Source organism: Paenibacillus sp. sgz302191 (assembly GCF_057749925.1).
In genome coordinates this window covers 1-57,671 of sequence record NZ_JBYLHY010000039.1, presented here as the reverse complement: position 1 = coordinate 57,671, position 57,671 = coordinate 1, and the positions used below count along the sequence as shown (strand labels likewise).

Sequence of the window (57,671 nt, the reverse complement as noted above, 5' to 3'; positions counted from 1 at the left end):
ATCCTCGGCCGACACGCTTTTGTTCAAATTCCTTTTGATCAGCGGCACGGATACAGCCAGTCCCTGATAGTAATCGGCAATAACGGGCGTAAAAAGAGGCTCGTAGAGCAGGCCGGAGTACATTTGCATCTCGGGGATGTGCTTATGCAAGCGATCGAGCGCATAGTGCCTCGGGATATGCAGTTTTTTTTCGTCTGCGGCCGCAGCGTTTTCGTACAATTCTATCTTTTTTCTTCCGCCTCCGCTGTACCCTGTAACCGAGAAACTGGTGACGGGGTAGTCCCTCGGCACAATGCCGGCATCGATGAGCGGTCTGAGACTCAGTATAAAGCCTGTTGCATGGCAGCCGGGGACGGAAACTTTGGAAGCGCCGCGAATGAGATCCCTCTGGCCGGGGACTAGCTCCGGCAATCCAAAGACCCAGCCCGGATCCGTTCTAAAGGTGGTGCTGGCATTGATGATTTTGGTTTTCCCGCCGGCAATCAGCGAAACGGATTCCCTGGCGGCATCGTCGGGCAAACAAAGGAATGCAATATCTGCGGCGTTCAGCAATCGGCTGCGGGCATCCGGATCTTTTCGTTTGGAAGGTTCGATTTGAAGCACTTCGATCTTGGCGATCCGCGATAAATATTCGTTAATTTTTAATCCTGTAGTGCCGTCTTGACCATCGACAAAAACTTTAAAGCCCAATTTCATCACTCCAATAAATGCAAAATGGTTTTAATAATTATAAAATTTTATGAATAATTATACAATGCAAAAATTTACTCCGCGCAAAAAAAAGCTATCCCCTGTCGAAACCGACTTCAGGATAGCTTTTGTATTTGCAGCACTACTGTTTGGCAAGCTGCTTGTATTTGTTCAAGTATTTCACGACGGTCAGCACATAAGTGGCGTGGGACCAGGTGAGCGGAGCGACGGATACGGGCTCGCCTGAAAAAGGATCAAGCTGCTCGGGCAGCACGCCGCTTTCCATGGAATGCCGAACGACCCACTCCAGCGTCCTGCGTGGTGTCTCCAGGTCGGCCAGCGATTTGGCGCACTCGATTTCCCACTCGGCGATCCAAAGCGTACAGATGATCCAGGGGTTCCCCGGAATGTTATCGATGTCGGTGGAGCGCTGGAAGTAATAATCGTGATGATAGCGGGCGATGCCTCCGACGTCGGTTTTGATCGCCAGTCCTGCTTTGTTCGCTTTCATAGTCGATACGACCTGCTCGTCGTCGGCCGGCAGCACGCCGAATTCGAAAATGCCGTAGACGGAGCTTTCCAGCGTCATATCCTTAACCCATTCCCCGTCCTCAAGGTACAAACCGCGCACAAAACGGCCTTCTTCTTCATCCCACAAATGCTTGAGCATGCCGGCTTTAATTTTCTCGGCCGTGTGCTTGTAGCGGTTGCTCCGCTCCTCATCGCCGAACAAATTGCTGAAATTCGAAGCGGCGATCAGCCCGCCGTACACTGCAGAAGCCGTGAAAGTATAAATGCCGTACCGTTCTTCCCAAAGATCGTAGCTCGGCTTAGGCAGGTTCAGCTCCTGATCGATATAAGTCGACATAAACCGGGCCGCTCTGCGAATTAACGTGCGATAAAGCGATTGGGCGAATTCCAGGCTGCCGTGCTTCTGAAAGTCCTGCCACAGGGCAAAAAGGACAAGTGCGGTTTCATCTTCCTGGATCGGCAGCTGCACGCGTCCCGAATGAATGTAAGGATGCCAGCTGGAGCCGACCGTGCCGTCCGGATTGTATTTATGATGCAGATAGCCTTCCGGCGAAAGCACATTAGCGCAAAAGTTGAAGAAAGGAATGATCATGCCCTGATAGCCTGCCATGGACATCGCATAGGCGATCAATGCGCCGTCGCGGGGCCACATGTAGCTGTAATGGTCACGATTGCTCTGCATAATGTCCGAGTCGTTGGCGGCGATGATGGCGCCGTTCACATCGGTCTGCGTTCTGACGATCAGCAGGCTCTGCTTATACAAGCGCACTACGTCCTCCGGCAAGTCGCCGTAATCCCGCTCGGACTTGTTCGCCCAGCGCTGCCAGTACACGGTAACCCGGTCGAGCAGCTTGCCGGGGTGGCTGTCTTTGACGTAGGCGTCGAGCTTTTTCACTTCCTCGAGCGTTTTGCCGGCCGTCATCCAGTAGTACATCGTCTGGCTGGCCTCCGGCGGCACGAACAGCCGGAAACTGATCGTGCTATCGACCGAGCCCTGAGCGATCGCATTGCCCATCAGATGGCCGTCTTCGGCGTCGCGCCAGGTGCCTTCGGCATTGTAGAACCTTTTGACACCCGTAGAATACTGAAAGATGCCCTCGGTTCCGGTGCTTCCGTTAAACATGAAATACTTGTCTTTTTTATAATGGAAAACGGTATTGGATGCCGGGTAATAGGCAGCGGTGTCGCCCACTTCCGTTTCGTTAATGAGCAAATCCTGGTTAAAAAATACCCGTACCTCGCGCACCGTATTTCGGTGATTGGTAATTTGAATCCGCTTCAAATAAATGTCCTCGCGCTGATGGACACCGTCGTTTATGAGCAGGGTGATTCCCAGATCCGGATGCGTAGCCGTAACCTTTGTAACGAGAGAATCCTCCACATAAGCGAGATGAAACTGCCATTCCGGGGCGTTCAGCCAAGCAAAGGCGCCATCGACCCAGATGCCTACCCGGCACTGGTATCCGCCGATATGGTTGAGCTGGCCGACGAAAGGATAGTACAGATCCCGCATGTAAGAATGCTGATCGAGGTTAATAAGAAATTTTCCGTTTCCGATGACCAGATGTCTAGGCATAAAATCACTTCCCCACTCGTAAGTTTGATCGCGGTAAAACCATGCTCCAAGGGAACTGAAAGAGGGTCTACGCGTCTGATGGATCAGCCTACGCTTCATAAGGACACATAGGGCTTTGCCAATAGGTTACCTAATTCTTCCCAAGGAATCAATGATTCTTTGAAAATATTCTGAAAATTGCATGTGACCGCGCTTTCAAAATGGGCACAGTTTCACATATTATTTTATTATTTCCTCGCCGCTATGAAATATACGTGATTTTCGGGGCTGCCCGGAAATGCGGGGAGGCTAGAGCGGGGCCGGCACAATCAAAGCAGCGCAATCCTGGTGCCCCGAAACGCGGAGGCCGGAGCCGAACAGCCCCAATCAGCCCGGTCGCGTGAAGAAAAGCAGCAGAAGCCAGGCTGCCGCGAAACGCGGAGGCTAAAGGCGGACCGCCCCAATCAGCCCGATCGCGTGAAAAAGCTGCAAAAGCCAAGGCTACTCCGAAACTTGCATGCCAGAGCCGAATCCCCACAATCTGCTGGGTTGCGTAAAGAAGAGAAGTAAAAGCCAGACTACTCCGAAACCTGCACGCCAGAGCCGAATCCCCACAATCTGCTGGGTTGTGTAAAGAAGAGCAGCAAAAGCCAGGCTGCCCTGAAACGTGCACGCCAAAGCCGGACCCCACATTCAGCCGAATCACGCGAAAAAAGCTGCAAAAGTGCAGTTTTTTGCTCGTTGATGGGCTGGAGACGAAATATTCCTGCAATTGTGCAGGCTTTTCGCCGCGAACGTGGGCTCAGATTCATTTTCATCGAAAATTCCTGCACAATCGCAGGCTTTTCGCCAAAACGAAACATTTTCATAGGAAAAACCTGCACTTTTGCAGGCTTTAGTCTGGTCCGCTAAGCTGCCTGATGTCTCCCCGCTGTACAACCTGCACCCTGGGAGACGAGCGTTGGGAAAAAGCGTATGCACCCCAAATTAGAGCGCTCCGGTTCCCTAACCCTCACAAAGTGACCTCATTTGCTCAGCAATTTGAAATTCCGCTTCATTTTGATAAAACGATATGGGCTGCCTGCCGATACACGTCTACGGTCGCCTCGCTGATGCCGGTCCAATCGTAGGAAGCTTCAATTTTACGAGCAGCCGCTTCCGCAAGCTGCTTCGCGGACTCGGGACGCTCCAGCAAATCCGCGATTTGCGCGGCGAGCGCCCGGGCATCGCCCGGGGGAACTTTGCAGCCGTCGACGCCGTGCTCGACGATTTCGGCCAGACCGCCGACATCGGAGACGACTAGCGGCGTTCCGCTGGACATCGCTTCCAGAGCGACGATGCCGAACGGCTCGTAGAGGCTGGGAAAGACGCACAATTCGGCGGCTTCCAGCAATCGTTCTTTATCCTGCCCGTCAACAAAGCCGGTGAAACGGACCCGGTCTCCGTAACGGGCGGAACGGAAACGCAGCTCTTCCAGAGCCGGACCGGTCCCGGCGATGACGAGGAGTGCGTTAGCGAAGCGTTTGAGCAGCGGCCGCATGGCGTCGATCAGAATGTGCGCGCCTTTTTCGTGCACGAGCCTGCCCAGGAAGCAGATGATCCGGTCTCGGCCTGTGGTATCGCCAATGGTTCCCGGCAGCAGCGGATGGATAAGGGAAGCGGGGGCATCCGTTCCACGATGCGCGCGTACGCCGTTGGGAATAAGGACCGCTCTGCTTTCCGGCAGTCCGAAAAGGCGCTGCATTTCATGCTGCATAAACCGGCTGCAGACGATGACGCGGTCCGCTTCCTTGGTCAGCTTACCTTCCAGGCGATGAATCCGCTGCTGTACTTCGGTCTCCAGCCTGCCTTGGCTGCGCCCGTATTCCGTGGCGTGAACGGTGGCGATGAGCGGGATGCCGAGAGTTTGCCTGCTTTCTTTGGCGGCATAAAAGACGAGCCAGTCGTGAGCGTGAACAAGATCGAAATCCGCACCGTCCCGGAAAAGACGCTGAATCGCTTCTATAAAAGCCATGTTCATTTGAAAGACCCAATCGAGAAAATGAACCGGCACCATCGACTGCAAAATTTGCACCCGATGAATATGCACTTGCCCGGACACCTCGTAGACCGGACTGTCGGCCGCATGGCACGTAATGACATGGACGGTGTGTCCGAGCGTGGCGAGCTGTTCCGATAAGTCGCAGACCGCCCGGGCCAAGCCGCCGATCACGCGCGGCGGATATTCCCAGGCGAGCATGAGGATGCGCAGCTTGCCACTGCCGGGAGCGGCGGGAAGAAACGCTCCCGCTCGTACCTCCTCAAGCTCGCTCGAAGCTGCGTATATGCGGTAATCGAGCTCGGGCAAAAACGGCGAGCTGTGCTCCAGCCGATCGAGCAGGTCGCCGGCAGGCTGAGCGGGCGGAGACAGAGCGGGCAAGCCGTTGTCGGTGCAGTGATTGCCGGTGGGCTCCGGTCTGCAGGTCAAAGCATCGGCGGGCTGGGCTGGCGCAGACGAAGCGGACAAACCGGTACCGGTACTGCGTTCATCAGCGGGCTCAAGTATGTCGAGCAGGGCGTGAAAATGCTCCAGATGGCTGCGGATGCGGCGCTCTGCATATTCCGTCACCGTGCCGGCGTCGAGAATGAACGTCCAGTCGCTGCTTTGAGCGAGCAGCAGCTCCCTCGCCGCCTGATTGAGCGCCCGCCTCCGCCAGGCGTCGGGCGGCGAAAGCTCGCGCTGCACCCGGGCGGCGGCGCGGATCATCCGGTCCTCGGCTGCATGGAGCCGAGGATGCACCCACTGGCTGCGCGGCTGCAGCCAGACTTCGGCGAAGCCGCCGCGGCCCCAGCTCGATACGGGAAGCTCCGCTTCCGTATCGGGCGGCCAGGCGGCCGCGTAAGCACTTAACGTAGTCGTCTCCACGACTACGCCCGGGCTAAAGCTGCGCGCGTCATGCAGCCCGCGCAGCACGGCCTCCAGCCACTGGGTACCTTCGTACCACCAGTGGCCGAACAGCTCGGCATCGTATGGGCATACGATGACCGGGGGCGCCCCCTCGCCTGCGGCGGCGAGGCGGCGGATCTGCTCCGCCCGGGCCGCGATGAAATGACCGGCGTGCTGCCGGGCTTTCCGGGCGGCACGTTCCGGGCGGTAGGGCTGTTTGGCGTCTCCGCTGCGCCCGGTGACGCGGTGATACTTCAAGCCCGTATGAATCCGCTTGCCGTCCGGCAGCATATAGGGCTTGATGTACTCCCACTCGGTGCCGCCGTCCGCGCCGAGGTCGTAGCCGATATCGCGGTAATACTCGCGATATTCGCCATCGCCCGGGTACCCGGCCTCCGCGCTCCACACTTGTGTGGAGGCTTCGGGGTCCCTGGCGAAGGCGCAGGCGCCGCCGCGCGTGCGCAGGGGCCGGCCTGCGGCGGCCAGCGCGTGTGCGTGCGCCGGAGCGACGAACCAGCGCAGGCCCAGCGCCTGCAGGTGGGGCTCCACCGCGGGCGTGTAGCCGCACTCCGGCAGCCAAATGCCTGCCGGAGCAGAGCCGAAATGCCGCCGGAATTCGAGAACGGCGGCTTCCAGCTGCGCGCGCAGCGCGGCTGCGTTCTTGACCAGCGGCAAGAACGCATGCGTCGCGGCGCACGTGATCAGTTCGACGCAGCCGGCGTCGCGCAGGCTGCGAAGCTTGGCGATCAGATCGCCGCCCAGGCGATCGTACAGTTCCAGGAGCCGGCGGTAGCGGCTCCGGTACATGGCGGCTGCGGGCGCGAAGTCGGCTTCGCCGCGCAGGCGCGACGCTTCCTGGCCGGCCAGCTCGCTCAGCCCGGTCAGGTACCGCTTCATTTTGCGCTGCATGAGCGGGTCTTCCATCATCGCGAGCAGAGTAGGGGAGACGGAGAGCGTCAGACGGAAGCCGACGCCGTCCCGCAGGAGGGAATCCATCATATCGATCAAGGGAAGGTAGCTGTCCGCGACAGCTTCGTAGTACCAGCGCTCTTCCAGGGTGACGTCGTCATCCTCCCGGCGGACATACGGCATATGAGCATGCAGGAGAAAAGCGATATAACCGTGAGCAGGGGGAGTCATTCGCTGTCGCCTCCGGAGTCCGCATCCGTTTCCTTAACCGGATAGACGGAATACGCTGAGAATTGGTCATAGCTGAACGGCTTGATCAGAGTGAAGGCGAGCGGAGCTGCGGAGAGGGCATTCCCTTCCGGCAGGGAAGGGGCGGAAGCCGTTTCTTTAGCGCCGGCGGGCGTCATGACCGTATTGGAGCGCAGAAGGGGGAGAAACTGGCCGTGACCGTTCACAATGCCCAAATCGGCCGCATAATGCCTGCCTGGGCGGAACCCTTGCAAAAAGCAGGATTCCTCCTGCGGCAGCGGAAGCTCCCACGCCTCATTGGCGACGCTCCCGTCAAAAGATAAACCGGTAACGTCATAAATGCGCAGGCTGGGCAGCAGAGCGAGCCAGTCTTTTCCGAAATGCTCTTGGATCATCGCGGCTTTCCGTGAGGAGAGCTGCCAGTATGCAAACAGGACAAAAGGCGATTGCACGAGCAAATGCAGCGTATCCCGGTCCGTATAATCGGCGTGTACAGTTGGAGTTGAAGTGGAAATCCGACTCACCTTTTCTTTAGCGTGGTTGTTTTGAAGCAACTGCTTTTGAACTGGATTGATTGAGCAACATTGTAGCATACGCTGCGCGCAAACGAAAAATCTCCACTTTTGCGAAGTGGAGATCGTGTATGTCATTCACTCTACCGGCGGTTGACCTTGAGCGTACCGCATTCCGGTAAGCTTCACTAAAGAGTCGTAGCCATTCGTCGAGGTCGCGATCATCTGATAGTCGTCCTGCTTCACATTGGGAAAAGATGCCTTGTAACCGGTATGATATTGAACGATCATACTGGATGATTGATCGTCGTACAGCACATAGGCGATCTGTTTGGAAACGATGGGAATTATGTTCACGCCGCTCTCTCCTTCATCGTGAGAATCGAAAAAAATCAACGATATATGTATATGCTCATTGAAGAAGGTTTAGAATTTGTTCCCGGTAGTTGCGGACGAGCGCTTGCGCCAGCATCGGATTATCCGACTGGGCGACGACTTGGAAAGCGGGATCGTCGGCGTCGGGAAGCAGCAGAACCCAACCATCGTCGTGAAAAAATTTAATGCCGTCCAGCAGCTCGACGCGCGCATCTTTCGTGCGCTCCATCATGTTCCGCATCACCCGTCCTTTAACATCCCACGGACATGCAATCCGCTCGCGGTGCAGATGAAAGTCCGGCAGCAAAGAGAGGAGCTCGCTGAGCGGCAATCCCGTTCTATGCAGATGCAGCAGCACGAGTCCGGCCGCAAAAAGCGAATCGAACAGCGGATGCATATTCGTTTCCCGAGTCGCTTCCATTACCGCTCTGGCCCATTCCTTCGTGCGCACAATGCTCGCTCCGAGCCCTTCGGCCATGCTTTCCAGCAGATGCGGCGCGCTGACCGGGGCTCCTATCGTCGATCCCGGGCGGCTGTGAAGGTAGCACAAGTAGAGAAGCACTGTCTGCACGTCTTCGTTCACAAGGTCGCCACGCTCTGTGACGAGCCGCATGCCGCGCCCGTCATCGCTTAGCCGCAGCCCGAGGCTGGCCTGTGAGAGAGGCACAAAGGCGTGGAGCGGCTCCAGCAGGCTGGCCGCCGTCACATGGATCGCTTCCGTACCCAGCTCCTCGAAAAAGGGGATCGCCCATTGCTGAAACCAGGGGCTGGCTTCGATCACGATTCTCAAAGGCGGGACAGCGGTGCGCTCGTCAGCGATTTCTTTGGCCAAAGCGCGGACATACGCCTCGGTCCATTGGTGGTCCTCTTTGCAACTCCCAACCTGCCCGATAGGAGCACGGGCGTAATCTTCCTGCCAAAAGCTGTTTTCGACTTTACGTTCGGCGTTTCTGGCTATCGGCAGCCCCGAGCCGTCCAGACATTCGAGAGAGCAGTCGGCGGCTTCGCTGCCTGACCAGGCGATATGAATCCCTCCCGCCGCTCCAAGACTGCGAATGGCAAAAGCGGCTGCAGGCGGCATGCAGTCGCCCAAATCGATCACATGAGTGCCGACCGACTGCAGGCTCGCGATGACGATGCGCTTAAGCAGCCGGCAAAATTCATGCGGGGCGCCGCTCACAGTCAAAACTTTGCCTGCGGCTAACGTCGCGCCGTATGCGGTGGCGAATCTTGCGACGATTTCCGGCGTAAGATCGAGATTCGGGAGTCCGCTGACCCCGGATGTTTTGTATAAGGATTTGGAGGCTTGGTCGCCCCATATAAAAGATGTATGAAGCCGGGTATTATCGCGAATTTGTTTGCCCGGCCATATTTTCACATTCGGCTGAACCGTACTTCCGGAGCCGATTACGACATGACTGCCGACGACGGACCCGTCGCCCAAACTGGACGCCTCCTTGCAAACGATCCGGCTTGTCAAAGTCGACCCCGCTAGCTCGTTCCGCTCGGCGATGTGGTTGTGGTCCCACAGCACGCTGCGGGTCAGCACGCTGCCTTTGGACACACGGTTGTTTTTGCCGATGATGCAGTATTCGCCGATTTCCACATCATCCTCGAGCCGGCTGCCCTCCCCGATGTACGCCGGGCCAAGAATCTTCGCTTTGGCGCTCACTTCCACATTGTCGCCGACGTAAACGCCCGGCTGAATTTGCTTGCCCGGCAGGTTCGCCTTCACTTTGCCCCCAAGCATATCGAACTGCGTTTGCCGGTACTGCTGCAAATTGCCGATATCCGACCAATACCCGCTGCCGACATAGCCGTACAGGGCAAGATTATCGCGAAGCAGCGCCGGAAACAGCTGCTGGCTGAAATCAAATTCCGTACCGGAGGGAACGCGTTCCAGCGCCTCGGGCTCCAAAATATAAATGCCGGTATTCACCGTATCGCTGAACACTTCGCTCCAACTCGGCTTTTCCAAAAAACGCGCGATACGGCCCTGCTCATCCGTCATGACCACGCCGTATTCAAGCGGGTGTGCGACCCGAGCAAGCACCAGAGTAGCGAGCGATTGCTTTTGTTTGTGAAACGACAGCGCCTGCTTCAAATCAAAATCGGTCAACGCATCTCCGCTGATGACAACAAAGGTATCGTCCAGAAAATCGTGGGCATTTTTGACGCTGCCCGCTGTACCAAGCGGCACGGTTTCGTCAAAATAGCGTATATTCACGCCGAAGTCCTGGCCGTCTCCGAAATAACTTCGGATCACTTCGGGCAAATACTGCATCGTAACGGCAATTTCATGAATGCCATGGCTCTTCAGCAGCTCGACGATATATTCCATGCAAGGCTTGCCTACAAGAGGCACCATCGGTTTCGGGAGATGACAAGTCAAGGGACGAAGCCTCGTCCCTTTGCCTCCGGCCATAATTACAGCCTTCATTGTGTAACCTCCTAAGGATAAGCTAACAGTTTTCCGAAGGAAAACTTTTTTCGTGGTACCCTGAACGGCCACCAACCGTGATGACCTTTTGACCCCAGCACCGTCCCATGCATCTTCTGCATCCTATCATTGCGAACGCCGCCAACAAACACCGCACCAGTTGCATCCCGACTCACTTTCTCCACGTGAAAAGAATAGTTTCTTCGCAGCAAAATTTCGCACCTCAACAATTGGGAACGTCGGGAACGGGGAATTCCTGCACATTGTATTTGTGTAGAAAGGCGCATCCGTTTTCAACCTGTTCCGACAAGTAAATTATGTCTTTTCTGAGGCACAGTAATTTGTTTGCCCAAGCCGTTCGTGCCAGCGGGCAAGTGGGCAAACGGTGTCAAAAAACTGCGAAGTGCAGGTCTTTTCAGGTAAAAGCCTGTAATAGTTCAGGAAGTCCCGGTCCTGAAGGTCTTGCTAAAAAAAGCACCGTGCACAGCTCCCAGCCCGTGGTGTTGCGCTGCATGACGGCGGCCGGTCGACTGCACAATTGCAGGAAACCGCGAAGTCGGGGAGCTAATGAGCAAAGATGTACCTTTTACGAAAATAAACAGCAGTTGACCCGTTTATTTTAATTCTGTAGGGTGAGGTCTACTGCGTCATGAGAGTATTCGCAGGTTTCCTGCCCGCGCGATCGAAGGTAGCAGTCGATTCGACCGCCCCGATGAGTAAGAATAGTCGTTCCAGGTCAGAGCTAATTTGTTTGTCGCAGCCGTTCGTGAAGCGGGTAAGCAGCCTCGAAAACCTGCGAAAGTGCAGGCTTTTACCCGGTGAACAGCTTATTTGGAGAAAAAGCCTGCAATAGTGCAGGAATTCCTGGTCCAGAAGGTCATGGGCGAGAAAATAAGCCGAAAAACCTGCACATTTGCAGGAATTCCGCGAAACCGGGGCATTAATGAGCAAAAAGATGTACTTTTGCAGGTTTTCTGCCCGCACGATCGAAGGTAAGCGATCGATTCGACCAGCCCTGACGAGTAAGATGAGTCGTTCCAGGTCAGAGCTAATTTGTTTGTCGCAGCCGTTCGTGAAGCGAGTATGCAGCCTCGAAAACCTGCGAAAGTGCAGGCTTTTTACAGGTAAACGGCTCGTTTGGAGAAAAAGCCTGCAATAGTGCAGGAATTTCAGGTCCCGAAGGCCCTGAACGAGAAAATTTGCCGAAAAACCTGCACATTTGCAGGAATTCCGCGAAACCGGGGCATTAATGAGCAAAAAGATGTACTTTTGCAGGTTTTTTGCCACACGGTCGAAGGTAAGTGATCGATTCGACCAGCCCCGAGGAGTAAGAGTAGCCGTTCCAGAGCTAATTTGTTTGTCGCAGCAGTTCGCGAAGCGGGTAAGCAGCCTCGAAAACCTGCGAAAGTGCAGGCTTTTTCCCGGTAAACGGCTCGTTTGGAGAAAAAGCCTGCAATAGTGCAGGAATTTCAGGTCCCGAAGGCCCTGAGCGAGAAAATTTGCCGAAAAACCTGCACATTTGCAGGAATTCTGCAAAACCGGGGCATTAATGAGTAAAAAGATGTACTTTTGCAGGTTTTCTGCCACACGGTCGAAGGTAAGTGATCGATTCGACCAGCCCCGACGAGTAAGATGAGTCGTTCCAGATCAGAGCTAATTTGTTTGTCGCAACCATTCGCGAAGCGGGTATGCAGCCTCGAAAACCTGCGAAAGTGCAGGCTTTTTACAGGTAAACGGCTCGTTTGGAGAAAAAGCCTGCAATAGTGCAGGAATTTCAGGTCCCGAAGGCCCTGAGCGAGAAAATTAGCCCCAAAACCTACACATTTGCAGGAATTCCGCGAAAGCGGAGCATTAATGAGCAAAAAGATGTACTTTTGCAGGTTTTCTGCCCGCATGATCGATGGTAGCAATCGGCTTGACTTGCCCCGACGAGCAAGATGAGTCGTTCCAGGGTCAGAGCTAATTTGTTTGTCGCAGTAGTTCGCGAAGCGGGTAAGCAGCCTCGAAAACCTGCGAAAGTGCAGGCTTTTTACAGGTAAACGGCTCGTTTGGAGAAAAAGCCTGCAATAGTGCAGGAATTTCAGGTCCCGAGGGCCCTGAGCGAGAAAATTTGCCGAAAAACCTGCACATTTGCAGGAATTCTGCAAAACCGGGGCATTAATGAGCAAAAAGATGTACTTTTGCAGGTTTTCTGCCCGCACGATCGTACCAGCCATGCCCCTAACCTGCACATCTGCTATCGTACCTTTGGTGGCTCTTAGCGCCCGACGACCCGGGCTTTGACCGCGCCTTCGGCGGCCTATGACGCCCCGGGCTTTGACCGTGCCAGCGGCGGACCATGTCGCGCCGGGCTTTGACCGCGCCTTCGGCGGCCTATGACGCCCTGGGCTTTGACCGTGCCTGCGGGGGTCTATGGCACTCCGCGGTTTGACCTGCCATCGGCGGGCCATGACACCCCGCGCCCCCGCGCCATCGTTCCTTACTATGCCCATGTAAGGAAAATCTTATCGCGGCAATCCCGGCGGCGGCGGCCGGCCGTGGGCCGCGGGCTTACGCGTTGAGCCGCTGAGCTTGCGCGCGGTCGCCGGCTGCCGCTGCTTCGCTCGGCTCGGGCTGGTAATGATCCAGCTTGCGGTATTCGCTTTGCAGGCTTGCAGCAATTTGATTCCACTGATAGCGTGCCTGCACGAGCCTATAAGCGGAATCGGCCATGCCTGCCGCCTGCTCGGGGTGCAGCAGCGTTTCGCTGACGTGCCAGGCCAGCGATTCGACATGGCCTGGCAGTGCTTTGAATCCGTCGACTCCGTGACGGATAATTTCCGCGAGGCCCCCCGTATCGGATAAGACGAGCGGTCGCCGATAGGCCATCGCCTCCAGGGCTACGATGCCGAACGGTTCGTACAAGCTGGGGATGACACAGACGTCGGCGGCTTGATAAAGCCGGGAGCGTGCGGCGTCATCGACGAAGCCGGCAAACCATACCCGGTCGCCCAAATGAGCCGCCCGGCTGCGAAGCTCCTGCTCCATCGGCCCGGAGCCGGCGACGATCAGCTTGGCGTCCGGGATTTGCCCCAAAATAGCGGGCATGGCGTCGATCAAAATCTGGACGCCTTTTTCATAAACGAGCCTGCCGATATAAAAGATGACTTTATCACCGTCGCTCAAAAATTCCGGGCGGTGATCCAGATGGTGCTCCTGGCGGCCCTCCAGGTGGTGATCCAGACGGTGATTCTGGCGGCCCTCCAGTCGATGATCCAGGTTGCCCTCCGTCCGTTCGTCCGTACGGCCATCCGGGCCACCTTCAGTCCGGCCGCCCAAGCCGCTCACGGCAGTATGGCCGAGCCGGATGCCGTTCGGATAGATGCCTACTTTGTCGTGGGGCAAGCTGAATATTTGCTGTACCTGATCTTTCATATACTGGCTGCACACGAACACCCGGCTTGCTTCGTAGGTCAGCTTCCATTCGCTCCGGTGGATTTTGTGCTGGAGCTCGGTATGCAGCCGCCCCTGATTTCTCCCCCATTCGGTGGCATGGATCGTGGCGACGAGCGGGATGCCGTAGCTGTGCTTGATTTCTCTGGCCGTATGCATGACCATCCAATCGTGCGCGTGCAGGAGGTCGATTCTGCCTCCGTGCTCCTTCCAGCGGACAAGATGGTCGATCATCGCCAGGTTCATCTCGAACGTCCAGTCGTAAAAGTGAGTATCTCCCGAACAGTCGATGGGCAGCCTGTGGACGTATACGCCGTTCATTTTTTCAAAATAGGGCGCTCCGTAGTGGGAAGTCGTAACGACGTGCACGATCTCGCCTTCTGCGGCGAGCGCTTCGGACAGCTCATGCACGGCCCGCGACAAGCCGCCGACATGTTTGGGCGGGTATTCCCAGGCGAGCATGAAGATGTTCGGCCGGTGCCCGGTTTCGGCCAGCAATGCTTCCCAGTCCGTCAGACTGGGAATGATCGGGATGGGCGACAGGCGGTCGATGGCCGCGTAGTCCCGGTAATCGATGTCCGGGAAGCAGTTGTCGTGTTCCTCCAGCCCGGCCAGCGCCGCCTCATCAATGGCCCCGCGTTCAATCTGCTCGCACAGGTGATGGAAGCAGCCGAGATGAACCTTGGTCCGGCGAACCGCGTAATCGACGACGGTCTGGGCATCCATAATGAATGCCCAGTCGCTGCTCTGGGCGAGCATAAGCTCCCGGGCGGCCTGGTTAAGCGCCCGCTCCAGGAGATCCGCCATCGAATGCTCGCGGCTTTTCAGGTGCTTATGCCTGGTGGCGAGGCGTATCATTCGCTCTTCGGCTTGATGCAGATGCCGGTAGATCCAGTCGTTGTTCCCCTGCAGCCACACTTCAGCCGAGTGATTCCGTCCCCAACTGGATTCGTTCAGCTTGCCGACATCGGCGACAGGATACTCCCGGAGGTATTCGCCGGGCGTAATCATGGCGATTTCGTGCTGGTCGTGAAACGTTTTGCGGCACAGCATCTCGATCCAATCAGGCCCTTCATACCACCAATGGCCGAACAGTTCGGCATCGTAGGGAGAGACGATAAGCGGTTTGCGGTCCAGCCAGCGATGCCAATGCTCGGCCTGTTTTTGGCGGTTGAACAGGAAGTTGCCGGCGTGTTCGGCAGCTTTGTCCAGCGCCCGCTGCGGCCGGTAAGGCTCGCGATGGCTGCCTTTTCCGGTAATGCGGTAGTATTTGATGCCGGTGTTCACCCTCTCGTGCGTAGGCAGCACATACGGGCGTATATAATCCCACTCGCCGGCGTCGTTCCAGCCGAGATCCCAGCCGATATCGCGGTAATATTCCCGGTAGTCGTAGTCGCCGGGATAGCCTTCCGTCGCGCTCCATACCTGGCTGGCCGATTCGGGATCGCGGGGAAAGGCGCTGACGCCGTAAGGGCTCATCAGCGGGGCGTACAGCTCCCGGTTCGGCTGGGGCGACGCGAAGGCGACCGCAGTCGAATCGGAGAAAAAGTAATCGATCCCGTACTGCTTCAGAATCCGGTCGATCCCCGTGGTGAAGCCGCATTCCGGCAGCCAGATGCCCCGCGGCTTGCGGCCGAAATGCCGCTCGTAATCGCGCACCGCGGTCGCAATCTGCGCCTTGATCGCTTCTTCGGTTTTCATCAGCGGGAGGAAGCCGTGCGTAGCCGCCGAAGTGACGATTTCAATATGGCCGCTGTCCTGAAATTGCTTGAATTTGCGCACGAGATTTCCGCCGCAGCTTTCAAACAGCTTCTGCAGTTCGCGAAATCGCCGCGCGTAAAGCTTGGCGAGCGGGAGCAGCGTTTTATGGTTTTGCAGCCGAATCTGCTCCTTATCCGCAAGTCCGATCAGTTTGCTCAAGTATGCGCGGTAGCGCTCCTGCATAAGGGAATCGCCGAGCAGGGCCAGCAGCGTGGGCGTCATGGAAAACGTAAGACGAAAGCCGACCTGATCCGCCGCCAGCCGGTCCATCATCTCCGCAAGCGGCAAATATGTTTCGGTCATCGCCTCGTAAAACCAGCGTTCCTCCATGTAATCGTCCCGGTCGCGATGGCGGATGAACGGCAAGTGGGCATGCAGCACGAGCGCGAGATAACCCTTCAGCTCCGGCTTCTGTTTTATACGGTTCATCATAAAGCAGTTCACCTCGAGTAGGGGGTATAGGGCGTGAAATTTTCAAAAAAGCGCGGAGGAATGCGCCCGCCGGCTGCTCCTGATTCAGCTTCCGGAACGACGCCGAGGATCGCTTCCCCCCATGGGGCTTCCTGATCTTTTGGCGTTGCCGCACAGTTCGAGCGCAGCAGCGGGATAAACTCGCGGTTCCACGTATAAGTGCCGAAATCGAGCAAATAAGTGCGGTCCGCATTCAAGCCATGGATGTACCAGCTCGCTGCTTCCGGTGTCGTCCAAATATCGAAAAAACGGTGCGCGTTGCTTCCGGTAAAATAAATGCCGGTTACATCGTAGACGCGGACGATTTTGGGCATGGTTCCGTAATCGCACTCAAAATGCTGCGAAACAAGCCATCTCCGCCTGTCGCTGACCTCCCAATACGCGTAAAGCGAGCGGGCGTTCACCGGCATGACGTGCAGCAAATCTTTGTGATACCGCTCCGGAACTTCGAAGTCCGCCAGAGGCAATCCCTTCAATCCAATCCCTCCTTGCGCCGCCGGCATAAGCTGCAGCAGCATCCGTTGTTTGCCGTGTAAGGATGACTGTTTCAGGATTCGCAGGAGGCAAGCAAATTATGCGCGCACTGACAAAAACTGCTGTGGCCGGAAAAAAGGAATTTTGCTTGTTCGAAGCGAATATATTGGGGTATTCCGGGTAATCAGTAAGGAGGGAAATCCATGAGTTTTTGCTGTGGAGCCAGCATGATCGGTACAAAAGGAACGTTAAAGCACATTCGCACCCAAATTCACAATGTGCCTATACTCTTTTGCCCGGTATGTCACCGCATTGAAATTCATTATCTTGTAGAGAGCGAATATGAGATATTGGCGGAATACGCTCATGGCGACGGAGCGGCCGAGGTGGATTTCGCAGAGTATGTGGATGGCAAGGATCACATTCTGCACGATAATTGTGTCAATCACGAGGGCGAAGAGCCTTTGGATATCGTACGCAGCCAAATCGATATGGGGCTTGACCTGCTCAGTGTCGCGAAGACGATCGGCGATACGGAGTGGGAAGAACAGCTGAAAAAAAGATTGAAAATGCTCAGTGCCCGCCGAGACAAGCTGAAAAGCAAAAAAGCTTCGAAGCGCACTTAAACGATAAACAGCCGCTTTCGTTCCGATGAGGAACAAAGAGCGGCTGTTTCTTTTTGGGAGGCTGCCGTTTCCGGTCTAGCGAAGCTCCTGAAGCAGTTTGGCGAACTCCTTTTGCAAATTGCGGCTCAATGGAATTTTGGCCTGTGTATGCTGCAAATGGATCAAAAACCGCCTGGAAGCGGGGAAGACGCTTTCTTTTACGTAGGAAATGACATAGCGCATATTGACGAGAAATCCTTTATACGGACTGAACATATAGGTGCTGGACTGGGCCAGGATGTCGGTCAAGTTGGTGCCGGATTCAATCGTTTCCCCGTTCGTCAGGTAGATCATGGCATGCCGCTTGTCTTCTTTTTCGACGAACAAAATGGATTGTTCCGCGACTGGAATTTGCGACTTTTGATTTTTCACCGTGATCCACGTTGTTCCTTCGCTTCCTCCGGCTCCGGCTTCGAGCGCCGCTGCCGCTGCCCGTTCCGCTGCAATTTCCGCCACTGCCCGTGCGATCGCGGATTGGAATTTGGGGAACAGGACCGGTTTCGATAAAAAATACAAGGAACCGAGATCGTGAAAGCTGGTCAAAATATGGTCGATATTCGTCGTCCCGCTGACCATGATCACTTTTTGCTTATGGCCCGCCTGTCTCAAGGACTGCACCGTAGAAATGCCGTTCAAATACCCGCGCAAGCCGATGTCCACAAGCAGGATGTCCGGTTTGATCTCGTTAAATGTATCAAGCAAAGCTTCGCCGTCGGAAGCCGTAAAAACGACCTGCAATCCGCACTGCGCGCAGTAGTCCTCAAGCATTTTTCCAGCCCAATGGTTATCTTCCACGATAGCAACTGTAAAATGGCCATTCATATGAATTACTCCTATGCCAAAAACTGTTAAACTTTTTATTTCTGTGCCTCTCGAAATGTCAATTTGCACGCAGAAACGGCCAACTTAGTCCGGGAAGCGTCCGAAAGCCCGGATTTGATGTATGATAGTTTCATAGAACGACAAACTTCGAAGCGATTACCGAGTTGAAAAGAGGGGAAACTCTTGAACGCATGGATGCAGGGGGTCATTTCATTGTTGGAATTCGTCCCCATGATTATACTGTCTTTCGTATTGTTCAGGCAAAAAATACAGCCGCATCTGAAAGGAATGGCCTGTACTTCACTGGCCGCAGGAATTCTTGGCGCCTATATGGGCCCGCTTACATACATCGCCGGCATATTTGTGCTTTTTTGCGGATATTTGAAGTTCAGGCCTGCAGCCGCCTTGCTTGTGTCGCTGTCCGGGTACACCCTTGCCGTCATCGTCACCACAGGCGTTATTATTACGAGCGATTTGACCGGTGTGGTAGCTTTCTCGGCTGTGACTGAGGATCTTCTGGTATCCAGGCTAATGTCGATGCTGACGTTTCTGGCGAATCTCGCGGCTGCCGCGGTCATTGTCAAATTCAGATGGGGATTTACTTTTTTGGCGCATTACTCGAAATTAACGTTCTGCCGGGAAAATATCGGCTGCTACGGCTTCATGCTCGTCGTTATCGTCGGCATTGTGTTCCGCGATACGCTGCCGGTCAGCATGCTGGATGCGGTCATGCCTTTTCAAATGCTGAGTATGGCGACGGTTCTGTTCATTTATATGACGTTACGAAAAGAACTTTGGTTTTAAAGAAGTGGGGCTGGGCCCGCCTCCCGGTTTGGTGCCTGTATTAGCCGCAACGGATTCCGTAAGCAGCAGGTGAAATTTGCGCTGCGGCAGCGCGGCGATCGTTACGAATCTTCCATTTACCGAGTCTTCGAAATAAAGTTTGCCTTCTTGCGGGGCATACTTTTTTATTTTGTGCAAATTGACAAATAGATGCGTATCCATCTTAATAAAGTTATGCTCTTGTAAAACCTCCAGCAAATCCGTGAACTCGATGAGAGAATCCACATTTTGCCTGGTGATGCGGTCGGAAGCGAAATAGCGGATATCTTTATTGCCGAATTCGACGTACCAAATGTCGCTCAAATCGTGTTTCATTTGTGAAGAACTGACCGGGTGCTCTTCCAGGTAGCCGGCCCGAATCAGCATGTCCGTGTAGGGATAGTCGTAAGCTTGTGACAGCTTTCTTAACGTATCGGGGGACGGTTTGATCACCTCGTTCGTGCTTCGGTTGCGTCCCAGCTCCAGATCCCGGATGTAAGCGTGGGACAAGCCGCTTTTATTCGCCGCTTTGCGAAGTGACATTTTCCCGCGAAGCTGTTCAAGAAATTTTCCGAAACTGTTTGTGAGCTCCAAATAAATCGCCTCCAATATGCCATTATTTTATAGGAAACTGCGAAAAATAGAAACTCCATGTCAGGTTTATTTTGCCATTAGGTGCTGATTTGCTCTGGTATGGTATAATAGGTTTTGTTTTCTGACGGAATTACATAAAGAGTACCCCCGAATATGAAACGTTTATGACGAAATACCTATACTGTGAGGTGGAACGGTGCTACTGGTACTATTCAAGAAGTTTCTCGGAAAAAAACACTCCGGCTCGCCGGGTGAACTCCATTCCTCTCCGCTGGAAGAAACAGTTCATCGCATACAAAGTGGGGATTTGCGGCTGCGAAATCAATTCATCGCCGATTATCAGCCTTATGTGGCAAAAGTAACAAGCAGATTCTGCAAGCGGTATATCGATCCGGCCAGAGATGACGAATTTTCAATTGCTCTTGGAGCGTTCAACGAAGCCATCAGCCAGTATTCGGCGGCAATGGGGAGATCGTTTCTGGGCTTTGCGGAGACCGTCATCAGGCGGAGGCTAATCGACTACTTACGGAAGGAGCAGCGGTTTCAGGGACAAATCCCTTACAGTTCCTTTGAGCAGGAGGATGGCGAAGACAACTTCGTCAATCCGATTGAGATTCATCAAGCGATTGAAGCTTATGAGAAGCAAAAGGGATTAGAAGAGCGCCGGAGTGAAATCATGGAATTCAACCGGTGTCTGAAGGATTTTGACATTGATTTTTCCGAACTGACGGAAGCCTCTCCGAAGCATGACGATTCCAGGCAGATGCTTTTTGGCATCGGCTATACGCTTTCACAGGATGCAGAGCTTATGCGCACTCTGCTGACTAAACGGCAGCTGCCGATCAAGGAGCTGCTTGCCAAGGTTCAAGTTTCCAGAAAAACTTTGGAACGGAATCGCAAATATTTGATTGCGATCGCACTGATTTTTAACGGGCCTTACCCGTATTTGCGGGATTATTTGCAAATTCGTGTCGATGATTGAGGTTACAGAAAGGAAGAACTGCGCATGAACAAAGGAATCGTAATGGAATTGGGCGATAGCACAATCATTGTCATGAGTCCGGACGGTCGGTTCGAGAAGATCCCGCGAGGCACCCGAAACTGCGAGGTCGGGGAAGAAATTGTATACGCTCCGGCCCCGAAAAGCATGAAAATCCCGCGGATGGCCATCTTGTCGGGGTTGACTGCGGCGATTGTACTGTGCTTTGTACTGGTATCGACCCTGTCGGGCAAGGTGCCGAGCGGCCAGGTCGTCGCTTACGTTTCGATCGATATTAATCCTAGCGTAGAGATGGGCATTGACAACAAGGAGATCGTTCAAGATTTAAAGGGGTTGAATTCGGACGGAGAAGCGCTCATCCAATCTATGGTTTACAAAGGAAAGTCGCTGACTAACGTCACTTCGGAAATTTTGGACAAGGCGGAACAGGGGCCGCTTGCTAGCGGAGAAGGGGACATCATCATCAGCAGCACGCTGGTCGAGGATAAGGCGGGTATCGACGATGAGGCGATCGCGACCCAGTTGAAGGAGCAGGTAAACAAACACATTCGGGACGCTCATCCCAATCAGGTCAAAAATTATGAAGTAACTGCGTTTGCCGCACCGCAGGAAGTCAGGCAGGAAGCCAAGGCAAACGGGGTCTCGGCGGGCAAGTACGCGATCTACCTGAACGCGCTCGATAATGGCGCGAAAGTGTCGCTCGACGACATCAAGTCGGTTTCGATTCATCAGCTTGCCAAGGAGAACGGCGGAATCGACAAGATCGTTAAACCCGATAAGCCGATTAACAAGACCAGCCTGAAAAAGCTGATTGAAGAAGAAAAATCAGGCAAGCTGAGCGAAAAGGTTCAACAAATGGCCAATGAGCGGGAGAACGACGATAAGAGCTCCAAAAACGGCAAAAATGACAAGACAGACAAAAACGGGGACAAAAACGGCAGCGGCAAAAACAACAATAATAACGGCGCCAGCAGCAATAAAAACAACGACAGCGGCCAGAAAAACAACTCAAATGTCAAAAACAGCGCCAAGCCGACCAAAACGCCTACACCCAAAAACGGCAGAGACGACAACAACTCGGATAAAAACAGCAATGACGACGGCCGAAATAATAACGATGATAAAAAGTCGACGAGGAGTCAAGACGATCAGGGCAACCAGGATCGGGATCCGCGAAAAGACCCATCGTCAGGGCCGTCTTTAAGTCCGAACGGGAAACCGTCGGCAAAGCCGTCGGCCAGAGCTTCTTCCACGCCCAAGACGGGCGATTCCCGTTCCAAAGACAATCAGGACGATGGAGACGGCAATAAAGACGACGGGAAAGACAACAAAAAGGACAATAATAAAAACGACAATAAAGACAATAAAAGCAATAAAAACGACAGATCCGGCAAAAGCGACAACAACTCCGACGACAACAATTAATAGAGCAGCCCGAAAATCGAGCAAAAGGACTTCAAATTCCGCTGTCAAGCGGAGGATGAGGTCCTTTATTGCCAATTTCATAGAAACTGCGTTCATGCTAACGGAGAGATTTGCTTAATCTAATAATTCGTAATAGACGGCATTTACATAAGAACGTACGTGCGATATGATGGTTTTGCATATATATCCCAATATAGTTTGGTGTTGGATTATTCGGTTACATTTGGTGAATCTCATCTGGGGAGGGACGGCATGGACAAGAATTCTGTTTATAGAACAAACATTATAGGCGGTGGTGAGGTTGGCGCCATTTCGGTCGACATGGATAAGAGTGTTGTTCATGAAACAAACAGCTTATTTTGGGATACAAAAGGAAATGATGTTTTAGGAGCAACCTCACTTCCTTTTTATGGAGCATTTGTCTCAGAAGAGAAATGCCAGCTTTTTGGCGATGTCTCAGGGAAAAAGATTATTTTGACTATGTTTATTCGATTTATGCAATAGGCTGGACAACCGACCTAGAGGGTACTTTTCGCCGGATTGCTTCTTACCTAAAAAAAGACGGCGTATTTATTTTCAGCTGGTCTCACCCTATACACAAATGTGTTGCTGCAGAAAATAATATGCTTGTTTTTAAAAAATGTTATTTCGATGAATCTTGGTATTCGGTATCTCTTGACGGAAGTACGCTAACATTATCGGACCGTAAACTATCAACCTATGTGAATGCGTTGGCAAAAGCGGGATTTGTCATTGAGCAAATGATTGAGCAATCTGATGATGAAATTGTGCAATCGCGTAACAGCGATTTTGCAAAAAAAGCAAAGATGCTTCCTGTAACTTTTGTAATCAAGGCAAGAAAACTATAGTATCCGCCTGATGGTTTAGCAATTCAGAAATCCGCGTAGGATCAACAAATCCAGTCTATAACTTTATTTTCTTCGGACACAAGTTGTATTACAATAGAAATACAGGCTGTTGAAAATAAACGCGCCGGAACCGATAGACGCCAATCCGCCTGACGGTGCGAAGAAAACCTGCAAAAGTACATGAATTTGCGCCCTTGATACGCTGGTCACGAGCAATTCCTGCAATTGCGCAGGTTTTTCGTTGCGCACACGGGCTCAGGTTCATTTTCACCGAAAATTCCTGCACTTTCGCAGGCTTTTCGCCAACATGAAGCATTTTCGCAGGAAAAACCTGTACTTTTGCAGGCTTTCTCCGGTTCTGGGAGTCTGCCCGATGAACCACGTATGCCAAATGAAGGGTATTTATGCAGCGTTAGCGGCAGTATAGCAGTCATTATTCACCCGGTATGCACAAAAGTAACTCCGTCGGACAGACTCCCGGCTTGCCAAATCGTCTCGCACCCGCCCAGCGACGTAACCCCCGCGCTTGGGGAGGCGCGAGCGGGAGAGCACAGCTGAGTCAAAATTAGGCCAAAGTGCCGTCACTTTCTCAGGCAGCCGGCAATAGCACTATTTTTATATGTGGTAACAGGAAGGGAGTTTTCCAGTTTGAGATACAGTACGTTCGGCCAATCAGGCTACAAAGTATCTTCGCTCGGCTTCGGGGCGATGAATCTTCCTGGGGTGCCGCTGGATCAGGCAAGGGAAGCGTTGAATTACGCGCTTGATCAAGGTATCAACTATATAGATACCGCGGCCGCTTACCGCAACAGCGAAGAGATTATCGGCGAGTGTATCTCGCATCGCAGAAATGAATACTTTTTGGCCACTAAAACGGGCAAGCGTGATTATGCCGCAGCCAAAGAGGAAATTGACCGCAGCCTCACCCGGATGAAAACGGAATATGTAGACCTTTTGCAAGTTCATTATGTCAACTACGTTCACGAATTCAAGCAAATTATGGGCGAAGGCGGCGCCTATAAAGCCGCGCTGGAAGCGCAGCGGGAAGGCAAGGTGCGCTTTATCGGCATAACCGGGCATCGTCCCGATCTGCTGGCGAAATGGATTTCCAAAGGGCAGTTCTCGCAAATTTTGTTCCATCTGAATTTGGCCCAGCCGTTTGCGCTGGATGAGCTGATTCCGAAAGCAACGGAGCTTGATTTGATGAAAGTCGCAATGAAACCGCTATCCGGGGGCTTTATTCAACCGGTAGACCGCGCGATTCGCTACCCGTACAGCCAGAACGTGCATGTGACGATTTCGGGCATGGTGAGCGTCAAAGAGGTGCAGGAAAATTTGGCTGCGCAGGAGCGCGAGGTAGGCGACGAGGAGCGCAGGGAGCTGGAGCAGCTTGCGATTGAACTGGGCGGGCACGACTGCAGACGCTGCAACTATTGCTCTTGCCCGGTGGAAATCGCGATTCCCGACGTGATGATTTCGAGCAAAATCCGCGACAAGTTCGGCTTGCTGCCGAAAGGAAGCGGGTTTTTCGACCGGCAGAAAGACAAGATACTCGCTTGCGCCGATTATGATCCTTGCAAAGAAAAGCCGTTGTGCGAGGAAAAATGCCCGTACCATCTGCCGATGCAAAGCGTCATTCAAAAAGCGGCCCGCTACTACGCGTAGCGGAAAGCCCGGCAATCACGCTGCAGCAGCGCCTGGACCCGTGTCCGTGAGCTTGGCTGCAGCGTATTTTTTTGCTTTTGCAAGGCGGAAAATGGTAGCATGGTTAACAACAAGCGATAAGGAGTAATGCAGCGTATGTTTGAAAAAACGATAAACATAACCGTGAACGCGTTTTCTTCGTTCATGCACGCGGATGCGGAGGCGGACGCCATCGTCGTCTGCCTGACGGAGGCGGAGCTGCGGCAGGACGCGATCCTCGGCCAGCCGCAGCTGGACAGCGCCCTTCGCCGCCTGCGCGAGAAGGGCGTCTTCACCGGCGCCTCGGGCGAGCTTGAGGCGCTGCCCACGCACGGGCTGCTGCCGTACGCGTACGTGCTGGCTGCAGGGCTCGGCCCTGCAGCCACGCGCGATACGCTGCGCGCAGCCACGGTCTTCGCAGCGCGCGAGGCGCTCGCGCTGCGGCTCGACCGCTTGGCGCTGAAGCTGCCAAGCGGCGTCGACGCGCGGTCAGCGGCAGGCGCGCTGACCGAAGGGCTGCTGCTCGGCGCGTACCGCATCCGAGCGTACCGGTACGGCCGGCCCGAGCGGGCGGAGATCCGCCGGGCCGTGCTGCTGACAGAAGCGGCTGCCGAGGCAGCGCTTCTGGAGGAGGCGATCCTCCGCGCCGAGGCGGTGGCGGAGGGCACGAACTATGCCCGGGATTTGACGAACCTCCCGGGCAACAAACTCATTCCGGCTTCCCTCGCAGAGGAAGCCGTCAAGCTCGCCCGGCACTACGGCTTCGCCGTAGAAGTGCTGGACGAGCACGACATCGCCGCCCGCGGGATGGGCGGCCTGAGCGCGGTCGGCGGCGGCAGCGTCCACCCGCCGCGCATGATCACCCTCCGCTATGAGGGTGATCCGGGGAACGCCGACGCGCTGGGCCTCGTCGGCAAGGGCGTCACCTTCGACACCGGCGGCGTGTCGATGAAAAAGCCCGAAGGCATGGAGGAAATGATCAGCGACATGGGCGGCGCGGCCACGCTGCTTGGCGCCATGCACATCGTCGGCAAGCTGAAGCCGAAGATCAATCTGATCGTCGTCATTCCGGCGGCGGAGAACGCGACTTCCGGTTCGGCCTACCGCCCGGGCGATATCATCACTTTGCTGAGCGGTCATTCCGTGGAAGTGCTGAATACGGACGCGGAGGGGCGCATTATTTTGGCGGAGGGCGTCGCGTACGCCAAGCAGCTCGGCGCGAACCGGCTCATCGACGTCGCCACGCTGACGGGCGCGATATTGGTCTGCCTGGCCGACGTGGCGACAGGGGCCGTGACGAACGATGATGAGTTCCTGAAACCGCTGCTGAAGGCTGCGGCGGAAGCCGGGGAAAAAGTATGGCAGCTGCCGAACTATCCGGAATACAGAGCGATGCTCAAAAGCGACGTCGCCGACATCAAAAATTCGACGACCGCAGACCGTTGGGCGGGTGCGATTATAGGCGGGCTGTTTATCGGCTATTTTGCCGAAGAAACGCCATGGATTCATCTGGATACGGGCGGCACTGCCTGGCTGTGGTCGGAAAAAGGCATCGAGCCCAAAGGTGGCACAGGCGTGATGGTGCGCACGCTCGCCGCTTACTTGTGCGGCATCTAGCGGCAAAAAAAGTCACCTCGCTTCGAGCCGGCTCCCATTCCCCGATAAGGGAATGAGGGCGGCGTCTGGCGTGGTGACTTTCGTTTTGCCGGCGGAGCTCAGGCTCCCAGCGATTGTCCGCGCGTCTTGGCGCTCTTGCCCGGCACGCCGAGCAGCTCTTGCAAGTCGGCCATGCGAATGACGAAGCGGTTGATTTCGCTCGTCGTGTAGGAAAGCTGGTAAGTGCGCTCGACGAGCTGTTTGAGCGAAATGCCGATCCAGTTTTTTTTCCGTGGATGCGGCTTGAGGTCATGTTTTAATACGGACATGGAGGCGGCATACGGGTCCGGCTGAGAAGAGCCGGCGACCTTAACGTCGTCCAGATTAAAGTAGAGCTTACTGCGATTCCACTGCACATATCCCGGTTCAAACAAAATAAAGAGCAGATCGGCGTCCGCCGTTTCGCTGCCGGGCTGCTTGATTAAGCGCACGGCATGGCCTTTGTCCGGCCTGATATATTGATTCGACTTGCTGTCCGGCAAAAAAGGGACGATCAGCAGCGGACAAACGCTGGCGATGTACAAATAATCAGTTGACTGAAAAACTAGAGAGAGTACAATAAAAATCAAAAAGAGCAGAACACTGGTGAAAAGTCCAAAGTTGTTCGGTTTCATAGATTTTCGATAATCCCGCCTGACGTGATAGATTCGTCTAACGCTAACAGAACTATTTTACCACAAGAGACTTGCAGATTGCAGCTTTAAAGATAGGCCGATAGGCACAAACCCCACAAGACGGCTACAAGAGGTGACAGCAGCTATGAATATTTGGAACAAATTGCGTAATCCCAGGAAAAAAATGTCGCCTAAACGAAAATACTTGACGATAGCAATCTTGGAAGGTTTTCCGGCTGTCGTTATTTTTCAGCTATTGGGAGGCCCTTTTCTGACCGGGTATTTGCTTTATCTGGGTGCTTCCTCCCAGGAAATCGGGTTCGTGCTGGCGATAACGACGGTCGTGAATGTCGTTCAGATTTTAATGGCGGTCGTGATGCAAAAAATTCATAACCGCAAAGCGATGCTGCTCGTCTTCGGCTCGCTGCACCGCCTTCTGTGGCCTGCCGTCGGTCTGATTCCCTTTCTTTTTCCCAAGGATTTGTGGGTAGTCATGTATATCGTGCTGTACACTTCGGCTCACGTCTGCAATGCTGCGGGAACCGTCGTCTGGACGTCCCTGATCAGCGACGCGGTGCCGTCTGCGGTGCGCGGAAGGTATTTCGGCATCCGCAATACGGTGCTCGGGGCGATGAGCAGCTTGGCCTTGTTCGTCGGAGGCCAGGTGCTTGACCGGTTTCCGGGCGGCGAAGGCTTCCAGTATTTGTTCATCATCAGCGGGGTATGCGCGCTTTTGAATATTTTGGCGTATTGCTTTTACCCGAATCCGCCCTTCGAGCCGTCTGTGGAGGCCAATCCGCTCGGGATGATCGGCAAGCCGCTCAAGGACCGCGGTTTTGTGCGGGCGATTGCCTTCCTGTCGGTCTGGCTGTTCGTGCAGGGCGTGACTGTGCCGTTTTTTTCATATGTAATGCTCAAGCTGATGAACATCAGTTATGAAGAAGTTTCGCTCATTACGGTCGTCCATACGCTTGTTATGATGGGAAGCTACTATGTCTGGGGCAACTTGAACGTCCGCTACAGCGCACAGCGCCTGCTTTTGTGGTCGCTGCCGATTATCGCCGCGGCTTGCCTGCTTTGGGGCGGGCTGGCCGTACTGCCGCCGCTTGTCGTGCTGTATGCGGTTCATATTGTGCTCGGCATCGGCCTGGGCGGTTTCAACCAGATGGTATTCGCGTTTACGATCGGTGATACGCCCAAAAGGGAAAGGCCGATGTACGTGGCCGCATATTCCGCTTTAACCGGATTTGCCGCATTTCTGGGCCCGATTTTCGGGGGCAAAGTGTACGAATGGATCGCCGAAATGCCGATGTGGGTTCAGGTATACGGCGTGTCCGTGCTGGCCGGCGCTTTGCTGCTTGTTTTCGGCTTGACGGTAGGCCGTTTTGTGCTTGGGAACGAATCATGGAAGAGGAGAGAGTATACACAATGAGACGTAAAAGAATCGGTCTGATCGGTCTTGGAGACATTGCGCAAAAAGTGTACCTGCCTTTGCTGTCGGCAAGCGAGCAGGTGGAAATCGCCGGCATTATGAGCGCTACGCCGGCTACTGTGGAGCGAATGAAGGCGAAGTACCGCATTCCTTTCGGAACGGACAAGCTTGACGAACTGCTTGGACTCGGTCTTGACGCCGTATTTGTCCACAGCCCGACTCCGACGCATTTTGATATCGCGATGCGCTGCATCGATGCGGGAGCGGCCGTATACGTCGACAAGCCGCTGTCCTACAATTGGGAGCAGTCTGTGGAAATGGCTTCCTATGCGGAGCGCAAAGGCGTCCTGCTGGCGGTGGGCTTTAACCGCCGGTTTGCCCCGCTCTATGCGGAGGCCCGGCAATGGCTGGCGGAAACGGGCGGGTTCGATTGGTGCTCGGCCGCCAAACACCGCATCAAGCAGCAGACGAACAGCGCCAAGGAAACGCTGTACGACGATCTCATTCATATGCTGGACCTGCTGCTGTGGCTGGGAGACGGCCCGTATGAATTGAATACGTACAATCAGCAGGTGGATGGAGAAGGCAGGCTGCTTCACGCTTCGGGAAGCTTGTCCTTCGGCACGGCGACAGGGACGTACAGCATGGTCCGGCTGGCCGGCGCCGACTTGGAAAAAGTCGAGCTGCACGGCAGCGGACGGTCTGCGGAAGTGACGAATCTGGAATCCGCCATCCTATACGAAAAGGGGGCCCCGCCGCGCATCCGTACGTTCGGCAGCTGGGATTCGGTGCTGGAGCGCCGCGGCTTTGCCGGAATCGTCGGGCATTTCTTGGCCGCCCTGGACGATCCACAAGCCTGCTCCATCCGCGCCGATCTTGTGCTCGGTTCGCATGAGCTGGTGGAACGGATATCGCTATAAAACGGCGCCGGCTTGTTTACCCTCTGGGCGCCCACAGCATGACCGAAACGCCGACAAGGCATATCCCGGCCCCGATCCAGTCGTAGAGGTCGGGCATTTTTTTATCGACCCACCAGCCCCACAGAACCGCCAGCACGACAAAAATGCCGCCATAAGCCGCATATACGCGCCCGAAGGACGGGAAGCTCTGCAAAGTCGGAATAATACCGTAAAGGATCAAAATGACTCCTCCAAGGATGCCGTACCCGTAAGGCTTGGACTCCCGGAGCCACAGCCAGATGAGGTAACCCCCGCCGATTTCGGCGAGACCTGCGACAATAAATAACAAGAGGGCGGACACCATTTTGCAAGCAGCTCCTTTTTGCTTTTCATTGTAGCTTGATTCGGAATAACAGGCAATCCTGTCGGAAAAGGAGCGTACACCCGATGTCCAAGGCCGATCATATGCTGTCGATTTTGTGGATGTTAAAATCAGGCAAACGGGTCACCGCCAAGCAGTTGGCGGACAAGCTCGAGATCAACGTTCGCACCGTTTACCGCTATATTGACGCATTGTGCGCCAGCGGGGTTCCGATCATATCGGATTCCGGCCATCATGGCGGCTACAGCTTGTCGGGGCCGTTCGCCGATTCCCCGCTCGTTTTTGACCTGGAAGAGCAAAAAGCGCTGATCCATGCCGCGCAGTTCGCCCAGGAAGCCGGGTACCCGTTTGGCGAGCAGTTGGAGAGAGCCACTGCGAAATTAAAGCTGTACACGAACCAGGAGCAGCAGCACGCAATCCGCCGCCACGAGCTGGGCTTCGATGTGATCAGCCCGCAAGCGGATGCGTCCGAGGTTTCCATGCTGAGAGACCTGGAAGGCGCCGCAGCCGACAGCCGCAGCCTTGTTTTGGACTATCAAAAAGGATACGGGAGCACGACCCAAAAGCGCGAACTGAACCCCTACGGCCTCGTCAACTGGAAGAACAAATGGTACGTCGTCGGCCAGTGCCGGCTCCGCGGTGAAATCCGCAGCTTTTGCGTCGACCGCATCCGCAGCTTGAGCCTGACCGGCGAACGCTTTGAGCGCCCGGCGGACTTTTCGGCCAGACAGTTCTTTCTGTCCAACCTGCTGCCGCCATCGGATCGGCCGGAAGAGCTCATGCAGGTAGTGATTCAGGGCAAGGAGCAGGCCATCGACGATTTGTGCGGACATTGGTATCTGGGAGCCGCCATCGTCAAGCGTACCCGGACAGAGGCATATTTTATGATTGAAACCAGGGCGATGGACGGGCATCTTCCGTATCTTCTGCTTAGTTATGGAGGGACGATCCGGGTTATGGAGCCCGACAGTCTCAAAAAAGCGCTGGTCGAAGTCACCGGCAGCCTTCTTGATTTTTACCGGGCCCGTTATCTTGACTGACTGCAGTTGTCAGTGAAGACTGGCTATGATGTAAATATGAAAATCTACCGAACGGATTCCGTCTGGCTGGCCGGAATGAAAGGCTGCAGCTACGAGCAGGTCGTAGCGCTGCTTGAAGGAGTCAGCGAAAGAACGAGCGGCAAAACGCTGGAAGAACTCGACGCCACATACGATGTACTGGCTGCGGAGTATAAAGATTTTTTGGCAAACGAGGCAGATTTGCTGGCGGTCAAGGAGTTCCCGCATCCGACGTACGGCGTGCTCCGCGCCAGCATCGACGAACTCATCCACCATATCGTCAACCACGGGACGTACCACCGCGGCAACATTTCGTCGATGCTCCGCCAAGCGGGACACGCCGGGGCTTCGAGCGATTTTGTGTTTTATTTGTACGAGGTAAATAAGTAGAAAACACCGCTTCGGACCTGCCTCTCTGCTCAAGAGGGCCGGCCCGGGGCGGTGTTTTTCCCAAATCAACTCATTTTAGTTAACTGATAATTGATAGTAGTTTGGACTAACAGTATTTTGAGACGTATAAATATGTATTTTGTACTTGGTGTTGGGCTGAGGATGAATTTGAACCTGCGATATGGAATTGTTATCAACAAGCCATTCCTTAGAAACAAAACCGCCCCATTCATCAGTGATTCCCCAATTGTACGCCTGTCCGCCAGCCGGCATGACTAGTGTTATTGTTGCAGTTATTCCTGGGAAATAAATAGAAGAAGGGAATTCGAGAGAGTACCAATCATGGTCGGTTGGGCTGCTTAATGTACCCAATTTGGTGAAGGTGTAAGGATTTGTAGTACCTGTCACGTCTCCTGCAAGAAACGGTTCCGGAGTGCTAAAACTGTTATTCTGGTCGTTTAATTTTTCATAAATAATACTGTTTGCAGCAAGTGCGGAGTTTGTACCGAATGCCAGCATGGAAACTGTTGCTAATGCTACTGTGATGGTTTTTAGATTCACGGCGTAGAATCCTCCTAAATAAATATAATATATGGTATTAATTAACAAGTAAAATATTACCACAAAAATTGTAAATTTCATCATACAAATTGACTAGAATAGAAAATCAGGAAAATATACCTATTAATATATAATATTTTCATAGATTGTTTATTTTAAGGATTTATTGAGGCTTTGTTGTTATTGTAAAAAACACTTGATATTTAAGTCTTTTCCTCAAAAACAACTTTGAGATTGTAAGTTTAAACGATGGGGGCAGGGAATACCGCTCCAAAATGCCTATGGACTTGTCTGTTGAGGAAGTTTGCGGCGGTAGGAGAATCAAAAGGGGAGCCTAATGTTTGGCGAAGCCGCTCTTTCTTAGCGCGCGCTTCTCCCTTGCAGGTTGCAGCCTTCTCAGCAAAGGGGGATTAGGTGAATCGATAGAGAGAAAACCTGCGAAAGTGCAGGTTTTTCCTCCGCAACTGGCTTATTTTGGCGAAAAGCCTGCAAAAGTGCAGGAATTTTCGCTGAAAGTGAACTTGAGCCCATGTTCCCGCTGAAAAGCCTGTACAATTGCAGGAATTCTTCAAGGCCAGCGATCAAGGACGCAAATTCATGTAATTTTGCAGGTTTTCTTCGTGCTGCCAGGCAGATTGTGGTTATCGCCACTGACACAGGGGTTTTTCAACAGCCTGATGAGTAGAGTATCCTTACTTGCTTGCTTGTCTATGCCATAACAATCGGGGCTTTCCCATCGATGTAGTTCGATGCGGGAAAGCCCCGTACGTTTGACGGCGCTGCCGGCCAAGACGCTTACTGAAGCCGAAATTCACTAGGCGTAACTCCGGCAACCTGTTTGAAAATTCGGCTGAAATAATACGGATTCGGATAACCGACCCGTTCCCCGATCTCTTTGACAGACAGTTCTTTTTGGTTTTTCAATAAGTGCCGCGCTTCATTGATGCGAAGCGTTATCAAATATTTGGAAGGCGGCTCGCCTGTATGCTTGATAAATAACTTCGTCAGATAGGAAGCATTAAAATTAAATTGCTTGGAAATTTGCTCTAATGTCAGTTCTTGCCGGTAGTTATTTTTGATAAAGAGCTGAATCATGTCAACGATCTGTTCGGGAGAGTAAGTGCGGTTCTCCGGGATGGAGAGTTTATGAACCTTGGCTTGGTTCCTCTCTTTATCCAACTGCATTTTGATTCTGCCCAACGCTTGCTCCAGTTCAGTCTGTTTAACGGGCTTTAACAAGTAGTCTGCAGTCTCGTACCGGAGCGCCTGTCTGGCGTACTCGAATTCGTCATAGCCGCTCAATACGATTTTTTTAACGTGGGGAAAGAGCAGAGACGTTTGTTTTAAAAGCTCTAACCCGTTCATGACCGGCATTTGAATATCGGTGATCAGCAGGTCAGGGCTTGAATCTTCCAGCAAATGCAGGGCTGCCGCCCCATCCTGTGCGGTACCGCATACTTCGAATATAGGATCGATCTGCTGCACCTTTTTTACGAGATTATGCAAAATTAGCTGCTCATCCTCCGCTATAACGACTCTAATGGTACCCATGAATTGCATACACCTCCTTACATCCTTTATAGATTTCCGCCTATGGTAACTTGAGCGCCGCCTTCAGGCAGATTGGCGATCTCAAATACCATTTGCGGTCCGTAGCTCATTTTTAAACGAATATATATGTTCATGAGACCCATTCCATCGAGCTGCAGATTCGGAACTAGCCCCGTTTGCTCAATATGGCTTACTTTTGCGTTCACTTCCTCAAGAACCTCCGATGAAAACCCCGGACCCTTATCCCTTACGCTGACTATCCACCTGGAAGAATCCGCATAGCCTTGTATGTGTATATGCCAGGGCGGGGACAATTTTGTGCTGTATTTTAATGCATTTTCTACAAGAGGCTGGATGATCAGTTTGGGGACATGGATATCCCGCAGCTTGTCATCTATCTCGAATTCGTAGTGCAGACTGCCTCCATAGCGATATTTTATACATTGAAGATATTTTTCGGTATAGGATAGTTCGGTATCCATTGCAACCAGATTGGAATCGTCGGAAGAAATGTAACGAAGCATGTCGGACAAGTTTTCAATCATGCCCACAATTTGTTCGTTCATATGCTCTTCTGCCATAACGCTAATGGTAGCCAGCGTATTATAGAGAAAGTGCGGGTTCATCTGGGATTGCAGCGCCAGCATTCGGGCCTGCAGCTCTTGAGATTGAGATAACAGTACCTGGTCCATAGACAGTTTCAGCCGCTCGCTCATTTTAATAAACGCAAGCTTCAAACGATCCAGTTCGTTAAACCCGCTGTTCAGCTGCAATTGGGAGTTGGAAGATATCGTTTCGAGATTGGTAGACTTGATGGCTGCATGCATGGAAGCAATCGGCTTCGTGATTCTCCTGGCCGCCAGATAAGACAGGAAAATGGCCAATGTCAGAATAATTAAGCTCAGCAGCAAAAAAGCTCTTGTAAACGCTGTCAAAGGTGCTAAAAGTTTTTTTTCGGAAATGATGACGGCTGTATTCCAACCCGTGTAGTCGGAATGATTCAGCGTGTACAATTCCCGGTTTTTTGTTTGCGGATTCATGATGTAGCCGTCGGATATATCTGAATGGCTCAGAAAATGACGAATATACTCGTTTAAATTCTGACTGTTCGCGTGAATCGGATAAATTAAATTTCCCTGATCGTCGTAAACGATCAATTTCTCGCTCCCGTCCGTTTGTGCGATCTGATTGCTTACCGATTTAAACGCATTGCTTACGGATTGTTTGACCTCGGCTATTCCTTCCGGCGTATTGTACTTGTCGAAGAAAACCCTTAATAACGAAATGGAGCTGGCGTCATCCTGGGAAGAAAGAAATTGAGCTAATTCTTCATCCTTTTCCGGAATGGTGATCACTTTTCCTTTTTCATTTTTCAGCACTTCCTGATACCACGGTTTATCTGCCAGACGAATAACGGATTTGCGGTTATCGTAGCCGGAACCGAACATATTGCCGTCGAAATCGTACAAATAAATTTGCTGCGCCGGAAAAGCAGGGCCGTTGGCTGCGACGAGTATTTCGGTCAAATCCTTTGAATTAGTAATAGCGTCACCGGCATTGTAAGACGGCTTTCCCAACTCTTTAGAATCTTGGGTGAACTGGAGGAACCGTTCCTTGACCAGATTGGAATACAAAATATTGAGAGAAACCGTATCCATCTTCTGTATTTCCGCATTCAGCTTTTCGTTCACCGTGGCGGACGTGCTGGCAATTGAATCTTTGGCTTTATTCTTGAGCCAGTAGGAGGACCAGGAGTAAAAGGCAATGAACGAAATGGTCAATACGATAACGATGATCATCGAGTAGGTCAGAAACAGAATGGATCGGATGGATTTCTGCCTGAAATTCATAATCGCACCTCCCATCTTATTTTGCGGTTTGTGTCGACTATTGTCAAAATATTTAGGCAGGTAAAATATGTGCAAACGAATAGCTTGATTTGTGCATGGTTTAGGGAAACATATAAAACTATAATGAAAGCGTAATCATCGATGAGGACAATGAAGGCTAGAGAAATAAAACGAGTGGAGCTGTCAGCTATGAATAAACATATGTACCCTTTCTATTTCACGTTGGGAGCGTTTCTGCTGTATGTGCTGCTTTTCGTATTGCCCGGTTTCATGGGAATCATGTATTCGTTTACGGATTGGAACAGCTATACTTCCGATATTAACTATGCGGGGCTGGAAAACTTCAAAACCATTTTTTCTGCGGATGAAAATTACTTGTTCTACGTGAAAAATACGCTGATCTTTACGGTATCGACCATTTTGCTGAAAACGGCAATCGGTCTTGCGCTTGCTTTGATGCTGAATCACGGGATCCGTATGAAAAATTTCCATCGAGTCGTTATGTTTATGCCGGCTGTTGTGCCCATGCTGATTGTAGGGCTTATTTTCAAATCGGTGCTTCATCCGGACAATGGCCTGCTGAATGAACTTTTGCGGTCAACAGGGTTTGGCTTTCTGGCAAAGCACTGGCTGACGGATATACATCTGGCATTTAAGTCCATTATCGGAGTGGATGTCTGGAAAGGTTCCGGGTATATCATGGTCATTTTGCTGGCGGGTTTGCAAACGATTCCAAGCATGTATTATGAAGCGGCTTCCATCGATGGCGCAAGCTATTGGCATAAGCTCAGACATATTACGATCCCGCTTCTAATGCCTGCGATTACGATCACTACCATATTGAATCTGCTCTATGGAATGAAAGTTTTCGATACCGTTTACGTGCTCACCAATGGCGGCCCGGGATATGCAACGGAGGTGCTGTTCACAGGGGTATTCAAAGAATTCTCGATGGGGCGTTATGCGGTGGGCACCGCCTTATCGACCTTGATCTTTTTGGTAATGGTTGTCATCGGATACTTCGCCATTAAGCTGATGAACAGAGAGGAGGAAGCGGCAAAATGAAGGTCAGCTGGTTGCAAAATGTTTTGAAAAATGCGGCAGCTTGGATATTAAGCCTGGTTACGATGGCACCGCTAGTCGTCATTCTCGTCAATTCGCTCAAAGACAAGGTACAGGCAAGCTCGATGGGCTTGGAACTGCCGAACAGCCTGCACTTCGAAAACTTTTTGGTAGTGTTCGAGAAGGGCAAGCTGGGACAATCGCTTTGGAACAGTTTGCTCTATTCCGGAGTTTCAACCGTTCTGTGCATTGTTTTGTCCGCGATGGCCGCGTATGTGTACGCCAGGAACAAAACCGGATTGAATCGCTTTTGCTATTTGTTCGTCATTTTGGGGATCGCCATGCCCTTGAATTATTTTACACTAACCAAAGTGATGCAGATGACTCACTTAATCAACACGCAAATCGGTATCATTATCCTCTATGCGGTCGTGCAGATTCCATTCACCGTATTTATCTTGTATGGCTTTGTCGGAAGTGTCCCCAAGGAGTTGGATGAATCGGGCATCATCGATGGCTGCAGCCCTGCAAGACTGTTCTATTCCATCATTTTCCCTCTGCTTAAGCCTGCGGTGGTGACTGCATTCATCTTGGCGTTTCTCAATTCCTGGAACGAATTTTTGCTTCCGCTTTATTTTTTAAATACAGCCGTACAATGGCCGATGACGCTGTCGGTATACAATTTTTTTGGGCAATACCAGATGGAGTGGAACTTGGTGTGTGCGGATATCGTGATGACAAGTCTGCCTGTTATTATCGTCTACTTGATCGGACAGCGTTATATTATTGCAGGAATGACGGCCGGTTCCGTAAAAGGCTAGTCTATTATCCGTTTTGAGGAGGGTTGTTATGCGTCTATCCAACAAAATTGTATTGATCACAGGGGCCGGCTCCGGGATCGGGAAAAGTTCGGCGCTTCTTTTCGCGCAAGAAGGCGCGACATTAATTGTTAACGATATTGACGCAGTAAAAGGCGAGGAGACTGTCCGGGAACTTAGGGCGCTCGGGAGCGAGGCTGTTTTTATTCAGGCGGATGTTACAAGCCCGGGCTCCGTAAGAGCGATGGCGGAACAGGCTGTGACGGCATTTGGCAGGATTGATGTCTTGTTTAATAATGCGGGAATCAGCGGTGTGGGAGCGCTCCATGAAGTGGAGCCCGATGCTTGGGAGCGGGTGATGAATGTCAACATCATGGGCGTGTACTTGCCGTGCAAATATGTGCTTCCCTATATGATGGAGCGCCGTGCCGGGAGCATTATTAACATGTCCTCGTGCGTTGCAGAAATCGGTCTCGCCCGCAGAGCCTCTTATGCGGCAACCAAAGGGGCTGTTTTGGCTTTGACGAAATCGATGCAAGTGGATTATGCAGCGTATCAAATCAGAGTAAATGCGCTGTTACCGGGAACTATTATGACTCCGTTTGTGGAAAATTACTTGAAAACGGCTTACGACAACCCGGAAGTATCCATACAAAACATTAAAAAGCGGCAGCTCAGCGGGGAATTGGGACGGCCTGAGGATGTGGCCCAAGCCGCGCTGTTCCTGGCTTCAGACGAATCCAAATTTATGATGGGTTCTCCGCTTTATATTGACGGTGGCGTCGTATTCGGTAAAAATGCGTAAACAAAAAAACAGGAGGTCAGTGAAATGAGATTGGCTGCATTTCTAGAAAATGGAGAGTACCGATTAGGGGTGAAAATCGAACAGGGGGTTGTGGACGTTTGCGCAGCTTTAAGACGATTTCCCGCTGAAGCGGATTGCGCAGTGCCTCAAACGATGAAGCAATTGATAGGTGGGGGAGTTCAGGCAATAGATGCTTTGCGGAGTTATGTCGAACAGTTGAATCCCGCTGCGGCAGCGTCGGACGCTCCCTGCCTGTATCAAGAGGCGGCACTTGAGTGGGGAACCTGTTTGCCGGAGCCGGGTAAAATCATTTGCGTAGGGCTGAACTACCGCAAGCATGCGGAGGAGACGAATGCCCCTATTCCAGAGTATCCGATACTTTTTAACAAATTCAACAATGCGCTGGCCGCTTGCGGGGAGGACGTTCCCCTGCCCCGTACATCCGTAAAGGTTGATTATGAGGCTGAACTTGGCATCGTTATTGGCAAAAGAGCCAAATATGTGAACAAGGAGGAAGCACTGGACTACGTCTTTGGCTATTGCAATGTAAACGATGTGTCGGCAAGAGACCTGCAGATGAGAACACCGCAGTGGCTGCTTGGGAAGTCATGCGATAAATTTGCTCCGGCAGGACCGTATCTCGTTACGGCGGATGAAATCGGAGATCCGAATCAGTTGGAAATCAAATGTCTGGTGAATGGGGAAGTAAGGCAGCGATCGAACACATCGGATATGATTTTCCGCTGCGATGAAATTGTGAGCTATATTTCACAGCATATGACGCTCGAGCCGGGCGATCTTATTTTGACGGGGACGCCGGAAGGTGTCGTGCTCGGTTATCCGCCGGAGAAGCAGGTCTATCTCCAGGATGGGGATATTGTCAGCGTAGAAATTGAAAAGCTGGGAACGTTAACAAACAAATTTGTTGCCGAGTAAAAAAAGGATAAACAACAAAACGGATTTGTGCATTTTTAAAATAAATGACACAAGTTACAATGAAAGCGCAAACAAATCAATGAATTTTGCCATCAATTTCACAAAGACTATCAAAAAAAGGGGAAATTCGGCATGAAAAAAACGCTCGCGATTTTGGCATCAATCAGTGTGCTGGCAGGCCTTGTGGCCGGCTGCGGATCAACAAGCGGCACAACGGAAACGCCCGCTGCTGCAGGCACAGCTTCAAGCGGCTCGTCTTCCACCAAGACGGACAACAAGTCCAAAGAAAAAATCACGCTAACCTATATGGCGAGCCAAGACTGGATCAAGGATTCCGAAATGCAGCTGGCCAAAAAGTTCGAGACGGAAACAGGCATCCATATTGATTACCAGATCGTGCCCGCGGATCAGTATCAAAACCTTTTGAAAACGAAATTGAATGCCAAGGAAGCCCCGGATATTTTCGGCGGGCAGGACGGCCAATTCGACTTGGGCCCGAGTTATGATGTCGAGAAAAATGCGGTGGACTTAAGCGGCGAAGAATGGGTGAACCGGGAAGACAAGTTATTCCTGCAGCAGGCTACTTGGAAAAGCAAGGTGTATGCGCTGACGATTTGGGACCCGAGCTATGATTTTTATGTGGTGTACAACAAGAAAATCTTTGAAAAGCTGGGGCTGAACGTGCCCAAAACCTATGATGAATTCAAAGCGGTCTGCCAAAAAATTAAGGATTCCGGCATAACGCCGATTTATGAACCGGTCGCTGACGGCTGGCATCACGTGCTCTGGTTCCCGGAAATCGGACCGAAGTACGAGGAAGCCAACCCGGGGTTAACGGAAAAATTAAACAGCAACAAAGAGCAATTCGCCAATGTAGCGATCATGGAAAAGGCGCTGACCCAGTTTAACGAACTGGCCCAATCGGGCTATATGGGCGAAAGCTATTTGTCCAATACGTTTACAGATACGGAGAAAAATATGGCCGGCGGAAAGTTCGCTATGACCGTTCACAATCTCGGATTAGCTTCTACGATTGAAAAAGCATTTCCGGATGTAAAAGCGAGCACCTTCGGTTTCTTTCCGATCCCGCTTGTCGACAATCAAATCATGAACGTTGCTCCTGCGGCGCCAAGCAAATTTATTTATTCAGGCTCGAAGCATATCGATGCCGCCAAGCAATACTTCCAATATTTGACTAAGCAGGAAAACTTGCAATTTTTCCTGGACAATGAGCCTCGCTTCCTGGCCATAAACTTTTCGGGCATTAAGGATAGATTTACACCTGAAGAGAAAGAGTTCTTTGACACATACGGCAAAAAGCAAGGAACCGTTTTCCAGACGGCTGTCAAATATGTGAATCCGCAGTGGATGGATATGGGCAAAGATATGAGTGCGATGCTGACGGGAAAAATGACGCCCAACGAAATATTGAAAAATATTGATAAAAGAAGAAGCGCACAAGCCAAAGCGGCGAAAGATTCGGCTTGGGGGCAATAAAAGGGGTACGAAAGAGAGTCGAACGATGAAGAACGGAGTCTGGGTTGCTTCTTTAGAAGAAGAACAAATAAGCGAGTATGAGCGGTTGCACCTGCGGATTCCGGATGCGATTCGCAGGCAGCTCGCGGATAAAGGTTATACCCGTCTGGATATAACCCGCTGCGGTTTGACCTTGGTGATGGTATGGGAAATCGACGAGTCACTGATAATTGCGGAGCGGCAGATCGATGAGCATGCGGAAAGTGATTGGGATTTTGTAACAGGTGCCTGCTTTGCCGAAAGCTGGCAGGCCGCCCCTGTCATCTTTAGTCTCCAGGAGCAGTTTGACAAATGGGGGAGTCCCCGCAAGTGAGGCGAAAGCAATGAACATCCATTTATCTGGAAAAATAGCTGTAATTACCGGATCTACGAGCGGTATCGGCAAAGCGGTGGCCGAGACGTTGGCGCTGCAGGGTGTGAAGGTCGTTGTACACGGAAGGGATGCCGAACGCGGGGAGCGGATGGTTGCCGATATATGCAAGCATGGCGGGGAAGCGATGTTTTTGCAAGCGGATTTGCTTGATCCGCAAGCTCCCGCGCAAATGGTTAGCCGCATTGTCCGTGAATGGGGACGCATCGACTTTGTTATTAATAATGCGGCGCTTGTGTGCAACAAAACGATGGAAGAAATAAGGAACGAAGACTGGAACGATTTGCTTGCCGTTAATTTGAAGGCACCGTTCCTCCTGATTCAGGCTGCGCTTCCATGGCTTAAAGAGAACAAGGGGGCGGTGGTTAATGTAAGTTCCGTGAACGGTATCCGCAACAAGCCGAACAATTTGATTTACGATACGATCAAAGCCGCCTTGAATCATATGACCCAAGGCTTGGCTCTGGATCTCCGGGAAGCGGGAGTCCGTTGTAACGTCCTGATGCCGGGGGGTGTGGCAACGCCACTGATCAATTCATGGTTTCGTCAGTTTACAGAAAATCCCGAGGAAGCGGAAAGACTGGCTGAGCAGGAGAAAACGCGACCGTTCATGGGGACGCCGCAGCAAATTGCAGATGCCGTATTGTACTTGTGCAGCGGGCAGTCGTCCTGGATTAACGGCGCGGTCATCCCGATCGATGGCGGTTTTCATATCGGGTAAAAGGGAGAAGCAAACCATATGAAAATTACAGATGTAAGAGCGTATGCGATCAAAAACAACATAGATATCCCTTTCCGTTGGCGAAAGGGATTGCCTCAAGGGTCTCATTTGAACGAGACCGGCATTCTCCGGATTATAACCGATGAAGGAATCGAAGGCGTTGCGGTAGCGCAGCGCGGACTAATGACCGTAGACTACGCGCAGCGCAGGTTGAAGGATTTGTTAATCGGGCGTGATCCGCTGCTGAAGGAGCAGCTCTGGCACGAGATTTGGGAGCTGGATCGTGCCGAGGAGTTTCAGATTTATTACATGGGCTTGGCCGATGTCGCTCTATGGGACATTACGGCGAAGAAAGCCGGCATGCCGCTGTATCAGCTGCTGGGCGGCTCCCGGGATCGCGTTCAGGCCTATGCCTCCACGGTTACCTATGCAACTACAGACGAATTTCTGCGAGTTGCGGATCATTGTTTGGAGCAGGGCTACAAGGCGATTAAGCTTCATGCCTGGGGGGACGCCAAAGCGGATGCGAAGCTTTGCCAAGCGCTGCGAAAGCATGTTGGCGACGATATCATCCTGATGTATGACGGCTCGGCCGGCTTCGATTTGCAAGAGTCCATTTATCTAGGTAAGGCGCTGGAACAGGCGGATTATTATTGGTATGAGGAACCGATGCGCGAGTTCAGCATCTGGAATTATAAAAAGCTATGCGACGAACTGACGATTCCCGTGCTGGCGGCTGAGACTTCGGACGGCTGCCATTACAATGCGGCAGATTTCATCGTTCACGGCGCTTGCGACCGAATTCGCACAGGAACTGTGCTGAAAGGCGGCATTACGGGTTCGCTGAGAATCGCGCATCTGGCGGATAGTTTCAATATGAAAGCGGAGATTCACGGCGGGGACCAGGCGAACGTTCAGCTTGCCTGCGGAATAGCGAACAATACGTTTTTTGAGGTGCTGGTTTGGGGGACCGGACCGATTGGTTTCGGTTATGAAGTCGAGCCGGACGGTTTCATTACTGCGCCGAAGGAACCGGGAATCGGCTACAAATTTGACTGGGAAGAAATTGAGAAGAAAGCTTACGCCAAAGTATAAGCCAAGAGCGGGAGGCACCGATATGAAATCTGCAATCAAATTTACAGGCATTCAAAACCCTTACGAACTCGGGAAATACGGGGTTGCGGAAAACGCGAAGAAGCTGCTTAGATATGCCTATATCCATCAGGAACTGATGTTCGCACAATGCGCGCAGCTGCCCTCTTTGCAGGACTGGGAGCTGAAGCAGGGAATCAGCCGCCATCTCTACGAGGACGCGGAAGCGGCGACGGCGCTCCGCGAGCGGATCGTCGAAATGAGAACGTCGGCCGCTTTGTTGGGCAAAGCGCCCGACCCGTTTGTGCAGCTTTTTTTCGAAGAGCTGATCCATGCGAAGTCGGATTTGGAGCTGGCGACGGTGCTGTACGGTTTTGTGAAACCCAAGTTGCTGGACATGTATCGGAAGCATGTGAAGGAAACTCAGCAGATCGTCGATCAACCGACGATTCGCATGTTCAGACAGATCATTGCGGACCTGGAGGAGCAAGTCGTATGGGGAGCAGACATTCTGGAGCATTTGCTTAGCAAGGAGACAGCGGATAGGGACGTGCAGGGTTTTGTCGATTTCCTCATGCAGCTGGAGCAGCTTGGAGGAGGCTTTGACGCGGAAGGCGAGAAATCCAAAGCATACCCGGACAAACAAAGATCCGGCAAGCCGTATACGATGGTAACGAACATTGTTCGCGATTCGACTATGGGACCGACTGTGAACCAACGCGCAAGCATGGGCATCGCTTTTGAGAACCCGGACGAACAACTGCTGGTGGATATGATGCGGGTGCGGCAGGAAGAGATGGTTGCCTGCGAATTGATTGCAAGCGTCATTTATTTGCAAAAAAATATGCCGTGGGAATTTTACCGCGATTTAGCGCGCCATCTGTGGGATGAAGCCAGACATTGCATGTTCGGTCAAGCCGCTCTGGAAGCGGAAAATCACGATTGGCGGAGCCGTCCGCAATTTGCCGGCGATTACGATTTGATCGTGCCGAAGATGGTGGAAATGCGCTATGCATGGCTATCCATCGGAATTGAGGATGCGCAAATGAAGCGTCCGGGCAAAGTGGCGGAATTTGAATTCTGCAAAAATACGGCGAAGCACCCGTTGATGGCGCAGTTCCAGGATTACGATTGGGCTGACGAAGTCAATCATGCGGCTTTCGGCCGGAAATGGACACCGGAGATGTTCGATGAGGATTTGGAGACGATTCGCGATATTACGGTGGGCCCCGTTAAGGAATATTTTACGCAAACCGGGTTGTCCTTAAAACAGATCGTGTTCAAGTGAGGATGCGTGCCGAAAGTCTGGGGGTATACAGTGGAACTGAAACTGTATAAATCATTGTGGGGAATGACGGGAAGTGTGGAGCAAATGTTCGAGAAAATCGCGGCAGGGGGATATACGGGAGTGGAATCCCCGTTATTTATGATAAGTAACCCTGCGCGGTTTCAGCAACTGCTGGCCGAATACAAGTTCGATTTTATCGCACAAATTTTTTCTTCGGAACCGCATAGCGATTCGTTTCGCGAGGAAGTAGGGCGGGCCGCTCAATACGGCCCGATTCTTATCAATGCGCAATCGGCTAAAGATTCTATGCCATGGGAACAGCAGCGCCGTTTTTTTGAAAATGCCCTGGCGGTAGAGCAAGAGGCAGGGATTGCCATTGCGCATGAGACGCATCGCGGCCGCGCCATGTTCACGCCATGGCATACAGCCAAGCTTCTAGAGGCCTATCCGGAGCTGAGAATTACGGCCGACATCAGCCATTGGCTGTGCGTTTGCGAATCCTGGCTGGAGGACCAGCAGGAGGCGCTGCGGCTTGCCGCCGAGCGGACGATCCATCTGCATGGGCGCGTAGGTTATCCGCAAGGGCCGCAGGTTCCTCATCCCGGCGCGCCCGAATATGCCAAGGAGCTGCAAATTCACCGCAGCTTCTGGGAGCAGGTGCACCGCTGTCATCGGCTTCGCGGGAGCAAGTCTTTGACCTGCACGCCGGAATTCGGCCCTCCGGGTTACATGCACACACTGCCGTTTAGCGGACAGCCGGTGACCGATTTATGGGAAGTATGCCAATGGATGGTGGATTGGTTTAGGGAAACCTTTGAAGCGTAACAGACTTTGACTGCTTTGATACGATGAACGAGAAAAGAGGAGTATCGCGATGAAGGCTGTCTATTATGAAGGGAACCGTTCACTGCGCGTCGATGAATCAGAAGCAGTGCCGCCGAAAGCCGGAGAAGTGCAGATTCGTGTGTCCTACGCGGGCATTTGCGGAACGGACCTGCACATTTATCTTGGACATATGGATCAGCGCGTCGCCTTTCCGCAAATTATGGGGCATGAAATGTCCGGAGTGGTGGAAAAGGTCGGTGAAGGCGTCGAGCATGTAGCTGTCGGAGACAGGGTGACGGTGCTGCCGCTGCATCCGTGCGGCGAATGCCCCGCTTGTTTGGCGGGTCACAGCCATATTTGCCACAAGCTGAATTTTTTGGGCATCGAGACTCCGGGAGCGTTCCAGACGTACTGGACCGTGCCGTCCTTTACCGTGCTGCCGCTGCCCTCCGAGCTGCCCTTGGAGCATGCCGCGCTGATCGAGCCGCTTGCAGTGGCTTGTCATGATGTGCGTATCGGCGAGGTCAAGCAGGGCGAATACGCCGTTGTGATTGGAGGCGGGCCTATCGGCGCTTTGATTGCGATGGTAGCGCGGGAAGCAGGAGCGAACGTGCTCGTCTCTGAAATTAATCCGTTCCGGTTGGAACTGCTGGCTAAGCTCGGATTTGAGACGATCAATCCGCTGGAACGGGACATCGCCGAGTATGTGACGGAGCGAACGGGAGGGGCGGGCTGCGATGTTGTCTTTGAAGTGACCTCCTCTCAGGCCGGCGCCGCGGCGATGACGAAGCTTCCGCGTACGAGAGGCCGCATTGTAGTCGTTGGTATTTTCAGCAAACCGCCGCAGGTCGATCTGCACCGTTTCTTCTGGAGAGAACTGAAGCTGAACGGAGCGAGGGTTTATGAGAAGGAAGATTTCGAGCAAGCAATTGGTCTGGCTGCTCAGGGCGTCTTGCCGATCCAGTCCTTGATCACTGAAGTGCTGCCGCTGGAAATGCTGGAATCAGGGCTTGCGCTTATGAATAGCGGAGGCTGTGCAATGAAGATTTTGCTGCGCTGTTAAGGGCAGAAGGGAACGACAACATGCGAATTGACGCTCATCAACACTTTTGGACGATCGAGAATCGGTACAGCTGGCTTTCGGAGGATGACGGGCTGTTATACCGCAACTTCGAGCCGCCGGAATTGAAGCCTCTGCTAGACGAGGCGGGCATCGACAAGACTATACTTGTACAGTCGGGAGATTATGAGTGGGATACCGCATACATGCTGGAACAAGCAGGTGCAGCGGACTGGATCGCCGGTATCGTTGGCTGGGTTCCGCTTGATCAGCCGGATGAAGCGGGCAGGAGGCTGGAAGCATACAAGAAAAACCCTTTATTCAAAGGAGTCCGCCATTTGATTCACAACGAAACGGACCCGGATTGGGTGATTCGGGATCGGGTTATTGAAGGGTTGAAAGTGCTGTCATCTTTTGATCTGACCTTCGATGTGGTTGCCGTGTTTCCGAATCACTTGAAGCATGTGCCTACACTGGCGGAGAAAGTCCCGGACTTACGCATCGCGATCGATCATTTGGCGAAGCCGCCCATTCTCTCCGGGATCATGGAGCCATGGGCTTCCCAGCTCCGGCCCGCAGCGCAATACCCGCGAGTGTACGCCAAAATATCGGGCCTGAACACGGCTTGCGACTGGGGGAACTGGAGCTCTGCCGACATTCGGCCTTATGTGGATGCTGCGGTTGCAACTTTTGGCGCAAGCAGGTTGATGTTTGGAAGCGATTGGCCGATCGCCAATCTGGCGGGTGGTTACAAAAAGGTATGGGAGGAAACGCTGCAAACGCTGAAACGATACTCCAAGGCGGAGCAGGATGCCATATTGGGAGGTACGGCTGCACACTTTTACAGCATCTAGCGGTTCGAGGCAAACGAAAAAACGGGTTCTTTCGCCAATGATGCGAAGAACCGTTTTTTTTGCAGGTTTTCTTTGCGCAGAATGCTAAATCTTTTGCTGCGCGCGCCACACCCGGCATGAGCTGTGGACTCGCTTAAAAGGGAGAAAAGATGCGAAAGTGCAGGTTTTTCTTGTAGAAATGGTACATTTTGGCATAAAACCTGCGATTGTGCCCGATTGTGCAGGAATTTTCGCCGCAATGGAACCTGAACTTCATGTTCCCAGCGATTTTGTGTATTATTTGTACGAGGTGAATAAGTAAAAAACACTGCTTCGGACCTGCCTCTCTGCTCGAGAAGGCCGGTCCGGGGCGGTGTTTTTTTGGATGGTTGGATCGGTGGACGTTTGTGGCTGTATGAGTTTGAATTCGTCCGTAAAGGACCACCGAGGTAGAAAAGGAGACGACAATGAATTAACATGTCTCCAAATAACTCTAATTAGTTAACAGCTAATTGATAATTGTATGGGCTTACAGTACTTTGATCCGTATACACATGTAGCATGTACTTGGTGTTGGGCTGAAGATAAATTTTAGCCTGTGATATAGAATTGTTATCAACAAGCCATTCTTTCTGGACATAGTCACCCGATTCAGTAGCAATTGACAAACCGTACACCTGTCCGCCATAAGGCATGACTAGCGTTATTGTTGCAGTTACTCCTGGATAATAAGTATAAGAAGGGAACTCGAGAAGGTACCAATCATGGTCACTTGGACTGCTTAATGTGCCCAATTTGCTAAAGCCGTAAGGATTTGTAGTGCCGGCTGGGGCTCCCGCAAGAAATGCTTCCGGAGTGTAATAACCAGTATTCTGGGTGTCGTTTTGTTCATAAATATTAGTGTTTGCAAGTGCGGAGTTTGTACCGAATGCCAGCATAGAAACTGTTGCTAATGCTACTGTGATGGTTTTTAGATTCATGGTTTAGAATCCTCCTAAATAAATATAATATATGGTATTAATTAACAAGTAAAATATTACCACGAGATTTGTAAAATGCAACATACAAATAGACTGGAATATAAAATTGGGAGTATATACCTATAATATTTTCATAGATTCTTTATTCTAAGGATTTATTGAGGTTTTGTTGTTATTGTAAAAAATACTTGATAATTAAGTCTTTTCCCAAAAAAACAATTTTGAGATTATAAGTTTAAACGATGGGGGGCAGGGAATACCGCTCCAAAATGCCTATGGACTTGTTTTGGATACTCTGGTTGGAAGCTTTTATACCATCGATATGAACTCATAGAATTGCAGTCTGTTGAGGAAGCTTGCGGTGGTAGGAGAATCAAAAGGGGAGCCTAATTTTTGGTGCAGCCGCTCTTTCTTAACGCGCGCTTCTCCCATGCTGGTTGCAGCCTTCTCAGCAAAGGGGGGATTAGGTGAATCGATAGAGGAAAACCTGCGAAAGTACAGGCTTTTCCTCCGAAACTGGCTTATTTTGGCGAAAAGCCTGCAAAAGTGCAGGAATTTTCGCTAAAAGTGAACCTGAGCCCGTGTCCCTGCTGAAAAGCCTGCACAATTGCAGGAATTGTTCGTGGCCAGCAATCAAGGACGCAAATTCATGTATTTTTGCAGGTTTTCTTCGTGCAGCTAGGCAGATTGTGGTCATTGCGACTGCCGCGGGGATTGTTCAACAGCCTGATATTTGCAGGTTTTCTGCATGCTAGGAGAAGTATTGCGGGAATCTGAGAGGATCATTTTGACAGACACGCGCAATGTAACTGAATGAGCCGGCCACTGAGGAAGACACCCATACCGCTTAATGCAGCACTCTATGCGGGGCGGGCTCCAAAGAGGAGCCTTGATCCCCGCCCGGTTGCCGAATTTTCGAAAGGGAATTATTAGCCGCAGCTGCAGTTCAGCACCGGCTTGCGCGCGGCAAGCGCTTCGTCCAGGCGGCTGACGATCGTCGTGTACGGCGCGTTTTTGACAAGTTCCGGATTTTCCTCCGCTTCCTTGGCGATCGTGATCATCGCGTCGATGAATTGATCGAGCGTTTCTTTGCTTTCCGTCTCCGTCGGCTCGATCATGATGCATTCCTCGACATTAAGCGGAAAATAGATGGTCGGCGGATGGTAGCCGAAATCAAGCAGCCGTTTGGCCATATCGAGCGTGCGGACGCCGAACTTTTTTTGGCGGTTGCCGGACAGGACGAACTCATGCTTGCAAAAGCGCGGGTGCGGCACATCGAAGTGCGGAGCAAGTCTGGCCAGCATATAGTTGGCGTTCAGCACGGCGTATTCGGACACTTTGCGCAAGCCCTCGGGACCGAGCGTACGGATGTAGGTATAGGCGCGGACGAGGATGCCGAAGTTGCCGTAGTAGCCTTTTACGCGGCCGATGGATTGCGGGTAATGATGGTCGAAATAAAAGCTGCCGTCTTCGCGCTTCGCGACGAGCGGCGTCGGGAGGAAGGGGATCAGCTTTTCCTTGACGCCGACCGGACCTGCGCCGGGGCCGCCGCCGCCGTGCGGGGTGCTCATCGTTTTGTGCAGGTTGAGGTGCACGACGTCGAAGCCCATATCGCCGGGACGCGTAATGCCCATAATCGCGTTGGCGTTTGCGCCGTCATAGTACAGCAGCCCTCCTGCGGCATGAACGATTTCGGCGATTTCGACGATCTGCTCCTCGAACAGGCCGAGCGTGTTCGGGTTGGTCAGCATCAATGCGGCAGTGTCCGGACCGACTGCACGGCGCAGCTCGTCGAGGTTCACCAGGCCGCGTTCGTTCGATTTGATCGTCACCGTTTCGAAACCCGCTACGGTAGCGCTGGCGGGATTCGTGCCGTGCGCGGAGTCCGGGCAAATGACTTTCGTCCGGCGCTCGCCGCGGGATTCATGATAAGCGCGGATCATCATGAGGCCGGTCCATTCGCCGTGAGCTCCGGCGGCGGGCTGCAGCGTCACCCGGTCCATGCCCGTGACCGCTTCGAGATCGCGCTGCAAGTTGTAGAGCAGCTCCATTGCGCCTTGCAGCGATTCCTCCGGCTGGTAAGGATGGATTTTGGCGAAGCCGGGAAAGCGGGCGACGTCTTCGTTGATTTTCGGGTTATATTTCATCGTGCAGGAACCGAGCGGATAAAAGCCGTTGTCGATGCCGAAATTGCGGCGCGACAGTGCGGTATAGTGGCGGATGACGTCCACTTCGTATACTTCCGGCAGCTCTGCGGGGCTCCGGCGCTGAAATTGCCGCGGAAGCAGGGTGTCGAGGTCGGCTTCCGGCACGTCGCATTCAGGCAAGGCGTAGGCGACGCGGCCAGGGTGGCTCATTTCAAAGATCAGCGATTTCAGATCGTTCATGCAAGCTCCTCCAATACTGCGGCGAAGTTGTCGATATCTTCGCGCGTTCTTTGCTCCGTGACGGCGATCAGCATATGGCCGGCAAGCTCGGGGTAGTCGCGGCCGAGATCGTAGCCGCCGATGATCTGATGCTGCAGGAGCTTGGCGTTCAGCTCCTGCACGTTCGCGCCGTCAGGCAGTTTGACGGCGAATTCGTTGAAAAAGCTGCCGCCGAAGGGCAGCTTTAGCTTGCCTGACGCGGTGAGGCGGTTCGCCGCGTAGTGGGCTTTTTGGACGTTCAGCTTGCCGACATCCCGGATGCCCTGCTTGCCCATCGCGGACAAGTACACGGATGCGCAAAGCGCGAGCAGCGCCTGGTTGGAGCAGATGTTCGACGTCGCTTTTTCGCGCCGGATGTGCTGCTCCCGCGCCTGCAGCGTCAGCACGAACCCGCGCTTGCCGGCGCGGTCTACGGTTTGCCCGACGATGCGCCCGGGCATGCGGCGCATCCAGCTTTCGGCGACGGCGAAGTAGCCGCATGTCGGCCCGCCGAGCGAAGCGGCGATGCCCAACGGCTGGCAGTCGCCGACGACGATGTCGGCGCCGAGCTTGCCCGGCGCCTCAAGCAGCCCGAGCGTGAGCGGATTCGCGCTCACGACGAGCAGTGCGCCCGCGCCGTGCGCGAGCGGCTCCACTGCCGCGATATCCTCCAAACAGCCGAAAAAATTCGGCGATTGGAGGATGACCGCGGCGGTGTCGCCGCCCAGCCTGGAAGCGAGGTCGTGCAGATCGGTCACGCCTTCGGGCGTGCAGCCGATCTCGACCACTTCCAGGCTCAGCCCGCGGGCGGAGGCGGCAACAATCGCGCGCGCCTCCGGGTGCACCGCACGCGAGATGAGCAGACGGCTGCGCTTCGTCGCGCCGCTCGCCAGGGCGCCGGCTTCAGCCAGCGCCGTCGCGCCGTCGTACATCGAAGCGTTCGCTACGGCCATGCCGGTCAGCTCGCAGATGTACGATTGAAACTCGAAAATCGCCTGCAGCTCGCCCTGGCTGATTTCCGGCTGATAAGGCGTGTACGCCGTGTAGAACTCCGAGCGCGAAATAACGTGATTGATCACCACCGGAAGATGGTGATCGTAGATGCCTGCGCCAAGGAAGCTGGCGTAGCGGTCGAAGTCCGCGTTGCGGCCCGCCAGGGAGCGCATGTAGCGCAGCAGGCTTTGCTCGTCGAGCGCGGCGGAGACGTTCAGCTCTCCTTTGTAGCGAACCTGCTGCGGAATATCTTGAAACAGCTCGTCGATGGACGAGATGCCGATCGTCTCCAGCATTTCCTTTTGATCCTGCTCGGTAACCGGTAAGTAACGATGCTTCATAACAGCTTGCAGCTCCTCTCTCGATCAGGGATCGGAATTCCGCCCTGAGTCTACGGTTTTCTTTTATAAAACGGCGTTGGGACGACTTTCGCCTTCACCCGGGCGCCTCTGATTTCAACGGCCACTTCGGTGCCCGGTGCGCTGTAGGCGGCTTCGATCAGCGCCAGGCCGACGTTCGTTTTGAAAGTCGGAGATTGCGTGCCTGTCGTTACTTCTCCGATTTGTTTGCCGCCGGCGAAAACGGCATAATGCGAGCGGGGGATGCCCCGTTCGATCATCTCGATGCCGACTAGTTTGCGGGGAGTGCCGGCTGCCTTTTGCGCGGCGAGCGCTTCGCGTCCGATGAACTCCCCTTTATCCAGCTTGACGAACGGGCCAAGTCCGGCTTCAAGCGGGGAAATGTCTTTGGAAAGCTCCTGCCCGTACAAGGGAAGCCGCGCTTCAAAACGCAGCGTATCCCTGGCACCTAATCCGGCCGGAATCAGGCCGGAGTCTTTGCCGGCTTCCAGCAGCTTGCCCCACAGCTCCACGGCATCGGCTGCGCCGACGTAAAGCTCGAAGCCGTCTTCACCGGTATACCCGGTTCGCGAGACGAGCGCTTGGACGCCGCCGATGTTCACGCCCTGCAAAAAGCGGAACGATTTCAACGTCCCGACCGGCGCGTCCGTCAGCTGCGCGAGAATCGGTTCCGCCTGCGGCCCCTGCAAAGCGAGCAGGGCCGTTTTGTCCGAGATGTCGTCCAGCATGACGCTGTCCGGGGCGTTTTGCTTCATCCAGCCGATATCTTTGTCGATGTTGGATGCGTTGATGACCAGCATGTAGCTGTCCTGGCCCAGCTTGTAAACGAGCAGATCGTCCACGACGCCGCCGTCTGGATAACACATCAGCGAGTACTGGCACTGCCCGGCTTCGAGCCTGGACACGTCGTTGGTCGTCAGCTTTTGCAAAAAAGCAAGGGAATCCGCTCCGCTGACCAGCACTTCTCCCATGTGCGACACGTCAAACAGGCCGGCTTGCCGCCGGACGGCATCGTGTTCTTTTTGAATGCCTGCAAACTGCACGGGCAGCTCCCAGCCCCCGAAATCGATAACCCGCGCTCCATGCTCCGCGTATACCGGAAAGAGCGGTGTTCGCTTTAACATCGTCGTATCCCTCGCCTTTCATCCGCAATTTTCGTACTGCGGTTATTTTGCCCAAAAAGCAAAAAAGAGCAAAAAGTACGCATGGCAAACACACATACTTTTTGCTCTGTCCTTTGTACCTGAGAGTTACCTTGCCTTGGGCTTGGGCCGTCCGCCTGCTTGGCAAGTTTCCCCTTGGGTGTCCGGCATGCGCGTTCGCTGTGCGCCGGAGCTCTCCAGAGATGCGTCCGATACAGGTCCTTTTGCCTGAGAGATTCACCCGTTCAGGTTTACTCCTTCGGCGCCGCGCCGCGCTTCATGTTTCATGCGCTTCGGCGGTCTCTCCCTGCATCCTCATCCGCTGCTTATTCGATTGGGTATACCGTTATTATGAGCCCAGCATGCTGCGGATTGTCAATTGGAATTTTTCCAAAAATTTCAGCGCGGTGCACAAACCTTTTTGCCGGAAAGAAGTTTTGACCGCCCGCCTTGACTTTGTGGTTTCCGTTGGATTAAGCTAAAAGCAAAATTTGCAGGCAAGCGAGGCGGAAAACGATGAGTCAAGTACAAGCCAATTTGTTTTACACCAAAGAGCACGAATGGGTGGAAAAGCTGTCCGATACTTTGGTTCGCGTCGGCATTACGGATTTTGCCCAGGATCAGCTGGGGGATATCGTGTTCGTGGAGCTGCCGAAAGCGGGAGCTTCCGTGACCGCCGAAGACAGCATCGGCAGCGTCGAGTCCGTCAAAACCGTATCGGATATTTTTTCGCCGGTGACCGGCAAGGTGGCGGCCGTGAACGATGCGCTGGAAGGCTCTCCCGAGCTTGTGAACAGCAGCCCTTTCGGGGAAGGCTGGATGGTCGAGGTGGAAATCTCGGGCGCAGACGCACTCGAAGGTTTGCTTACCGCGGCTGAATACGAAGCATACATAGGCACGGATCATTAAGCTGCCGGAAGGCAGCGGGAGGACGCTTCGGGGTCGGAGGCATGGGCAAAACGCCTCACTAACAAACAACCACTGACAACAAAAAGCAACCACTGACGGCAAAGTCAGCGGTTGCTTTTTGTTGTTTCGTTCTCTCTCAAGTATTCCTCAATCGTCGCTAGGGATTTCTAAATTTTCGGATTCTATTGCACGTGAGGAAACTATAATTGTTGCCCCAATCGGCTATGGTTTACATAAATTTGGAAATAAGCAGCTTGAATTGCTTGTAATCCAAAGGCGATAGGTCCCCCTAAAACCGGAGCAGTAGTTCGCTAAGCGGCCCGGCAGCGCGAAAACCTGCAAAAGTACAGTTATTTTCGATAGCAACGGACGAATTCGGGGAAAAGCCTGCGATTGTGCAGGAATTTCTGCTCGGATGGGGCTAATTCCCGAGTTTTGGCGTTAAAAACTGCACATTTGCAGGAATTTTTCGCGCCAGGAGCATCTAGGAGCAAAAAGATGTATTTTTGCAGGCTTTTGGCGCGCGCAGGGGGTTGGAACGCTTCTTGGAGGTAGCCAGCGCGTGGATTTCGGCCCGCGAGGCGTTTGATGGCGGTTGAAGCGCCACTTGGAGGAAGTCAGGTCGGTTTTTCGGCCCGCGAAGCGTTTGGTGGCGGTGAAACGCTACTGGAGGAAGTCAGCGCGGTTTTCAGCATACGAGGCGTTTGATGGCGGTTGAAGCGCCACTTGGAGGAAGTCAGCGCGCAGTTTTTCGGCCCACGAAGCGTTTGGTGGCGGTGAAACGCTTCCTCGAGTTAGTCAGCACAGCCTCTCCACACGCGGGAGCGGTTGAAGCCAGCGGTTTCCGCGTTCGCGACGCCAGCGGTGCCGCAGGGCGGCTTTGCGCTGGTTGACCGCCGCGCCGCGCGTTGGGAGATGCGTGCAGTACCTGCCCGCCATGCCGCGCTACCACAAGCTTTCCGCGCTCCGGTTGTTTCGATACTGTTTGGGCGTCGTGCCGGTATGCTTTTTAAAAATTTTGTTGAAATACGTCTGGTCGTAGTAATTTAAACGGGAGCAAATATCGGCAATCGGGTAGTCGGTCAGCACGAGCAGTTTTTTAGATTCTTCCACCTTTTCCCGCTGGATGTAATGGCTTAGCGTCATTCCGGTTTCTTTTTTGAACAACTGGGATAAATAATTGGCGTTTAGTCCTGTTAATTGCGAAAGTGTTTTGAGGGTGATTTCTTCGTACAGATGGTTGAAAATGTAGTTTTGACAGGAAGCGATCGGCTTCGACACATTGTGCATCCTGCTCTTGCGGACACGCTCGGCAAAGTCTAAAAACGCGTCCGCATAGGCGTTCTCCACATGTCTGACTTCTTTCAGCTCCTCGATATGCTGGATGTGCAGGTCGCTTAAGGTATAAGCGGTCTCCGGGAATAATCCGCCTTCGATCGCCGCGCGCGTAGCCAGGGTAATGCCGCAATAGGCAAGGTTTTTTTGGCTTCGCAGCCGGCTGCGCCGCGACAAGATGCCGACCTCTCCCGGCAAGACTACGCTTAACGCTTTGAGAAGCCCGGCTTTATCCCCGTTTTTTATATGCTGGAACAGCGTTTTTTCGTGAACCGGGTCCATGTGGAAAAGGGAATTTTCCCTCCGCGTCGACAGGCTGAGATCCACGTTGTTTACCGGCACGAACCGCTGCTCGAAATGATGGTTGTACTCGAGTACGTTCGTGATTTCGAGCGGTTCCTTATAAACAAGGTAATGGATGAGCATGCTTGCGTGAAGCAGGCGCATTTTGGGGATTACCGGGAGACTGCGCAAGTACTGGGACCACTGGGGACGGTGTTTGACCGGGACATGGTTGTCGTACATAAGGCTTGCGATCGCCTCGTCGGACAAATCGGAATAGACGGAGGGACCGACAACGAGTGTGCCTGCAAATTGCCCGTCCCGCTCGATGGAAAGCATGACGAAATTTTCCTCGTGATTTGTAGAACGGATGACAGGCATATGCGAGCTTCGTTCCCGTTCGGAGCCGGTCAATGAGCGAATGAGATCGTCATAGTTGGGAAATAATGGGCTCGTATGAAAAACAGAAGACAGCCGGAAGTCGATTTCATTGCCGGGATTCACGTAAAACACGGGAATTTGAAAACTTTCAAAAATAAGTTTGCCTATATATTCAAGTTCTTTTTTAACCTCCAATGGGACCACGAACAATCACCGCCATCTGAAATAAGTACAATTTATCTTAAGATAATACCATAAAATGAAGGTTCCGTGAATTATGATGGTGGTGCGACCGATGGAAAATACCGTTTAGGGGGTAAACAACTATGAAACGCAATATTCAAGAGCTTATTTCCAAAATGACACTCGAAGAAAAGGCAGGCATGTGCTCCGGACTTGATTTTTGGCATTTAAAAGGAGTGGAGCGCCTCGGCATTCCGTCGATTATGGTGACGGACGGCCCGCACGGACTGCGCAAGCAAAAAGCGGACGCCGACCATTTGGGGCTGTTTGACAGCGTTCCTGCAACTTGTTTCCCTTCGGCCGCGGGGCTGGCATGTTCCTGGGACCGGGAGCTGATCGGCAAGGTCGGCGTCGCTCTGGGCGAGGAGTGCCAGACGGAAGACGTAGCGGTGCTGCTCGGACCGGGCGCGAACATTAAGCGTTCCCCGCTGTGCGGAAGAAACTTCGAATATTTCTCGGAAGATCCGTTCCAATCTTCGGAAATGGCGGCAAGCCATATCCAGGGCGTGCAAAGCCAGGGAGTCGGCACGTCGCTGAAGCATTTTGCCGTCAACAACCAGGAGCACCGCCGCATGTCGGTGGATGCGGTCGTGGACGAGCGTACGCTGCGGGAAATTTATTTGGCGAGTTTTGAAGGCGCTGTCAGAAAATCTCAGCCTTGGACGGTAATGAGTTCATATAATCGGGTGAATGGGACGTACGCTTCCGAAAACGAATTTTTGCTGACCGATATTTTGAAAAATGAGTGGGGCCACGAAGGCTTTGTCGTGTCCGATTGGGGTGCCGTTAACGAAAGAGACGACGCTCTTGCGGCCGGTCTGGAGCTGGAAATGCCGGCAAACAGCGGCGTCGGGGAGCAGAAAGTGATCGAAGCCGTGAAGAGCGGGAAGCTGTCCGCGGAAGCGCTGGACAAAGCGGTGGAAAGACTGCTGAACATTATTTTCATGGCGGTCGACCACAAGAAAGAAAACGCTGCCTACGATCAGGAAGCGCATCATTTGCTGGCAAGAGAAGTGGCAAGCGAAAGCATGGTTCTTTTGAAAAACGAGAACGGCATTCTCCCGCTCAAGAAAGAGAGCAAAATCGCGGTCATCGGCGCATTTGCCGATAAACCGAGATATCAAGGCGGGGGCAGCTCCCACATTACGCCGACAAAACTGGACCATCCGGTCGAAGAAATCCGGAAACTGGCCGGCGCTTCGGCAGCGATCGCCTATGCGCAGGGCTACCGGCTGGATAGCGATGCCGATGAAGAAGCGCTGCTTGAGGAAGCGAAGCGGGCGGCAAGCGAGGCGCAGGTTGCGGTCGTCTTCGCAGGGCTTCCGGACCGCTACGAATCCGAAGGATATGACCGGGAGCATTTGAGCATTCCGGGCAATCAAATCAGGCTGATTGAAGCTGTGGCGGGCGTGCAAAGCAATGTCGTTGTCGTACTGCTGAACGGGTCCCCTATCGAGATGCCGTGGATCGGCAAAGTAAAAGGGGTGCTCGAAGGTTACTTGGGCGGGCAAGCGGTTGGCGGCGCTATTGCCGACCTGCTGTTCGGCGAAGCGAATCCGTGCGGCAAGCTGGCCGAAACGTTCCCTCTCCAGCTGAGCGACAATCCTTCCTACCTGTTCTTCCCGGGAGAAGGCGACCGGGTGGAGTACAGAGAAGGCTTGTACGTAGGCTACCGGTATTATGACGCGAAAAAAGTGCAGCCGCTGTTCCCGTTCGGATACGGATTGAGCTACACTTCGTTCGAATATACGGGCATCGAGCTGGATAAACGGAACATCAAAGATACGGATACGGTTACGGTCCGGGTCAAGGTCAAAAATACAGGCTCGCGCGCGGGCAAGGAAATAGTCCAACTGTACGTCAAGGATGTCGAAAGCAGTGTTATTCGCCCCGCTAAAGAGCTGAAAGGCTTTGCGAAAGTCGAGCTTCAGCCCGGGGAGGAAAAAGCGGTCGAGTTTGTTCTGGACAAACGCTCTTTTGCTTACTACAACGTCGATCTGAAAGATTGGCACGTCGAGACCGGCGACTTCGCGATTCTGATCGGCCAATCGTCACAGGACGTCGTACTGCAGGATACCGTGCATGTTCAATCGACGGTCGCGATCAAGCGATCCTACACCCGCAATACGACGATCGGCGACCTGCTCGGCGATCCGTCCAGTGCGGAACCCGTCCAGCGCCTGATGAGCCGCTTTCAAGAGACAAGCGCATTGACGGCGGAGCCGGGCGACGACCACGCCGACATGATGGCGGCTATGATGAAATATATGCCGCTGCGGGCGCTGGCCGCTTTCAGCCAAGGATCGGTGACCGAGCAAATGCTGAGCGATTTGCTGAACGAGCTGAACCGCGACTAAAATCGGATTCGAGGAAAAACTCGCGCACCCCATAAGCAACCTTATGGGGTGCGCATCATGCTCACTAAGATGGCGCAACAAGGTCACAAGCAAAAACACGATCCCTAGGCTTAATAAAGTTTTTTCTCTCCAAGAGTTAATGCTATCCAATCTGTGTTACTCCTTCACAGACTTTCAGAAAGTCTACCGCTTGGCCAAGGCCAATATTTCATCTGCAACGAGATCAGGGCGATATTGATGAATATAATGCTCGGTATCCTTAAGCACTAATTGCTTCGCTTGCACGGACCAGGAAGTAAATTCCTTTTCGTATTTGTTCCAAACGTCATTGGTAACCCCTA

The 57,671-nt window shown here is 53.0% G+C and carries 47 protein-coding genes, 1 pseudogene and 2 riboswitches (1 of these 50 running past the window's edge); of the genes and pseudogenes, 26 read left to right on the top strand and 22 right to left on the bottom strand.

Annotated features, from left to right (window positions below):
• The 10 genes from argC to AC3G2T_RS34180 all read right to left on the bottom strand — a co-directional run.
• A protein-coding gene (gene argC / locus AC3G2T_RS34225) for an N-acetyl-gamma-glutamyl-phosphate reductase (RefSeq protein ID WP_488438250.1) crosses the window boundary here: on the bottom strand, window positions 1–690 show its 5' portion. 264 nt of this gene lie to the left of the window's left edge; 690 of the gene's 954 nt are visible here — the first part of the coding sequence; its start codon is at window positions 688–690; its stop codon lies beyond the left edge, outside the window.
• 142 nt (window positions 691–832) lie between these two features.
• A complete protein-coding gene (locus tag AC3G2T_RS34220; RefSeq protein WP_488438249.1) occupies window positions 833–2,797 on the bottom strand; it encodes a glycoside hydrolase family 15 protein in 1,965 nt (654 codons plus the stop codon).
• Window positions 2,798–3,354: 557 nt separating this feature from the next.
• Window positions 3,355–3,645: a hypothetical protein gene (locus AC3G2T_RS34215; protein ID WP_474685923.1), complete on the bottom strand. Its 291-nt coding sequence runs from the start codon at window positions 3,643–3,645 to the stop codon at window positions 3,355–3,357.
• A gap of 185 nt (window positions 3,646–3,830) precedes the next feature.
• The gene (locus AC3G2T_RS34210) at window positions 3,831–6,842 is read right to left on the bottom strand and encodes a 1,4-alpha-glucan branching protein domain-containing protein (RefSeq protein ID WP_488438248.1); all 3,012 of its coding nucleotides are present in this window, start codon (window positions 6,840–6,842) and stop codon (window positions 3,831–3,833) included.
• Window positions 6,839–7,384, bottom strand: coding sequence for a DUF4912 domain-containing protein (locus AC3G2T_RS34205; protein ID WP_488438247.1), 546 nt, complete (start codon window positions 7,382–7,384; stop codon window positions 6,839–6,841). The genes AC3G2T_RS34210 and AC3G2T_RS34205 overlap by 4 nt, the downstream gene beginning before the upstream one ends.
• 126 nt (window positions 7,385–7,510) lie before the next feature.
• Window positions 7,511–7,729 (bottom strand): KTSC domain-containing protein, encoded by a 219-nt coding sequence (locus AC3G2T_RS34200; protein ID WP_488438246.1) that lies wholly within the window; start codon window positions 7,727–7,729, stop codon window positions 7,511–7,513.
• Between the two features lie 55 nt (window positions 7,730–7,784).
• The gene (locus AC3G2T_RS34195) at window positions 7,785–10,187 is read right to left on the bottom strand and encodes a sugar phosphate nucleotidyltransferase (protein WP_474686639.1); all 2,403 of its coding nucleotides are present in this window, start codon (window positions 10,185–10,187) and stop codon (window positions 7,785–7,787) included.
• 1,469 nt (window positions 10,188–11,656) lie between these two features.
• Window positions 11,657–12,403, bottom strand: a complete 747-nt coding sequence (locus AC3G2T_RS34190) for a hypothetical protein (RefSeq protein ID WP_488438245.1) — start codon at window positions 12,401–12,403, stop codon at window positions 11,657–11,659.
• A gap of 334 nt (window positions 12,404–12,737) precedes the next feature.
• Entirely contained in the window at window positions 12,738–15,812 is a 3,075-nt protein-coding gene (locus AC3G2T_RS34185) for a 1,4-alpha-glucan branching protein domain-containing protein (protein WP_488438244.1), read from the bottom strand.
• 8 nt (window positions 15,813–15,820) lie between these two features.
• On the bottom strand, window positions 15,821–16,327 hold the full coding sequence (locus AC3G2T_RS34180; protein ID WP_474686641.1) for a DUF4912 domain-containing protein: 507 nt from the start codon (window positions 16,325–16,327) through the stop codon (window positions 15,821–15,823).
• Between the two features lie 201 nt (window positions 16,328–16,528).
• Between AC3G2T_RS34180 and AC3G2T_RS34175 the strand changes: the two genes are divergently transcribed.
• Window positions 16,529–16,951: a hypothetical protein gene (locus AC3G2T_RS34175; protein WP_474686642.1), complete on the top strand. Its 423-nt coding sequence runs from the start codon at window positions 16,529–16,531 to the stop codon at window positions 16,949–16,951.
• A gap of 75 nt (window positions 16,952–17,026) precedes the next feature.
• On the opposite strand, the gene AC3G2T_RS34170 is transcribed toward AC3G2T_RS34175, so the two are convergent.
• Window positions 17,027–17,812, bottom strand: a complete 786-nt coding sequence (locus AC3G2T_RS34170; protein WP_488438243.1) for a LytR/AlgR family response regulator transcription factor — start codon at window positions 17,810–17,812, stop codon at window positions 17,027–17,029.
• Between the two features lie 183 nt (window positions 17,813–17,995).
• Here AC3G2T_RS34170 and AC3G2T_RS34165 point away from each other — a divergent pair, with 183 nt between their 5' ends.
• Entirely contained in the window at window positions 17,996–18,616 is a 621-nt protein-coding gene (locus AC3G2T_RS34165) for a hypothetical protein (protein WP_474686644.1), read from the top strand.
• Here the strand turns inward: AC3G2T_RS34165 and AC3G2T_RS34160 are convergent.
• The gene (locus tag AC3G2T_RS34160) at window positions 18,593–19,228 is read right to left on the bottom strand and encodes a helix-turn-helix domain-containing protein (RefSeq protein WP_474686645.1); all 636 of its coding nucleotides are present in this window, start codon (window positions 19,226–19,228) and stop codon (window positions 18,593–18,595) included. The two genes, AC3G2T_RS34165 and AC3G2T_RS34160, sit on opposite strands and share 24 nt — an antisense overlap.
• A gap of 196 nt (window positions 19,229–19,424) precedes the next feature.
• Between AC3G2T_RS34160 and sigI the strand changes: the two genes are divergently transcribed.
• The 5 genes and pseudogenes from sigI to AC3G2T_RS34135 all read left to right on the top strand — a co-directional run bounded on the left by sigI (window position 19,425) and on the right by AC3G2T_RS34135 (window position 25,822).
• The gene (gene sigI / locus AC3G2T_RS34155) at window positions 19,425–20,210 is read left to right on the top strand and encodes an RNA polymerase sigma factor SigI (protein WP_474686646.1); all 786 of its coding nucleotides are present in this window, start codon (window positions 19,425–19,427) and stop codon (window positions 20,208–20,210) included.
• A gap of 24 nt (window positions 20,211–20,234) precedes the next feature.
• A complete protein-coding gene (locus AC3G2T_RS34150; protein WP_488438242.1) occupies window positions 20,235–21,653 on the top strand; it encodes an anti-sigma factor domain-containing protein in 1,419 nt (472 codons plus the stop codon).
• Between the two features lie 252 nt (window positions 21,654–21,905).
• A pseudogene (locus tag AC3G2T_RS34145) lies at window positions 21,906–22,522 on the top strand (class I SAM-dependent methyltransferase).
• A gap of 648 nt (window positions 22,523–23,170) precedes the next feature.
• On the top strand, window positions 23,171–24,187 hold the full coding sequence (locus tag AC3G2T_RS34140; RefSeq protein WP_488438241.1) for an aldo/keto reductase: 1,017 nt from the start codon (window positions 23,171–23,173) through the stop codon (window positions 24,185–24,187).
• 135 nt (window positions 24,188–24,322) lie between these two features.
• Window positions 24,323–25,822 (top strand): leucyl aminopeptidase, encoded by a 1,500-nt coding sequence (locus AC3G2T_RS34135; RefSeq protein ID WP_488438240.1) that lies wholly within the window; start codon window positions 24,323–24,325, stop codon window positions 25,820–25,822.
• 98 nt (window positions 25,823–25,920) lie between these two features.
• Here AC3G2T_RS34135 and AC3G2T_RS34130 read toward each other — a convergent pair whose 3' ends face one another.
• Complete coding sequence (locus AC3G2T_RS34130; protein ID WP_474686651.1) at window positions 25,921–26,475, bottom strand: hypothetical protein; 555 nt, start codon at window positions 26,473–26,475, stop codon at window positions 25,921–25,923.
• Between the two features lie 145 nt (window positions 26,476–26,620).
• Between AC3G2T_RS34130 and AC3G2T_RS34125 the strand changes: the two genes are divergently transcribed.
• The gene (locus AC3G2T_RS34125) at window positions 26,621–27,907 is read left to right on the top strand and encodes an MFS transporter (RefSeq protein WP_488438239.1); all 1,287 of its coding nucleotides are present in this window, start codon (window positions 26,621–26,623) and stop codon (window positions 27,905–27,907) included.
• Complete coding sequence (locus tag AC3G2T_RS34120; RefSeq protein WP_488438238.1) at window positions 27,904–28,827, top strand: Gfo/Idh/MocA family protein; 924 nt, start codon at window positions 27,904–27,906, stop codon at window positions 28,825–28,827. Before AC3G2T_RS34125 ends, AC3G2T_RS34120 begins: the two co-directional genes overlap by 4 nt.
• Before the next feature lie 16 nt (window positions 28,828–28,843).
• Here AC3G2T_RS34120 and AC3G2T_RS34115 read toward each other — a convergent pair whose 3' ends face one another.
• The gene (locus AC3G2T_RS34115; RefSeq protein WP_474686654.1) at window positions 28,844–29,170 is read right to left on the bottom strand and encodes a YnfA family protein; all 327 of its coding nucleotides are present in this window, start codon (window positions 29,168–29,170) and stop codon (window positions 28,844–28,846) included.
• Between the two features lie 83 nt (window positions 29,171–29,253).
• Here AC3G2T_RS34115 and AC3G2T_RS34110 point away from each other — a divergent pair, with 83 nt between their 5' ends.
• Window positions 29,254–30,228, top strand: a complete 975-nt coding sequence (locus AC3G2T_RS34110) for a helix-turn-helix transcriptional regulator (RefSeq protein ID WP_488438237.1) — start codon at window positions 29,254–29,256, stop codon at window positions 30,226–30,228.
• A gap of 36 nt (window positions 30,229–30,264) precedes the next feature.
• Window positions 30,265–30,636, top strand: a complete 372-nt coding sequence (locus AC3G2T_RS34105) for a DinB family protein (protein ID WP_474686656.1) — start codon at window positions 30,265–30,267, stop codon at window positions 30,634–30,636.
• Between the two features lie 75 nt (window positions 30,637–30,711).
• Here AC3G2T_RS34105 and AC3G2T_RS34100 read toward each other — a convergent pair whose 3' ends face one another.
• Window positions 30,712–31,197, bottom strand: coding sequence for a hypothetical protein (locus AC3G2T_RS34100; RefSeq protein WP_474686657.1), 486 nt, complete (start codon window positions 31,195–31,197; stop codon window positions 30,712–30,714).
• Between the two features lie 341 nt (window positions 31,198–31,538).
• On the opposite strand from AC3G2T_RS34100, the gene AC3G2T_RS34095 reads away from it, so the two are divergent.
• On the top strand, window positions 31,539–31,739 hold the full coding sequence (locus tag AC3G2T_RS34095) for a hypothetical protein (RefSeq protein WP_474686658.1): 201 nt from the start codon (window positions 31,539–31,541) through the stop codon (window positions 31,737–31,739).
• 253 nt (window positions 31,740–31,992) lie between these two features.
• On the opposite strand, the gene AC3G2T_RS34090 is transcribed toward AC3G2T_RS34095, so the two are convergent.
• Both AC3G2T_RS34090 and AC3G2T_RS34085 read right to left on the bottom strand, forming a co-directional pair.
• A complete protein-coding gene (locus AC3G2T_RS34090) occupies window positions 31,993–32,748 on the bottom strand; it encodes a response regulator transcription factor (RefSeq protein ID WP_474686659.1) in 756 nt (251 codons plus the stop codon).
• 26 nt (window positions 32,749–32,774) lie between these two features.
• On the bottom strand, window positions 32,775–34,598 hold the full coding sequence (locus tag AC3G2T_RS34085) for a cache domain-containing sensor histidine kinase (protein WP_474686660.1): 1,824 nt from the start codon (window positions 34,596–34,598) through the stop codon (window positions 32,775–32,777).
• 189 nt (window positions 34,599–34,787) lie between these two features.
• Here AC3G2T_RS34085 and AC3G2T_RS34080 point away from each other — a divergent pair, with 189 nt between their 5' ends.
• The 12 genes from AC3G2T_RS34080 to AC3G2T_RS34025 all read left to right on the top strand — a co-directional run bounded on the left by AC3G2T_RS34080 (window position 34,788) and on the right by AC3G2T_RS34025 (window position 45,965).
• Window positions 34,788–35,663 (top strand): carbohydrate ABC transporter permease, encoded by an 876-nt coding sequence (locus AC3G2T_RS34080; protein WP_488438236.1) that lies wholly within the window; start codon window positions 34,788–34,790, stop codon window positions 35,661–35,663.
• Complete coding sequence (locus AC3G2T_RS34075) at window positions 35,660–36,481, top strand: carbohydrate ABC transporter permease (protein WP_474686662.1); 822 nt, start codon at window positions 35,660–35,662, stop codon at window positions 36,479–36,481. Before AC3G2T_RS34080 ends, AC3G2T_RS34075 begins: the two co-directional genes overlap by 4 nt.
• Before the next feature lie 28 nt (window positions 36,482–36,509).
• Window positions 36,510–37,283 (top strand): SDR family NAD(P)-dependent oxidoreductase, encoded by a 774-nt coding sequence (locus AC3G2T_RS34070; protein ID WP_474686663.1) that lies wholly within the window; start codon window positions 36,510–36,512, stop codon window positions 37,281–37,283.
• A 24-nt stretch (window positions 37,284–37,307) separates the two neighbouring features.
• Window positions 37,308–38,219 (top strand): fumarylacetoacetate hydrolase family protein, encoded by a 912-nt coding sequence (locus AC3G2T_RS34065; protein ID WP_474686664.1) that lies wholly within the window; start codon window positions 37,308–37,310, stop codon window positions 38,217–38,219.
• 132 nt (window positions 38,220–38,351) lie between these two features.
• A complete protein-coding gene (locus AC3G2T_RS34060; protein WP_474686665.1) occupies window positions 38,352–39,716 on the top strand; it encodes an ABC transporter substrate-binding protein in 1,365 nt (454 codons plus the stop codon).
• 25 nt (window positions 39,717–39,741) lie between these two features.
• Window positions 39,742–40,068, top strand: coding sequence for an L-rhamnose mutarotase (locus tag AC3G2T_RS34055; RefSeq protein WP_474686666.1), 327 nt, complete (start codon window positions 39,742–39,744; stop codon window positions 40,066–40,068).
• Between the two features lie 10 nt (window positions 40,069–40,078).
• Window positions 40,079–40,846 (top strand): SDR family NAD(P)-dependent oxidoreductase, encoded by a 768-nt coding sequence (locus tag AC3G2T_RS34050; protein WP_474686667.1) that lies wholly within the window; start codon window positions 40,079–40,081, stop codon window positions 40,844–40,846.
• An 18-nt stretch (window positions 40,847–40,864) separates the two neighbouring features.
• A complete protein-coding gene (locus AC3G2T_RS34045) occupies window positions 40,865–41,941 on the top strand; it encodes an enolase C-terminal domain-like protein (RefSeq protein WP_474686668.1) in 1,077 nt (358 codons plus the stop codon).
• A 22-nt stretch (window positions 41,942–41,963) separates the two neighbouring features.
• Window positions 41,964–43,226: a hypothetical protein gene (locus tag AC3G2T_RS34040; RefSeq protein ID WP_474686669.1), complete on the top strand. Its 1,263-nt coding sequence runs from the start codon at window positions 41,964–41,966 to the stop codon at window positions 43,224–43,226.
• 30 nt (window positions 43,227–43,256) lie between these two features.
• Window positions 43,257–44,051, top strand: a complete 795-nt coding sequence (locus tag AC3G2T_RS34035; RefSeq protein ID WP_474686670.1) for a sugar phosphate isomerase/epimerase family protein — start codon at window positions 43,257–43,259, stop codon at window positions 44,049–44,051.
• Window positions 44,052–44,100: 49 nt separating this feature from the next.
• Window positions 44,101–45,114 (top strand): zinc-dependent alcohol dehydrogenase, encoded by a 1,014-nt coding sequence (locus AC3G2T_RS34030; protein WP_474686671.1) that lies wholly within the window; start codon window positions 44,101–44,103, stop codon window positions 45,112–45,114.
• A gap of 20 nt (window positions 45,115–45,134) precedes the next feature.
• A complete protein-coding gene (locus tag AC3G2T_RS34025) occupies window positions 45,135–45,965 on the top strand; it encodes an amidohydrolase family protein (RefSeq protein ID WP_474686672.1) in 831 nt (276 codons plus the stop codon).
• Window positions 45,966–46,441: 476 nt separating this feature from the next.
• Here AC3G2T_RS34025 and AC3G2T_RS34020 read toward each other — a convergent pair whose 3' ends face one another.
• From AC3G2T_RS34020 to gcvT, 4 genes are all read right to left on the bottom strand, one after another.
• Window positions 46,442–46,924: a hypothetical protein gene (locus AC3G2T_RS34020; protein ID WP_488438235.1), complete on the bottom strand. Its 483-nt coding sequence runs from the start codon at window positions 46,922–46,924 to the stop codon at window positions 46,442–46,444.
• Window positions 46,925–47,853: 929 nt separating this feature from the next.
• On the bottom strand, window positions 47,854–49,311 hold the full coding sequence (gene gcvPB, locus AC3G2T_RS34015) for an aminomethyl-transferring glycine dehydrogenase subunit GcvPB (protein ID WP_474686673.1): 1,458 nt from the start codon (window positions 49,309–49,311) through the stop codon (window positions 47,854–47,856).
• A complete protein-coding gene (gcvPA, locus tag AC3G2T_RS34010) occupies window positions 49,308–50,663 on the bottom strand; it encodes an aminomethyl-transferring glycine dehydrogenase subunit GcvPA (RefSeq protein ID WP_474686674.1) in 1,356 nt (451 codons plus the stop codon). The genes gcvPB and gcvPA overlap by 4 nt, the downstream gene beginning before the upstream one ends.
• A 50-nt stretch (window positions 50,664–50,713) precedes the next feature.
• On the bottom strand, window positions 50,714–51,805 hold the full coding sequence (gcvT, locus tag AC3G2T_RS34005) for a glycine cleavage system aminomethyltransferase GcvT (protein WP_488438234.1): 1,092 nt from the start codon (window positions 51,803–51,805) through the stop codon (window positions 50,714–50,716).
• 104 nt (window positions 51,806–51,909) lie between these two features.
• Window positions 51,910–52,026, bottom strand: a riboswitch (glycine riboswitch).
• A 3-nt stretch (window positions 52,027–52,029) separates the two neighbouring features.
• Window positions 52,030–52,142: riboswitch (glycine riboswitch) on the bottom strand.
• Window positions 52,143–52,339: 197 nt separating this feature from the next.
• On the opposite strand from gcvT, the gene gcvH reads away from it, so the two are divergent.
• Entirely contained in the window at window positions 52,340–52,732 is a 393-nt protein-coding gene (gene gcvH / locus AC3G2T_RS34000) for a glycine cleavage system protein GcvH (protein ID WP_474686676.1), read from the top strand.
• Between the two features lie 945 nt (window positions 52,733–53,677).
• Here the strand turns inward: gcvH and AC3G2T_RS33995 are convergent.
• Window positions 53,678–54,934 (bottom strand): helix-turn-helix domain-containing protein, encoded by a 1,257-nt coding sequence (locus AC3G2T_RS33995; protein WP_488438233.1) that lies wholly within the window; start codon window positions 54,932–54,934, stop codon window positions 53,678–53,680.
• A 122-nt stretch (window positions 54,935–55,056) separates the two neighbouring features.
• Between AC3G2T_RS33995 and AC3G2T_RS33990 the strand changes: the two genes are divergently transcribed.
• On the top strand, window positions 55,057–57,330 hold the full coding sequence (locus AC3G2T_RS33990; protein ID WP_488438232.1) for a beta-glucosidase: 2,274 nt from the start codon (window positions 55,057–55,059) through the stop codon (window positions 57,328–57,330).
• Window positions 57,331–57,671: the final 341 nt, after the last annotated feature.

What these genes read in the sequence shown, in the direction of transcription:
- AC3G2T_RS34185 (WP_488438244.1), bottom strand. Translation starts at nt 15,812, where the DNA reads ATGATGAACCGTATAAAACAGAAGCCGGAGCTGAAGGGTTATCTCGCG.
- AC3G2T_RS34050 (WP_474686667.1), top strand. Translation starts at nt 40,079, where the DNA reads ATGAACATCCATTTATCTGGAAAAATAGCTGTAATTACCGGATCTACG.
- AC3G2T_RS34075 (WP_474686662.1), top strand. Translation starts at nt 35,660, where the DNA reads ATGAAGGTCAGCTGGTTGCAAAATGTTTTGAAAAATGCGGCAGCTTGG.
- AC3G2T_RS34115 (WP_474686654.1), bottom strand. Translation starts at nt 29,170, where the DNA reads ATGGTGTCCGCCCTCTTGTTATTTATTGTCGCAGGTCTCGCCGAAATC.
- AC3G2T_RS34065 (WP_474686664.1), top strand. Translation starts at nt 37,308, where the DNA reads ATGAGATTGGCTGCATTTCTAGAAAATGGAGAGTACCGATTAGGGGTG.
- AC3G2T_RS34135 (WP_488438240.1), top strand. Translation starts at nt 24,323, where the DNA reads ATGTTTGAAAAAACGATAAACATAACCGTGAACGCGTTTTCTTCGTTC.
- AC3G2T_RS34170 (WP_488438243.1), bottom strand. Translation starts at nt 17,812, where the DNA reads ATGAATGGCCATTTTACAGTTGCTATCGTGGAAGATAACCATTGGGCT.
- AC3G2T_RS34110 (WP_488438237.1), top strand. Translation starts at nt 29,254, where the DNA reads ATGTCCAAGGCCGATCATATGCTGTCGATTTTGTGGATGTTAAAATCA.
- AC3G2T_RS34195 (WP_474686639.1), bottom strand. Translation starts at nt 10,187, where the DNA reads ATGAAGGCTGTAATTATGGCCGGAGGCAAAGGGACGAGGCTTCGTCCC.
- AC3G2T_RS33990 (WP_488438232.1), top strand. Translation starts at nt 55,057, where the DNA reads ATGAAACGCAATATTCAAGAGCTTATTTCCAAAATGACACTCGAAGAA.
- AC3G2T_RS34125 (WP_488438239.1), top strand. Translation starts at nt 26,621, where the DNA reads ATGAATATTTGGAACAAATTGCGTAATCCCAGGAAAAAAATGTCGCCT.
- AC3G2T_RS34030 (WP_474686671.1), top strand. Translation starts at nt 44,101, where the DNA reads ATGAAGGCTGTCTATTATGAAGGGAACCGTTCACTGCGCGTCGATGAA.
- AC3G2T_RS34090 (WP_474686659.1), bottom strand. Translation starts at nt 32,748, where the DNA reads ATGGGTACCATTAGAGTCGTTATAGCGGAGGATGAGCAGCTAATTTTG.
- AC3G2T_RS34080 (WP_488438236.1), top strand. Translation starts at nt 34,788, where the DNA reads ATGAATAAACATATGTACCCTTTCTATTTCACGTTGGGAGCGTTTCTG.
- AC3G2T_RS34020 (WP_488438235.1), bottom strand. Translation starts at nt 46,924, where the DNA reads ATGAATCTAAAAACCATCACAGTAGCATTAGCAACAGTTTCTATGCTG.
- AC3G2T_RS34070 (WP_474686663.1), top strand. Translation starts at nt 36,510, where the DNA reads ATGCGTCTATCCAACAAAATTGTATTGATCACAGGGGCCGGCTCCGGG.
- AC3G2T_RS34040 (WP_474686669.1), top strand. Translation starts at nt 41,964, where the DNA reads ATGAAATCTGCAATCAAATTTACAGGCATTCAAAACCCTTACGAACTC.
- AC3G2T_RS34150 (WP_488438242.1), top strand. Translation starts at nt 20,235, where the DNA reads ATGAACAAAGGAATCGTAATGGAATTGGGCGATAGCACAATCATTGTC.
- AC3G2T_RS34190 (WP_488438245.1), bottom strand. Translation starts at nt 12,403, where the DNA reads ATGGCTGGTACGATCGTGCGGGCAGAAAACCTGCAAAAGTACATCTTT.
- AC3G2T_RS34055 (WP_474686666.1), top strand. Translation starts at nt 39,742, where the DNA reads ATGAAGAACGGAGTCTGGGTTGCTTCTTTAGAAGAAGAACAAATAAGC.
- AC3G2T_RS34175 (WP_474686642.1), top strand. Translation starts at nt 16,529, where the DNA reads ATGAGTTTTTGCTGTGGAGCCAGCATGATCGGTACAAAAGGAACGTTA.
- AC3G2T_RS34120 (WP_488438238.1), top strand. Translation starts at nt 27,904, where the DNA reads ATGAGACGTAAAAGAATCGGTCTGATCGGTCTTGGAGACATTGCGCAA.
- gcvH (WP_474686676.1), top strand. Translation starts at nt 52,340, where the DNA reads ATGAGTCAAGTACAAGCCAATTTGTTTTACACCAAAGAGCACGAATGG.
- AC3G2T_RS34220 (WP_488438249.1), bottom strand. Translation starts at nt 2,797, where the DNA reads ATGCCTAGACATCTGGTCATCGGAAACGGAAAATTTCTTATTAACCTC.
- gcvPA (WP_474686674.1), bottom strand. Translation starts at nt 50,663, where the DNA reads ATGAAGCATCGTTACTTACCGGTTACCGAGCAGGATCAAAAGGAAATG.
- gcvT (WP_488438234.1), bottom strand. Translation starts at nt 51,805, where the DNA reads ATGTTAAAGCGAACACCGCTCTTTCCGGTATACGCGGAGCATGGAGCG.
- AC3G2T_RS34060 (WP_474686665.1), top strand. Translation starts at nt 38,352, where the DNA reads ATGAAAAAAACGCTCGCGATTTTGGCATCAATCAGTGTGCTGGCAGGC.
- AC3G2T_RS34085 (WP_474686660.1), bottom strand. Translation starts at nt 34,598, where the DNA reads ATGAATTTCAGGCAGAAATCCATCCGATCCATTCTGTTTCTGACCTAC.
- AC3G2T_RS34045 (WP_474686668.1), top strand. Translation starts at nt 40,865, where the DNA reads ATGAAAATTACAGATGTAAGAGCGTATGCGATCAAAAACAACATAGAT.
- AC3G2T_RS34130 (WP_474686651.1), bottom strand. Translation starts at nt 26,475, where the DNA reads ATGAAACCGAACAACTTTGGACTTTTCACCAGTGTTCTGCTCTTTTTG.
- AC3G2T_RS34215 (WP_474685923.1), bottom strand. Translation starts at nt 3,645, where the DNA reads ATGAAAATGTTTCGTTTTGGCGAAAAGCCTGCGATTGTGCAGGAATTT.
- gcvPB (WP_474686673.1), bottom strand. Translation starts at nt 49,311, where the DNA reads ATGAACGATCTGAAATCGCTGATCTTTGAAATGAGCCACCCTGGCCGC.
- AC3G2T_RS34210 (WP_488438248.1), bottom strand. Translation starts at nt 6,842, where the DNA reads ATGACTCCCCCTGCTCACGGTTATATCGCTTTTCTCCTGCATGCTCAT.
- AC3G2T_RS34025 (WP_474686672.1), top strand. Translation starts at nt 45,135, where the DNA reads ATGCGAATTGACGCTCATCAACACTTTTGGACGATCGAGAATCGGTAC.
- AC3G2T_RS34105 (WP_474686656.1), top strand. Translation starts at nt 30,265, where the DNA reads ATGAAAATCTACCGAACGGATTCCGTCTGGCTGGCCGGAATGAAAGGC.